At 72.8% G+C, this 55,756-nt stretch carries 54 protein-coding genes (2 of these 54 only partly in view); 39 read left to right on the forward strand and 15 right to left on the reverse strand.

The window, feature by feature from the left end; all coding sequences use genetic code 11:
- A protein-coding gene (gene tkt / locus RM844_RS02255) for a transketolase (protein ID WP_311664028.1) crosses the window boundary here: on the reverse strand, nt 1–240 show its start. 1,839 nt of this gene lie to the left of the window's left edge; only the first 240 of its 2,079 coding nucleotides appear in the window; it begins with the start codon at nt 238–240; its stop codon lies off the left edge, out of view.
- Nucleotides 241–598: 358 nt separating this feature from the next.
- On the opposite strand from tkt, the gene RM844_RS02260 reads away from it, so the two are divergent.
- The 3 genes from RM844_RS02260 to RM844_RS02270 are packed head-to-tail and all read left to right on the forward strand — an operon-like array spanning nt 599 to nt 2,380.
- Nucleotides 599–1,540 carry a heme o synthase gene (locus tag RM844_RS02260; protein WP_394814394.1) on the forward strand — a complete coding sequence of 314 codons (942 nt, stop codon included), beginning with the start codon at nt 599–601 and terminating at the stop codon, nt 1,538–1,540.
- Between the two features lie 45 nt (nt 1,541–1,585).
- The gene (locus RM844_RS02265) at nt 1,586–1,960 is read left to right on the forward strand and encodes a hypothetical protein (protein ID WP_311664032.1); all 375 of its coding nucleotides are present in this window, start codon (nt 1,586–1,588) and stop codon (nt 1,958–1,960) included.
- Nucleotides 1,961–2,020: 60 nt separating this feature from the next.
- Nucleotides 2,021–2,380 carry a glyoxalase superfamily protein gene (locus tag RM844_RS02270; protein WP_311664034.1) on the forward strand — a complete coding sequence of 120 codons (360 nt, stop codon included), beginning with the start codon at nt 2,021–2,023 and terminating at the stop codon, nt 2,378–2,380.
- Between the two features lie 45 nt (nt 2,381–2,425).
- Here the strand turns inward: RM844_RS02270 and RM844_RS02275 are convergent, their stop codons facing one another.
- From RM844_RS02275 to RM844_RS02290, 4 genes are all read right to left on the reverse strand, one after another.
- Nucleotides 2,426–3,205 (reverse strand): SAM-dependent methyltransferase, encoded by a 780-nt coding sequence (locus tag RM844_RS02275; RefSeq protein ID WP_311664036.1) that lies wholly within the window; start codon nt 3,203–3,205, stop codon nt 2,426–2,428.
- Nucleotides 3,206–3,302: 97 nt separating this feature from the next.
- Nucleotides 3,303–4,280: a COX15/CtaA family protein gene (locus RM844_RS02280; protein WP_311664039.1), complete on the reverse strand. Its 978-nt coding sequence runs from the start codon at nt 4,278–4,280 to the stop codon at nt 3,303–3,305.
- A gap of 64 nt (nt 4,281–4,344) precedes the next feature.
- Nucleotides 4,345–5,118 carry an ABC transporter permease gene (locus tag RM844_RS02285; RefSeq protein WP_311664041.1) on the reverse strand — a complete coding sequence of 258 codons (774 nt, stop codon included), beginning with the start codon at nt 5,116–5,118 and terminating at the stop codon, nt 4,345–4,347.
- Nucleotides 5,115–6,047 carry an ABC transporter ATP-binding protein gene (locus RM844_RS02290; protein ID WP_311664043.1) on the reverse strand — a complete coding sequence of 311 codons (933 nt, stop codon included), beginning with the start codon at nt 6,045–6,047 and terminating at the stop codon, nt 5,115–5,117. Before RM844_RS02290 ends, RM844_RS02285 begins: the two co-directional genes overlap by 4 nt.
- A 470-nt stretch (nt 6,048–6,517) precedes the next feature.
- Between RM844_RS02290 and RM844_RS02295 the strand changes: the two genes are divergently transcribed.
- The 8 genes from RM844_RS02295 (at nt 6,518) to RM844_RS02330 (ending at nt 13,309) form a co-directional block, all read left to right on the forward strand.
- A complete protein-coding gene (locus RM844_RS02295) occupies nt 6,518–7,354 on the forward strand; it encodes a helix-turn-helix transcriptional regulator (RefSeq protein WP_311664338.1) in 837 nt (278 codons plus the stop codon).
- Nucleotides 7,351–8,772 (forward strand): Fe-S cluster assembly protein SufB, encoded by a 1,422-nt coding sequence (sufB, locus tag RM844_RS02300; RefSeq protein ID WP_311664045.1) that lies wholly within the window; start codon nt 7,351–7,353, stop codon nt 8,770–8,772. Before RM844_RS02295 ends, sufB begins: the two co-directional genes overlap by 4 nt.
- Before the next feature lie 92 nt (nt 8,773–8,864).
- Entirely contained in the window at nt 8,865–10,046 is a 1,182-nt protein-coding gene (gene sufD, locus RM844_RS02305; RefSeq protein WP_311664047.1) for a Fe-S cluster assembly protein SufD, read from the forward strand.
- Nucleotides 10,043–10,381, forward strand: coding sequence for a non-heme iron oxygenase ferredoxin subunit (locus RM844_RS02310; RefSeq protein ID WP_311664049.1), 339 nt, complete (start codon nt 10,043–10,045; stop codon nt 10,379–10,381). Before sufD ends, RM844_RS02310 begins: the two co-directional genes overlap by 4 nt.
- 9 nt (nt 10,382–10,390) lie before the next feature.
- Nucleotides 10,391–11,152 carry a Fe-S cluster assembly ATPase SufC gene (gene sufC / locus RM844_RS02315; RefSeq protein WP_311664051.1) on the forward strand — a complete coding sequence of 254 codons (762 nt, stop codon included), beginning with the start codon at nt 10,391–10,393 and terminating at the stop codon, nt 11,150–11,152.
- A complete protein-coding gene (locus tag RM844_RS02320; RefSeq protein ID WP_311664057.1) occupies nt 11,149–12,414 on the forward strand; it encodes a cysteine desulfurase in 1,266 nt (421 codons plus the stop codon). The genes sufC and RM844_RS02320 overlap by 4 nt, the downstream gene beginning before the upstream one ends.
- A gap of 60 nt (nt 12,415–12,474) precedes the next feature.
- Nucleotides 12,475–12,942 carry a Fe-S cluster assembly sulfur transfer protein SufU gene (sufU, locus tag RM844_RS02325; RefSeq protein ID WP_311664064.1) on the forward strand — a complete coding sequence of 156 codons (468 nt, stop codon included), beginning with the start codon at nt 12,475–12,477 and terminating at the stop codon, nt 12,940–12,942.
- Between the two features lie 31 nt (nt 12,943–12,973).
- Nucleotides 12,974–13,309: a metal-sulfur cluster assembly factor gene (locus RM844_RS02330; RefSeq protein ID WP_311664067.1), complete on the forward strand. Its 336-nt coding sequence runs from the start codon at nt 12,974–12,976 to the stop codon at nt 13,307–13,309.
- Between the two features lie 135 nt (nt 13,310–13,444).
- Here RM844_RS02330 and RM844_RS02335 read toward each other — a convergent pair whose 3' ends face one another.
- Nucleotides 13,445–13,681, reverse strand: a complete 237-nt coding sequence (locus RM844_RS02335; RefSeq protein ID WP_311664069.1) for a hypothetical protein — start codon at nt 13,679–13,681, stop codon at nt 13,445–13,447.
- Between the two features lie 177 nt (nt 13,682–13,858).
- On the opposite strand from RM844_RS02335, the gene RM844_RS02340 reads away from it, so the two are divergent.
- The 4 genes from RM844_RS02340 to RM844_RS02355 all read left to right on the forward strand — a co-directional run bounded on the left by RM844_RS02340 (nt 13,859) and on the right by RM844_RS02355 (nt 17,037).
- Nucleotides 13,859–14,179, forward strand: a complete 321-nt coding sequence (locus RM844_RS02340) for a DMT family transporter (protein WP_311664071.1) — start codon at nt 13,859–13,861, stop codon at nt 14,177–14,179.
- Entirely contained in the window at nt 14,179–14,766 is a 588-nt protein-coding gene (locus RM844_RS02345) for a TetR/AcrR family transcriptional regulator (RefSeq protein WP_311664073.1), read from the forward strand. Before RM844_RS02340 ends, RM844_RS02345 begins: the two co-directional genes overlap by 1 nt.
- A gap of 10 nt (nt 14,767–14,776) precedes the next feature.
- Nucleotides 14,777–15,766 carry a 2,3,4,5-tetrahydropyridine-2,6-dicarboxylate N-succinyltransferase gene (gene dapD / locus RM844_RS02350; RefSeq protein ID WP_311664079.1) on the forward strand — a complete coding sequence of 330 codons (990 nt, stop codon included), beginning with the start codon at nt 14,777–14,779 and terminating at the stop codon, nt 15,764–15,766.
- Between the two features lie 158 nt (nt 15,767–15,924).
- On the forward strand, nt 15,925–17,037 hold the full coding sequence (locus RM844_RS02355) for a DNA polymerase III subunit beta family protein (protein WP_311664081.1): 1,113 nt from the start codon (nt 15,925–15,927) through the stop codon (nt 17,035–17,037).
- A 148-nt stretch (nt 17,038–17,185) separates the two neighbouring features.
- Here the strand turns inward: RM844_RS02355 and dapA are convergent, their stop codons facing one another.
- Nucleotides 17,186–18,085 (reverse strand): 4-hydroxy-tetrahydrodipicolinate synthase, encoded by a 900-nt coding sequence (gene dapA, locus RM844_RS02360; protein WP_311664083.1) that lies wholly within the window; start codon nt 18,083–18,085, stop codon nt 17,186–17,188.
- Nucleotides 18,086–18,175: 90 nt separating this feature from the next.
- Nucleotides 18,176–20,053, reverse strand: coding sequence for an endonuclease/exonuclease/phosphatase family protein (locus RM844_RS02365; protein WP_394814395.1), 1,878 nt, complete (start codon nt 20,051–20,053; stop codon nt 18,176–18,178).
- Between the two features lie 313 nt (nt 20,054–20,366).
- Between RM844_RS02365 and RM844_RS02370 the strand changes: the two genes are divergently transcribed.
- Nucleotides 20,367–21,923 (forward strand): hypothetical protein, encoded by a 1,557-nt coding sequence (locus RM844_RS02370; protein WP_311664088.1) that lies wholly within the window; start codon nt 20,367–20,369, stop codon nt 21,921–21,923.
- A 105-nt stretch (nt 21,924–22,028) separates the two neighbouring features.
- Here RM844_RS02370 and RM844_RS02375 read toward each other — a convergent pair whose 3' ends face one another.
- The gene (locus RM844_RS02375; RefSeq protein ID WP_311664090.1) at nt 22,029–22,643 is read right to left on the reverse strand and encodes a TetR/AcrR family transcriptional regulator; all 615 of its coding nucleotides are present in this window, start codon (nt 22,641–22,643) and stop codon (nt 22,029–22,031) included.
- 81 nt (nt 22,644–22,724) lie between these two features.
- Here RM844_RS02375 and RM844_RS02380 point away from each other — a divergent pair, with 81 nt between their 5' ends.
- The 16 genes from RM844_RS02380 (at nt 22,725) to RM844_RS02460 (ending at nt 41,545) form a co-directional block, all read left to right on the forward strand.
- The gene (locus RM844_RS02380) at nt 22,725–22,919 is read left to right on the forward strand and encodes a hypothetical protein (protein ID WP_311664092.1); all 195 of its coding nucleotides are present in this window, start codon (nt 22,725–22,727) and stop codon (nt 22,917–22,919) included.
- A 155-nt stretch (nt 22,920–23,074) separates the two neighbouring features.
- A complete protein-coding gene (locus tag RM844_RS33475; protein WP_394814396.1) occupies nt 23,075–24,109 on the forward strand; it encodes a metalloregulator ArsR/SmtB family transcription factor in 1,035 nt (344 codons plus the stop codon).
- 211 nt (nt 24,110–24,320) lie between these two features.
- Nucleotides 24,321–25,244 (forward strand): aminoglycoside phosphotransferase family protein, encoded by a 924-nt coding sequence (locus tag RM844_RS02395; protein ID WP_311664096.1) that lies wholly within the window; start codon nt 24,321–24,323, stop codon nt 25,242–25,244.
- A 57-nt stretch (nt 25,245–25,301) separates the two neighbouring features.
- Nucleotides 25,302–25,994 (forward strand): HAD family hydrolase, encoded by a 693-nt coding sequence (locus RM844_RS02400; RefSeq protein ID WP_311664098.1) that lies wholly within the window; start codon nt 25,302–25,304, stop codon nt 25,992–25,994.
- A 136-nt stretch (nt 25,995–26,130) separates the two neighbouring features.
- Nucleotides 26,131–27,018 (forward strand): sigma-70 family RNA polymerase sigma factor, encoded by an 888-nt coding sequence (locus RM844_RS02405; protein WP_311664100.1) that lies wholly within the window; start codon nt 26,131–26,133, stop codon nt 27,016–27,018.
- Between the two features lie 635 nt (nt 27,019–27,653).
- Entirely contained in the window at nt 27,654–28,835 is a 1,182-nt protein-coding gene (locus RM844_RS02410) for a right-handed parallel beta-helix repeat-containing protein (RefSeq protein WP_311664102.1), read from the forward strand.
- Between the two features lie 639 nt (nt 28,836–29,474).
- Nucleotides 29,475–30,152 (forward strand): GntR family transcriptional regulator, encoded by a 678-nt coding sequence (locus RM844_RS02415; protein WP_311664104.1) that lies wholly within the window; start codon nt 29,475–29,477, stop codon nt 30,150–30,152.
- The gene (locus tag RM844_RS02420; protein ID WP_311664106.1) at nt 30,149–31,066 is read left to right on the forward strand and encodes a dihydrodipicolinate synthase family protein; all 918 of its coding nucleotides are present in this window, start codon (nt 30,149–30,151) and stop codon (nt 31,064–31,066) included. Before RM844_RS02415 ends, RM844_RS02420 begins: the two co-directional genes overlap by 4 nt.
- Nucleotides 31,063–32,826: an L-arabinonate dehydratase gene (araD, locus tag RM844_RS02425; RefSeq protein ID WP_311664108.1), complete on the forward strand. Its 1,764-nt coding sequence runs from the start codon at nt 31,063–31,065 to the stop codon at nt 32,824–32,826. The genes RM844_RS02420 and araD overlap by 4 nt, the downstream gene beginning before the upstream one ends.
- Nucleotides 32,827–32,942: 116 nt before the next feature.
- The gene (locus RM844_RS02430; RefSeq protein WP_311664110.1) at nt 32,943–33,869 is read left to right on the forward strand and encodes a carbohydrate ABC transporter permease; all 927 of its coding nucleotides are present in this window, start codon (nt 32,943–32,945) and stop codon (nt 33,867–33,869) included.
- Entirely contained in the window at nt 33,866–34,759 is an 894-nt protein-coding gene (locus RM844_RS02435; protein ID WP_311664112.1) for a carbohydrate ABC transporter permease, read from the forward strand. The genes RM844_RS02430 and RM844_RS02435 overlap by 4 nt, the downstream gene beginning before the upstream one ends.
- Nucleotides 34,756–35,916 carry a Gfo/Idh/MocA family protein gene (locus tag RM844_RS02440; protein WP_311664114.1) on the forward strand — a complete coding sequence of 387 codons (1,161 nt, stop codon included), beginning with the start codon at nt 34,756–34,758 and terminating at the stop codon, nt 35,914–35,916. The genes RM844_RS02435 and RM844_RS02440 overlap by 4 nt, the downstream gene beginning before the upstream one ends.
- Nucleotides 35,913–37,541, forward strand: a complete 1,629-nt coding sequence (locus RM844_RS02445) for a glycoside hydrolase family 43 protein (protein WP_311664116.1) — start codon at nt 35,913–35,915, stop codon at nt 37,539–37,541. Before RM844_RS02440 ends, RM844_RS02445 begins: the two co-directional genes overlap by 4 nt.
- Before the next feature lie 36 nt (nt 37,542–37,577).
- Nucleotides 37,578–38,903, forward strand: a complete 1,326-nt coding sequence (locus RM844_RS02450) for an ABC transporter substrate-binding protein (RefSeq protein ID WP_311664118.1) — start codon at nt 37,578–37,580, stop codon at nt 38,901–38,903.
- Nucleotides 38,904–39,003: 100 nt separating this feature from the next.
- Entirely contained in the window at nt 39,004–40,359 is a 1,356-nt protein-coding gene (locus RM844_RS02455; protein ID WP_311664120.1) for a pectate lyase family protein, read from the forward strand.
- 49 nt (nt 40,360–40,408) lie between these two features.
- Nucleotides 40,409–41,545, forward strand: coding sequence for a serine hydrolase domain-containing protein (locus RM844_RS02460; protein WP_311664122.1), 1,137 nt, complete (start codon nt 40,409–40,411; stop codon nt 41,543–41,545).
- A 40-nt stretch (nt 41,546–41,585) separates the two neighbouring features.
- Here the strand turns inward: RM844_RS02460 and RM844_RS02465 are convergent, their stop codons facing one another.
- Nucleotides 41,586–42,434, reverse strand: coding sequence for an NAD-dependent epimerase/dehydratase family protein (locus RM844_RS02465; RefSeq protein ID WP_311664124.1), 849 nt, complete (start codon nt 42,432–42,434; stop codon nt 41,586–41,588).
- 172 nt (nt 42,435–42,606) lie between these two features.
- On the opposite strand from RM844_RS02465, the gene RM844_RS02470 reads away from it, so the two are divergent.
- From RM844_RS02470 to RM844_RS02485, 4 genes are all read left to right on the forward strand, one after another.
- Nucleotides 42,607–43,536, forward strand: coding sequence for a 5-dehydro-4-deoxyglucarate dehydratase (locus tag RM844_RS02470; RefSeq protein WP_311664126.1), 930 nt, complete (start codon nt 42,607–42,609; stop codon nt 43,534–43,536).
- A complete protein-coding gene (locus tag RM844_RS02475) occupies nt 43,536–44,747 on the forward strand; it encodes a hypothetical protein (RefSeq protein ID WP_311664128.1) in 1,212 nt (403 codons plus the stop codon). Before RM844_RS02470 ends, RM844_RS02475 begins: the two co-directional genes overlap by 1 nt.
- A 159-nt stretch (nt 44,748–44,906) precedes the next feature.
- A complete protein-coding gene (locus RM844_RS02480) occupies nt 44,907–46,340 on the forward strand; it encodes an NCS2 family permease (protein ID WP_311664130.1) in 1,434 nt (477 codons plus the stop codon).
- Between the two features lie 68 nt (nt 46,341–46,408).
- A complete protein-coding gene (locus RM844_RS02485) occupies nt 46,409–46,888 on the forward strand; it encodes an NUDIX domain-containing protein (RefSeq protein WP_311664132.1) in 480 nt (159 codons plus the stop codon).
- 131 nt (nt 46,889–47,019) lie between these two features.
- Here the strand turns inward: RM844_RS02485 and RM844_RS02490 are convergent, their stop codons facing one another.
- Nucleotides 47,020–47,790 (reverse strand): IclR family transcriptional regulator, encoded by a 771-nt coding sequence (locus RM844_RS02490; RefSeq protein WP_311664134.1) that lies wholly within the window; start codon nt 47,788–47,790, stop codon nt 47,020–47,022.
- 137 nt (nt 47,791–47,927) lie between these two features.
- On the opposite strand from RM844_RS02490, the gene RM844_RS02495 reads away from it, so the two are divergent.
- Both RM844_RS02495 and RM844_RS02500 read left to right on the forward strand, forming a co-directional pair.
- A complete protein-coding gene (locus tag RM844_RS02495; RefSeq protein WP_311664136.1) occupies nt 47,928–49,457 on the forward strand; it encodes an aldehyde dehydrogenase (NADP(+)) in 1,530 nt (509 codons plus the stop codon).
- 185 nt (nt 49,458–49,642) lie between these two features.
- Nucleotides 49,643–51,607, forward strand: coding sequence for a PhoX family protein (locus RM844_RS02500; RefSeq protein ID WP_311664138.1), 1,965 nt, complete (start codon nt 49,643–49,645; stop codon nt 51,605–51,607).
- Between the two features lie 80 nt (nt 51,608–51,687).
- Here RM844_RS02500 and RM844_RS02505 read toward each other — a convergent pair whose 3' ends face one another.
- Nucleotides 51,688–52,938, reverse strand: coding sequence for a hypothetical protein (locus RM844_RS02505; protein ID WP_394814397.1), 1,251 nt, complete (start codon nt 52,936–52,938; stop codon nt 51,688–51,690).
- Nucleotides 52,939–53,333: 395 nt separating this feature from the next.
- Between RM844_RS02505 and RM844_RS02510 the strand changes: the two genes are divergently transcribed.
- Nucleotides 53,334–53,495, forward strand: coding sequence for a hypothetical protein (locus RM844_RS02510; RefSeq protein WP_311664140.1), 162 nt, complete (start codon nt 53,334–53,336; stop codon nt 53,493–53,495).
- Between the two features lie 79 nt (nt 53,496–53,574).
- Here RM844_RS02510 and RM844_RS02515 read toward each other — a convergent pair whose 3' ends face one another.
- The 3 genes in view from RM844_RS02515 to RM844_RS02525 are tightly spaced (at most 2 nt apart) and all read right to left on the reverse strand, a layout consistent with a single transcriptional unit that may run on beyond the window.
- Nucleotides 53,575–54,600 (reverse strand): LacI family DNA-binding transcriptional regulator, encoded by a 1,026-nt coding sequence (locus RM844_RS02515; RefSeq protein ID WP_394814398.1) that lies wholly within the window; start codon nt 54,598–54,600, stop codon nt 53,575–53,577.
- Between the two features lie 2 nt (nt 54,601–54,602).
- A complete protein-coding gene (locus RM844_RS02520) occupies nt 54,603–55,502 on the reverse strand; it encodes a carbohydrate ABC transporter permease (protein ID WP_311664144.1) in 900 nt (299 codons plus the stop codon).
- Nucleotides 55,499–55,756, reverse strand: the final stretch of a protein-coding gene (locus RM844_RS02525; protein WP_311664343.1) for a carbohydrate ABC transporter permease. 681 nt of this gene lie beyond the right edge of the window; only the last 258 of its 939 coding nucleotides appear in the window; its start codon lies beyond the right edge, outside the window; the stop codon is at nt 55,499–55,501. Before RM844_RS02525 ends, RM844_RS02520 begins: the two co-directional genes overlap by 4 nt.

Raw genomic sequence — 55,756 nt, forward strand, 5'->3', positions numbered from 1 at the left:
GCTGGAGTGCCCGACGGAGAGCACGAAACGGTCCCGGCCGGCCCAGTCGGGGGTCGACGGGTCGTGCCGCATCAGCTTCTGGAAGAGCAGATAGGCGGCGGGTGCCAGACTCATAGCCGTGCCCGGATGGCCGTTGCCGACCTTCTGCACGGAGTCCATGGCCAGGACGCGGGCTGTGTCAACGGCCCGCTGGTCCAGTTCGGTCCATTCGAGATCTGAGGTCGTCGGCTTGCTGCTCACCCTGCGTCAGGGCTCCTCTCCGGCGGTATATAGCTGGTGACATGACATTTCCGCCTGGCGGCGGAGTCTTCTCACCCGGCCGAGTCGAGCCTACCTCTGGCCAGGACAGCGCCTCCCGGTCGCTCGGCCCTTCCGCCGGTCGAAAGACTTTCGACCACGGGACGAGGTCGGTCGGCGCCACACGGCACCCCCCGCGACAGGGGGAACGGGGTGGGCGACTAAAGTGACGCGGTATGTGCGGACCTCGTCGTCCGGCCGGGCGCCGGCCGAGGCCCGCCGAGACCACCGGCGGCGTCACCTGCCCTTCCGGGGCGGCAGGCGCCTTCCGATCGCTGATGTCGCACATCCAGAGGTGCCCGTGACGGCCGTTGATTCCCGCCCAGTGGCTGGGTCCGCTTCGGGCTCGCACTGTTGGACGACGGGAGATCGGATCAAGGCCTTCGTCGCTCTGACGAAGCCCCGGATCATCGAGCTGCTGCTGATCACCACCGTGCCGGTCATGTTCCTGGCCGCGCAGGACGTCCCCGACCTGTGGCTGGTGCTGGCCACCTGCCTCGGCGGCTACCTGTCGGCCGGCGGCGCCAACGCGCTGAACATGTGGTACGACCGGGACATCGACGCGCTGATGGAGCGCACCCGGAACCGCCCGCTGGTCACCGGGGTCGTCTCGCCGCGGGAGTGCCTCGCCTTCGGCCTGACGCTGACCGTGGTCTCCACCGTCTGGTTCGGCCTGACGGTCAACTGGATGTCGGCCGGGCTGGCCCTCGGCGCGCTGCTCTTCTACGTCGTCGGCTACACGATGCTGCTGAAGCGGCGCACCAAGCAGAACATCGTGTGGGGCGGCATCGCCGGCTGCATGCCGGTGCTGATCGGCTGGTCCTCGGTGACCGGCGAGGTCTCCTGGGCCGCCGTGATCCTCTTCCTGGTGATGTTCTTCTGGACGCCGCCGCACTACTGGCCGCTGTCCATGAAGGTCAAGGACGACTACGCCAGGGTCGGCGTGCCGATGCTGCCCGTGGTCGCCGGCAACCGCGCGGTCGCCCGGCAGATCGTGGTCTACAGCTGGGTGATGGTCGCGATCTCGCTGCTGCTCTGGCCGCTGGGCTACACCGGCTGGTTCTACCCCGTGGTGGCGGTGGCGGCCGGCGCCTGGTGGCTCTGGGAGGCGCACGCGCTGCACGCCCGCGCCCGGGCCGGGGCGACCGGAGCGAAGCTCAAGGAGATGCGGCTCTTCCACTGGTCCATCACCTACGTCTCACTGCTCTTCCTCGCGGTGGCCATCGACCCGTTCCTCCGCTGACCCGACACCACCCACCGCGCCCTACCGGCGGGTAGCATACGGGCCATGACTGACACCGCGGAGAACACCGAGCCTGGTTCGGTCCCCGAGGAGGCCGGCCACGACCGCGCGACCGAGCGTCGGATCGCGCGGGTGGCCCGCCGGCTGACCGCGTTCACCGGTCGGCACGGGTCGGGCACCGAGGGGCAGATCAGCTATCTGGGGGCGCGCGGCTACCGGCTGGTGCTGGTCGGCCAGGACGGCGCCTTCGGCGACCAGGTGGCGGCCAGCGAGGAGATCCTCACCCGGGCCGCCGAGCGGGCCGGGGTGCCGTTGCGGGACGCCTTCGACGGGGAGCTGGCGGCGCGGGTCCGCACCGGGCCCTACGAGTGGTCCCGGATGGCGGGGTCGCAGCTCGGCGGCGAGGCCAACCAGGGCTGAGCCGGTGGGCGCCCGCCGGCGCACGGGTGACTGTCAGTGGTGTGGTGCACCATGTCGGTCATGAGTAGGCGCGTCGCTGTCGAAGAGGCCATTCCGGTGCTGTGGGTGCGGGAGGTGGCCGCCGTGCTCGGCTGGTATCTCCGGCTCGGCTTCGGACTCCGCTGGGAGCACCGCTTCGAGCCCGGGCTGCCCGTCTTCGCCGAGCTGGGCCGTGGTCCGCTGCGGCTGTTCCTCTCCGAGCACGAGGGGGACGCCAGGCCCGGCGGCCTGGTCTACCTCAGGCTGGCCGATCTTGACGCGGTGGCCGAGGAGTTCGGGGTGCCCGTCCGTGCGGAGCCCTGGGGGCGGGAGCTGGAGTTGACCGACCCGGCCGGGAACCGGCTGCGCATATCCGATCCCCAGGACGACCAGGCGGTCTGAGCCCCGGGGGAGCGGGCCGTCGCCGGCCCCGGCGGGGCGAGTCGGTCAGTCCAGCGGCTTGCGGGCGATGACGACGCCGAAGCTGGTCCACCGCCCGGCGTCCACGCGCAGGGTCGTGGGGTCGCCCTCGGGATCGGTCTTGGCGAAGGGGTCGTGGCGGGCGAACTCGTCCCACCAGGCGGTGGCGTCGGCGGCGTACTCGGCGTGGACGATCTCGAAACCGGCCTCGGTTACCTGGGAGACGGTGGTGGTCAGGTCGCTGAAGCAGGCGGCCCAGGAGAACTCCCCACGCGTCACGTAGGGGCGTAGGTCCTCGGGGATGGGCACCTCCAGGTGCATCGGCTCGCCGAGGCCGAACACCCCACCCGGGCGGAGGATCCGAAGGATCTCGCCCAACGCGGCCTGGTAGCCATCCCGGCCCTCCAGGGCGCGGATCATCTCCAGGGCGGTGGTGGAGTAGGCGAAGTCGAAGGCGCCGGTGGCACATCCGGTCTCCGGCACGCCGGCCCTGAGCGCGAGCACGCGGTCCGCCACGCCCCAGGAGCGGGCGTTGTCGATGACGTGCTCCACCATCGGGCGGCCGTCCTCCCGGTCCTCCCAGGGGTCCAGGGCGAGCGCGGTGACCTGGTACTCCCTGGCGAGAAAGCAGGTCTGGAGGCCGCGGTTGGAGCCGATGTCGACCAGGGTGGCCCCGGCCCGCAGGCCCATCGCCTCCGCCATGTGCTCGGCCAGCCGCAGCCCGCCGGGGCCGCTGCACTGGGCGTAGACGTGATCGAGATCGGGGTAGGCGTCGGCCCGGCGGTGACGGGAGTTGTTGTCGTGCATGAGGAGAGGCTCTCCCCGGCGTCGGCCGATCGCAACGGAATTGGCCGGGTGGGCACCGGTCGGCGCCGAGGCCACCCGGTGCTGGTGCCGGGCCGCCTCAGGAGGCCTTGGCCAGCGTGGGGGCGGTCGCGGGCGGGTCGGTCGGCTGGACGTCCGAGCGCTCCCGGACGGCCAGCAGCAGCCGCAGCATGCAGATCCACATCAGGGTGGCCCCCAGCAGGTGCGCCCCGACCAGCACCTCGGGCTCGTCCAGGAAGTACTGCACGTAGCCGATCACGCCCTGGGCGAGCAGCACGATCACCAGCTCCCTGGCCCTGGCCACCACCGCCGGCGGCGAGTCCAGCACCCGCAGCCCCAGCCAGATGGCCACCGCGCCCAGCACCACCAGCCAGGCGAGCGCGGAGTGCAGCCGGGTGATGACCTCCCAGTCGAACGGCATCCGCTCGATGTCGCTGTCGTCGCCGGCGTGCTTGCCCGAGCCGGTCACCCCGGTGCCCACGATCACCAGCGCGGCGGCGGCCAACGTCAGCCCCCACACGGCGCGCCGCAGTGGCGGCCCCACCAGCGGCCGCGGCGGTCCGTCGCCCTCCCGGGCCCGCACCCAGGCGAGGGTCGTCACGGTGACCAGCGCGGTGGCGGCCAGGAAGTGCCCGGCCACGATGAACGGGTTCAGCTCCGTCAGCACCGTAATTCCGCCGACCACCCCGTTGGCGGCCACCACCCAGAACTGCGCCCAGCCCAGCCGGGTCAGCGAGCGCCGCTCCGGCTTGGCCGACCTGGCGGCCACGATGAACCAGCCGACGGCGGCAGAGACCACGTAGGTCATCATCCGGTTGCCGAACTCTATGGCGCCGTGGAAGCCCATCTCCGTGGTCGCGACCAGGCTCTCGTCGCTGCACTTGGGCCAGGTGTCGCAGCCGAGTCCGGAGCCGGTCAGCCGGACCGCGCCGCCGGTGACCACGATGACGACGCTCATCACCAGCGCGGCGAGCGCGGCTCGGCGCACCGTCCCGGGTCGGGGAGTCCAGCGGGCGGCCACAAAGGCGAGGGGGTTTCGCACGACTTCCTTGAGCACCCGCTCATCGTAGGCCCCCGCTTGTGCGCGGATTCACGAGCCCCACCGGAAGCCGCCGCGACGCCTACTCCCAGCGGAAGAAGCGGGCCGCCAGCCCCAGCCCGAGCACGGACCAGCCGGCCAGCACCGCCACGTCGGCCATCTCCGGCCAGCCGCCCTCCCGCAGCACCTCGCGCAGCCCGTCGGCCAGCGCCGGGACCGGCAGCAGCTCCAGCGCCACACGCAGCCCGTCCGGGTACTCGGTGAGCGGGACCACCACCCCGCCGAAGAAGAGCAGCAACACGAAGAGCAGGTTGGCGGCGGCCAGCGTCGCCTCGGCCCGCAGCGTGCCCGCCATCAGCAGCCCGAGGCCGGAGAGCGCGGCCGTGCCCAGCAGCATCAGCCCCACGACGGCCAGGGGGTTCCCCCGGGGCGACCAGCCGAGCGACAGCGCCACCACGCTCAGCAGCGCGGCCTGGAGCAGCAGGGTGACCAGCACCGCCCCGGTCTTCCCGAGCAGCAGCGCCCAGCGCGGCAGGGGGGAGACGCCGAGCCGCTTCAGCACCCCGTAGCGGCGCTCGTACCCGGTGGCGATGGCCTGTCCGGTGAAGGCGGTGGCGAGCACCGCCAGCGCCAGCACGCCGGGGGCCAGGAAGTCGATCCGGTCTCCGGGACCGGTGTCGATCAGGTCGACGGAGCTGAAGAGCGCCAGCAGCAGCGCCGGGATGATCATGGTGAGCAGCAGCTGCTCCCCGTGCCGCAGCAGCATCCGGGTCTCCAGCGCCGTCTGGGCCAGGATCATCCGGGGCAGTGGGGCGGCGCCCGGGCGTGGGGTGTGGCGGCCGGTGTCGGCGGTCATCGGAGTTCCCTGCCGGTCAGTTCGAGAAAGACGTCCTCCAGGGTGTGCCGCCGGGTGGTGATCCGGTCGGCCAGCACCCCGTGCTGGGCGCACCAGGCGGTCACCGTGGCCAGCAGCCGGGGCCCCACGTCGCCGGTGATCCGGTAGCTCCCCGGCGTGGGCTCGGTGACCTCGCTGTCGTCCGGCAGCGCGGCGCGCAGCGAGGCCAGGTCGAGGCCCGGGCGGCCGGCGAAGCGCAGCACGTCGGCGTCGCCGCCCCGGCACAGCTCGGCCGGGCTGCCGTCCGCGATCACCCGGCCGCCGTCCAGGATCGCGACTCGGTCGGCCAGCTCCTCGGCCTCGTCCATCAGGTGGGTGCTCAGCACCACGGTGACGCCGTCCGTCCGCAGCTCCCGGACCAGCTCCCAGGTCGCCTGCCTGGCCTGTGGGTCGAGCCCGGCCGTCGGCTCGTCGAGGAAGACCAGCTCGGGGCGGCCGACCACGGCCATGGCCAGGGCGAGCCGCTGGCGCTGGCCGCCGGAGAGTCGGCGGTACGGCGTGCGGCCGCAGGAGCCGAGGCCGAGGCGCTCGCTGAGCGCGGCGACATCGAGGGGGTGGGCGTAGAGGCTGGCGATGTGCCGCAGCATCTCCCCGGCGCGCGCGCCGGGGTACACGCCCCCCTCCTGCAACATCACACCGATGCGGGAGCGCAGCGCCGCCCCTTCGGCCACCGGGTCAAGACCGAGCACCCGCAGCCGCCCGGCGTCCATCCGCCGGTAGCCCTCACAGGCCTCGATCGTGGTGGTTTTGCCGGCTCCGTTGGGCCCCAGCACGGCCGTCACCGAGTGGGCCGGCACGGTCAGGTCGAGGCCGTCCACGGCCGTCCGCTCTCCGTACCGTTTGACCAGTCCGACCGCCTCGACCGCCGGTGGAGCCCCCGCGCTACGCATGGGGGGAGTCTAGGTCGGCTCGCGCGGCCGGCCGTCGCCCGGGTGCGCGCGGGCCGCTCGCCCGGGCGTTCGGCCGGGCGGGCCGGGCCAGTCGGTGGGCGGGCCGGGCCGGCCCGTTGCCCCTGCCGCCAAAGCCCCCTGGCCCCTGCCCCGGCCTGCCCCGGCCCCCTAGCCTCGCTGCCCGTGGGGCGACGCGCCGCGGGTGGCCGCCGGCACGGCGGGGACCGTCACTCCCGGGAAGCACTCGCCGACGCGCCGCCAGCCCCGTGTCCCGGCCCCGGTGCCCCTCCCGCCCCCACCCGGGGCCCCGGTGCGCCCTCGCGAGCCAGGGAGGAGGGGGCGGCCATCCGGTTAGGGTCGCCTTACGTGATGTACTGCATCCAGGCTGGTCAGCACGCGGCTTGCTCGCCTCGCCGGAATTACGCAACAATGACGTTGTGAAAAACGGGAGCGACCGGCGCGAGACCCCGATGGCCAGCCGTGCCACCGGTGGCTCCGCGCTGCCCACCGCGCCCGACGAGCAGTCGAACACGCGCCGCCGGGTCGCCCGCTCCATCCTGGACCACGGGCCCTCCACCGCCGCGCAGCTGGCCGAGCGGCTGGGGCTGACCCAGGCCGCCGTCCGCCGCCACCTGGACGCGCTGGTCGCCGACGCGCTGGTGGAGCCCCGGGAGAAGCGGGTCTACGGCTCGCGCGGCCGGGGCCGTCCGGCCAAGGCCTTCGCCATCACCGACCTCGGTCGGGACGCCTTCGACCAGGCCTACGACGAGCTGGCCGTGGAGGCGCTGCGCTGGATCGAGCGTGCCGCCGGCGGCGGCGAGCGCGGTGCCGCCGCCGTGCTGGACTTCGCCAGGGCGCGGGCCGCGGCCCAGGCCGAGCGGTATCGTTCGCTGGTGGAGCGGGTCCCGCCGAAGGAGCGGGCCAGGGCGCTGGCCGAGGCGCTCTCGCGGGACGGCTACGCGGCCGCGGCGCGCGAGGTGGCGACGCCGGCCGGGGAGCAGCTCTGCCAGCACCACTGCCCGGTGGCGCACGCGGCGGCCTCGTTCCCCCAGCTCTGCGAGGCGGAGACCGAGGTCTTCTCCGAGCTGCTGGGCAGCCACGTGCAGCGGCTGGCGACGATCGCGCTCGGCGACGGCGTCTGCACCACCTTCGTGCCCCACACCTCGGCCGCCGCCCCGGCGGAGAGCGGCCGGTCGGCTGACGCCCCGCGTGTCAGGGGGCGGCCGGCCGACAGTTCCACGCACCGCACCGTCACACCGCCCAAGACCACCGCACAAGCACGCATCGCCGGGAGGAACCCCGCATGACTTCCCCTACGGAGACCGCCCACCCCGAGTTGGAGGGGCTGGGTACCTACGAGTACGGCTGGGCCGACTCCGACGCGGCTGGTGCCACCGCCAAGCGGGGCCTGTCCGAGGACGTCGTCCGTGACATCTCGGGCAAGAAGTCCGAGCCCGAGTGGATGCTCAGGATGCGGCTGAAGGCGCTCAAGCTCTTCGGCAGGAAGCCCATGCCGACCTGGGGCTCCGACCTGAGCGGCATCGACTTCGACAACATCAAGTACTTCGTGCGGTCCACCGAGAAGCAGGCCCAGAGCTGGGAGGACCTGCCGGAGGACATCAAGAACACCTACGACAAGCTGGGCATCCCCGAGGCGGAGAAGCAGCGGCTGGTCGCGGGTGTCGCGGCACAGTACGAGTCGGAGGTCGTGTACCACCAGATCCGCGAGGACCTGGAGAAGCAGGGCGTGATCTTCCTGGACACGGACACCGCGCTGCGGGAGCACCCGGAGCTGTTCCAGGAGCACTTCGGCACCGTGATCCCCTCCGGTGACAACAAGTTCTCCGCGCTCAACACGGCGGTCTGGTCCGGTGGCTCGTTCATCTACGTCCCGCCGGGCGTGCACGTCGACATCCCGCTCCAGGCCTACTTCCGGATCAACACGGAGAACATGGGCCAGTTCGAGCGGACGCTGATCATCGTCGACGAGAACGCCTACGTGCACTACGTCGAGGGCTGCACCGCCCCGATCTACCAGTCGGACTCGCTGCACTCGGCGGTCGTGGAGATCATCGTGAAGAAGGGCGGCCGCTGCCGCTACACGACCATCCAGAACTGGTCGAACAACGTCTACAACCTGGTGACCAAGCGGGCCGTCGCGCACGAGGGCGCCACCATGGAGTGGGTCGACGGCAACATCGGCTCCAAGGTCACCATGAAGTACCCGGCGATCTACCTGATGGGCGAGCACGCCAAGGGCGAGACGCTCTCCGTCGCCTTCGCCGGCGAGGGCCAGCACCAGGACGCCGGCGCCAAGATGGTGCACATGGCGCCCAGGACCTCGTCCAACATCGTCTCCAAGTCGGTGGCCAGGGGCGGCGGCCGGACCTCCTACCGCGGGCTGATCGAGATCGCCGAGGGCGCCGAGGGCTCGAAGTCCAACGTGCTCTGCGACGCGCTGCTGGTGGACACGGTCTCCCGGTCCGACACCTACCCCTACACCGACGTCCGCGAGGACGACGTGACCATGGGGCACGAGGCGACGGTCTCCAAGGTCAGCGACGACCAGCTGTTCTACCTGATGAGCCGGGGTCTGTCGGAGGACGAGGCGATGGCGATGATCGTGCGCGGCTTCGTCGAGCCGATCGCCAAGGAGCTGCCGATGGAGTACGCCCTGGAGCTGAACCGGCTGATCGAGCTGCAGATGGAAGGCGCGGTCGGCTGACCGGCCGTCTTCTCCGAGCCACCCGACGTGGTCTGGCGCCGCGCACCTCACGGCCCCGGCCCTGAATCAAGAGAGCGAGCACGACGACACCCATGGCTGAGGCCCAGAGTATGCCCGGTGCCGACAGCGCAGGAGAGGCGGTCGCGGCGGCCGTCGAGTCCTCCGTGGTCACCCGGACGAGCGCGCCGCCGTCCTTCGACGTGGCGGACTTCCCCGTGCCGAACGGCCGTGAGGAGGAGTGGCGGTTCACTCCTCTGGACCGGCTGCGGGGCCTGCACGACGGCACCGCCACGGCGGACGGCTCGGTGAAGGTCGAGCTGTCCGCGCCCGAGGCGGTCACCACCGAGACGGTGGGTCTCGACGACCCCCGCGTCGGGCGCGCGGGCACGCCGGCCGACCGGGTCACCGCCCAGGCCTTCAGCTCGGTGGAGAAGGCCACCGTGATCTCGGTGCCCAGGGAGACGGTGCTCAGCGAGCCGGTGCGGCTCAGCCTGCACGGCGAGGGCGGGGTCTCCTTCGGGCACACGGTCTTCGACATCGGCGCCTTCGCCGAGGTCGTGCTGGTGCTGGACCACACGGGCGACACCGTGCGGGCCGCCAACGTCGAGTTCCTGGTCGGGGACGGTGCCAAGCTCACCGTGGTCTCCGTGCAGGACTGGGCGGACACCGCGGTGCACGTCACCCAGCACAACGTGCTGGTCGGCCGGGACGCCTCGGTCAAGTCGATCGTGGTCACCTTCGGCGGCGACGTGGTCCGGGTCCACCCCCGGGTCAGCTACGCGGGGCCCGGCGGTGAGGCCGAGCTGTACGGCGTCTACTTCACCGACGAGGGGCAGCACCAGGAGCACCGGCTGCTGGTCGACCACAACGCGCCCAACTGCCGCAGCAACGTGGCCTACAAGGGCGCCCTCCAGGGCGAGACCGCCCGCGCGGTGTGGATCGGCGACGTGGTGATCAGGGCCCAGGCCACCGGCACCGACACCTACGAGCTGAACCGCAACCTGGTGCTGACCGACGGTGCCCAGGTGCACTCGGTGCCGAACCTGGAGATCGAGACCGGCGAGATCGTCGGCGCCGGCCACGCCTCGGCGACCGGCCGTTTCGAGGACGAGCAGCTGTTCTACCTGATGGCCCGGGGCATCCCGGCCGACGAGGCCCGCCGCCTGGTGGTGCGCGGCTTCTTCGCCGAGCTGGTCCAGCAGATCGGCGTGCCGGACGTCGAGGAGCGGCTGATCGCCAAGCTGGAGGCCGAGCTGGCGGAGTCCATCGGATGAGCGCCGTCGACTTCCAGCCGGTCTGCGCGCTGGGGGACCTCGCCGACGACACCCCGCGCCGGGTGGAGATCGCCGGCACCCCGGTCGCCGTGGTCCGCACCGAGGGCGAGGTGTTCGCGGTCAGCGACATCTGCTCGCACGCGAACGTCTCGCTGTCCGAGGGCGAGGTGGAGAACTGCCAGATCGAGTGCTGGCTGCACGGCTCCAGCTTCGACCTGCGCACCGGCAAGCCCTCCGGCCCGCCGGCCACCCGCCACATCCCCACCTACCCCGTCAAGATCGAAGGAGAGGGCCCGGCGGCGACCGTGCTCGTCTCCCTCACCCAGGAGTCCTGAGGCATCCCCATGGCAACGCTTGAGATCCACGACCTGCACGTCTCCGTCGAGACCGAGACCGGCTCCACCGAGATCCTGCGCGGTGTCGACCTGACCGTGAAGCAGGGCGAGACGCACGCCATCATGGGGCCGAACGGCTCCGGCAAGTCCACCCTGGCCTACTCGCTCGCCGGCCACCCGAAGTACACCGTGACCGGTGGCAGCGTGACGCTGGACGGCGAGGACGTCCTGGAGATGTCCGTCGACGAGCGCGCCAGGGCCGGCGTCTTCCTCGCCATGCAGTACCCGGTGGAGGTCCCCGGCGTCTCCGTCTCCAACTTCCTGCGCACCTCGGCCACCGCGATCCGGGGCGAGGCGCCCCGCCTGCGCACCTGGGTCAAGGAGGTCAAGGAGGCGATGGCGCGGCTGGAGATGGACCCCGCCTTCGCCGAGCGCAACGTCAACGAGGGCTTCTCCGGCGGCGAGAAGAAGCGCCACGAGATCCTGCAGCTGGAGCTGCTGCGGCCGAAGGTCGCCATCCTCGACGAGACCGACTCGGGCCTCGACATCGACGCGCTGCGGATCGTCTCCGAGGGCGTCAACCGGGTCCGCGAGACCGGTGAGGTCGGCACCCTGCTGATCACGCACTACACGCGCATCCTCCGCTACATCAAGCCGGACCACGTGCACGTCTTCGCCGGCGGCAAGATCGTGCGCTCCGGCGGCGCCGAGCTGGCCGACCAGCTGGAGGCGGAGGGTTACGAGCAGTACACCAAGGGGGCTGCCTCATGACCGACGGGCGCCCGGTGTCCGGTCTGCTGGACACCGAAGCCATCCGCAAGGACTTCCCGATCCTGGACCGCACGGTCCACGACGGGAAGCCCCTGATCTACCTGGACAACGCGGCCAGCTCGCAGAAGCCGCGCCAGGTGATCGACGCGCTGAGCGGCTACTACGAGCGGCACCACGCCAACGTGCACCGCGGGGTGCACGTGCTGGCGGAGGAGGCCACCGCTCTCTACGAGGGCGCCAGGGACAAGGTCGCCGCGTTCGTGAACGCGCCGAGCCGGGACGAGGTGGTGTTCACCAAGAACGCCTCGGAGTCGCTGAACCTGGTGGCCAACATGCTCGGGCTGGCCGACGAGCCGTACCGGGTGGACTCGGGTACCGAGATCGTCATCACCGAGATGGAGCACCACTCCAACATCGTGCCGTGGCAGCTGCTGGCGCAGCGCACCGGTGCCCAGCTGAAGTGGTTCGGGCTCACCGAGGACGGCCGGCTCGACCTGTCCCGGATCGACGAGGTGATCACCGAGCGGACCAAGGTCGTCTCGTTCGTGCTGGTCTCCAACGTGCTCGGCACGCTGAACCCGGTCGAGGCCATCGTCCGCCGGGCCCAGCAGGTCGGCGCGCTGGTGTTGATCGACGCCTCGCAGGCGGCGCCGCACATGCCGCTGGACGTGCAGGCCCTCCAGGCCGACTTCGTCGTCTTCACCGGCCACAAGATGTGCGGTCCCACCGGGATCGGCGTGCTCTGGGGCCGGCAGGAGCTGCTGGAGGACCTGCCGCCGTTCCTGGGCGGTGGCGAGATGATCGAGACCGTGACGATGAGCTCGTCCACCTACGCGCCGGCGCCGCACAAGTTCGAGGCCGGTACCCCGCCGATCGCCCAGGCGGTCGGGCTGGGGGCCGCGGTGGACTACCTCACCGGCATCGGCATGGAGCGGATCGCGGCGCACGAGCACGCGATCACCGCCTACGCGCTGGAGCGGCTGGCGGCGGTGCCCGGGCTGCGGATCATCGGCCCGACCACTCCGGAGGACCGGGGCGCGACGATCTCCTTCACGCTCGGCGACATACACCCGCACGACGTGGGCCAGGTGCTGGACGAGCAGGGTATCGCGGTCCGGGTCGGCCACCACTGCGCCCGGCCGGTCTGCCTGCGCTACGGAATTCCGGCGACCACGCGGGCGTCGTTCTATCTGTACTCCACGCCGGCCGAGGTGGACGCCCTGGCCGACGGGCTGGAGTACGTGCGTGGCTTCTTCGGGTGACCTGCCGGAGATGAGGATCGCGACGGGCGAGACCCGACGGATGAGAATCGGGACGAGGACGTGCAGCTGCAGTCGATGTACCAGGAAGTGATCCTGGACCACTACAAGAACCCGCATGGCCAGGGCCTGCGGGCGGGGGACGCCGAGGTCCACCACGTCAACCCGACCTGTGGGGACGAGATCACCCTGCGGGTCAGGTACGAGGGCGGGACCGTGGCGGACGTCTCCTACGAGGGCCAGGGCTGCTCGATCAGCCAGGCCAGCGCCTCGGTGCTGAACGAGCTGCTGGTGGGCAAGGAGCTGCCGCGGGCCCTGGAGATCCAGCGGACCTTCCTGGAGCTGATGCAGTCGCGTGGCCAGCTCACGCCGGACGACGCGATGGAGGAGCTGCTGGAGGACGCGGTGGCCTTCGCGGGAGTCTCCAAGTACCCGGCGCGGGTCAAGTGCGCCCTGCTGAGCTGGATGGCGTGGAAGGACGCCACGGCGCAGGCGGTGGGGGACGACGCGGTGCGGGGCGAGCAGCCGTGACATCCGAGGCGAACGAGAGAGGTGCTGTCGCATGACCGAGACCGAGACCGTCGCCACCCCGGCGAGCGAGGAAGAGGTCCGCGAGGCCATGATGGACGTGGTCGACCCCGAGCTGGGGATCGACGTGGTCAATCTGGGCCTGATCTACGGGGTGCACGTCGACGACGGCAATGTCGCGACCGTGGACATGACCCTGACCTCGGCGGCTTGTCCGCTGACCGACGTCATCGAGGACCAGGCGCGGTCGGCGACCGAGGGCCTGGTCAACGAGCTGAAGATCAACTGGGTCTGGATGCCGCCGTGGGGTCCCGACAAGATCACCGACGAGGGCCGCGACCAGCTGCGTGCCCTGGGGTTCAACGTCTGACCCCCGAGCCGGCGTGAGCCGGCCCGTGTGACGTGCCGAGGCCGTCCGTTCCCCCTGGGGGGAAGGGGCGGCCTCGGCTCTTCGGCGTGGTCGTGTGCTGGCGGTCCTGGGCGTTCCGGTCCGGCGGGGCACCGGTCAGGCGTGGTCCACCAACTGGGCGTGGCCCTTGACGCGGGCGCAGTGGGCGCAGCAGAAGAAGTGGCCGTCCTCGGTCTCCAGGCCGTGGCCCAGGATGCGGCAGTCGCAGTTCTCGCAGATGGGGGCCATTCGTTGGGCCGCGCACTCCAGGCTGTCGAAGACATGGACCTGACCGGCGGCGCGGACCTCGAAGGCCATGCGGTAGTCGTTGCCGCAGACCTCACACTGAGCCATCGTCGTTCACTCCCTCTCGCTTGTCCGACAAGCTGTCCGGTTCACCCTCCCCGGCGGGGCCGCCGGGCGGCGCGCGGCTCCCCGGTGGGGCGGGGCGGCTCACCCGCCCGGCGGGGGTGGCCTCCCGACGGCCAACGTTATGGACGGCTGTCCATAACGTTGTGTACCGTCGTCCACATGGCTTACCTGACGCTCGCCGGCGCCATCCTGCTGGAGGTCATGGCGACCACCCTGATGAAGTACAGCGACGGCTTCTCCAGACTCTGGCCCAGCGTCGGCTCGTTGGGCGGCTACGCGGTGGCCTTCGCGCTGCTCGCCCAGAGCCTGAAGACCCTGGATGTCGGCGCCGCCTACGCCATCTGGGCCGGCGTCGGCACCGCGCTGATCGCCACCATCGGGATGCTCTTCCTCAGTGAGCCGGCCACCCTGGCCAGGGTCGTCGGGGTCGCCCTGGTGATCGCCGGCGTGGTGGTGCTCAACCTCGGCGGGGCGCACTGATGGCCCGGCGGTACGACCCGGAGCGGCGGGAGCGGATCGTGGCGGCGGCCGTCCGGGTGCTGGAACACCGCGGGATCGGCGGGCTGACCCACCGCGCCGTCGCCGCCGAGGCCCAGGTGCCGCTCGGCTCGACCACCTACCACTTCGACGGCGGCGACGCGCTGCTGGTGGCCGCGCTGGAGCGGGTGAACGCCGACTGGCTCGGCGCGCTGGAACGCTGGATCACCGAGGTCGCCGCGCCGGCCAGGGACGCCGGGGCCCCGCTCGGCGACCACGTGGTGGCGCTGCTGGACGACTGGCTCGGCCCGCGCCGGGCGGCCACCGAGCTGCTCTACGAGCTGTACTTCGCCGGCCTCCAACGGCCCGCCCTGCGCCCGCTCGCCGCGCACTGCCTGGACGAGATGGTCCGGCTGGTCGAGCCGCTGGCCGGCGACCCGGCCACCGCCAGGGCGGCGATCGCGCTCCTCGACGGGATGGTGATCCAACAGCTGCTCAGCGGCCGACGGCAGTCGCCGGACGAGGTCCGGGCGACGTTGGGCCGGCTGTTCCCCGGGACGGGTTCGCGACCCGGCCCCGGCACCGGCTAGCGTCGGCACCATGACCGACGAGACCAACCGCACCACCACCGGCGCCGTCGCCGCCGGGCTCGCCACGCTCGCCGCCGACGGCACCGTGCTCGACACCTGGTTCCCCACGCCCGAACTGACCGAGGAGCCCGGCCCCGCCGGCACCGAACGACTCACCGCCGAGCGCGCCACCCTGCTGCTCGGCCCCGACGCCCCCGACGCGCTCGGCCCCGACCCGCGCCGGGGTGTCGAGGTGGTCGCCGTGCGCACGGTCATCTCCTCCGTCCAGGACAAGCCGCTGGACGCCCACGACGTCTACCTGCGGCTGCACCTGCTCAGCCACCGGCTGATCCGTCCGCACGGTCTCAACCTGGACGGCGTCTTCGCGCTGCTGGCCAACGTCGCCTGGACCACCATCGGGCCGGTGCCGGCCGCCGAGGTCGGCCGCGCCCAGCTCGCCGCCCGGGCCGCCGGCCAGAGCTTCGCCGTCACCAGTGTCGACAAGTTCCCCCGAATGACCGACTACGTGGTGCCCACCGGCGTCCGGATCGGCGACGCCGACCGGGTCCGGCTCGGCGCCCACCTGGCCGCCGGCACCACCGTGATGCACGAGGGCTTCTGCAACTTCAACGCCGGCACCCTCGGTTCCTCGATGGTGGAGGGGCGGATCAGCGCCGGCGTGGTGGTCGGCGACGGCTCCGACGTCGGCGGTGGCGCCTCGATCATGGGCACCCTCTCCGGCGGCGGCAAGGAGACCATCTCGATCGGCCAGCGCTGCCTGCTCGGCGCCCAGTCGGGCCTCGGCATCTCGCTCGGCGACGACTGCGTGGTGGAGGCCGGCCTCTACCTCACCGCGGGCACCCGGGTCACCCTGCCCGACGGCCAGGTGGTCAAGGCCCGTGAGCTGTCCGGCGCCAACGACCTGCTCTTCCGGCGGCACTCCACCACCGGCACCGTGCAGGCGCTGACCAGGTCCGGCAGCTGGGGCGGCCTCAACGAGGCGCTGCACAGCCACAACTGACCCGGCCGCGGCCCGGCCGCGGCCCGGTCGCCACCGTTCGCCGGTCCCCGTCGCCCGCCAGGCGGCGGGGACCGAGCCGTCGCGTCCGGCCCGGCCTATCGTTTCCCCGGGGCCGGCGGCTTGACCCTCGACCTGCTTCAGGCCCCAGGGTGAGCGACGTGGAGAGCGAAGATCTGGGCATCGGCGAGGTCGCCAGGGCGAGCGGACTGCCGGTCAGCGCCCTGCGGTTCTACGACGGGGCCGGCGTGCTCGTGCCGGCCTGGGTGGACCCGGCGACCGGCTACCGCCGCTACGCGCCCCGGCAGCTCGACGAGGCCCGGCTGGTCGCCGGCCTGCGTCGGGTGGGGATGCCGCTGGCCGACATCCGGCTGGCGCTGGCCGGCCACGCCGGCGGCGACCCGACGCTGACGGCACGGCTGCTGGCGGCCCACGTGCGCCGCCTGGAACTGGGCCTGGCCGCCGCCCGACAGGAACTCTCCCGACTGCACACCCTGGTCGCACCGAAGGAGAACCCCATGGCCGAGCCCCGCACGATCGGCGGCACCCTGACCCTGCCCGGCGCCGAACTGGCCGCCGCGCTGGACGCGGTCCGCTTCGCCGTCGGCTCCGATCCCGAACTTCCCTCGCTGCGGGGGGTGTTGTTCGACGTGGCGGACGGCGTCCTGCGCCTGGTCGCCACCGACCGGTTCCGGCTGGCGCTGGCCGGCGTCCCAGCCACCGGAGCCGGCGACGCGGCCGTACCCGCGGGCCGTGCCCTGGTGCCCGCCCCGCTGGTGGACGCGATGCGCGCGCTGCTCACCGACGCCAGCCGGGCCCGGCTGACGCTGGGCGGCGCCGAGGTCGCGCTGGACGTCGCCGGCCGGGTCGCCAGCGGGCCCACCCTGGACCACGAGTACCCGGACTACCGCCGGCTGGTCCGGCTGCCGGCCGGGCGGCGGGTCACCGTGGACCAGGTGGCGCTGCGTGCCGAGCTGGCCGCCGGCCCGGTCCGCGCGGAGCCGGGCGCGGCGGACGGGGCCCGGCACCACGTCAGCGTGCTCGCCGTCACGGAGGACGGCGGCCTGCGGCCGGTGGACGGGCCGGCCATCCCCGGCCAACAGCGGATCGGCGTCAACCGGGACTTCCTCGGCGAGGCGCTCGCCGCGCTGGCGACGGACCGGGTGGAGATCGAGGTCGGCGACCCCGTCGCGCCGTTGGCCATCCGACCGGCCGCCGGGCCCGGCGCGGCCGACCGGCTCACCCTGCTGATGCCCGTCCGCCTGGACGACTGACCGGCGGGGTGGCGCCCGGCCGCCCCGCCGGACCCGGACCAGAGTCCCGAGCCCGGGCCGGGCGACGGGCCGGCCCACCCGGCGACGGACGTCGGGCCCCGGCCCCGCTCGGCCCCGGCCCCGCTCGGGCCCGGCGCCGGCCCGGCGGTCAGGTCGCGGCGGTCAGCGCGGCGCGCAGCTCCGTGGCCAGCTGCTCGGTGAGCTCCGGGCCGGCGGGCAGCAGCGGCGGGCGGACCGGGCCGCCCGGCAGCCCGGCGGCCCGGAACAGCGCCTTGACCGCGACCGTTCCCGGCACGCTCCCGGTCAGCGCCGAGACCAGCGGCAGCAGGGCCAGGTGGCGCCGCGCCGCGGTCTCCGTCTCGCCCGCGGCGTACGCGTCCAGCACGGCCCTGACCTGCGGGCCCGCCACGTTCGCCGCCGTGCTGACCACGCCGCTGCCGCCGATGGCCAGCAGCGGGAGGTTCAGCTCCTCGCTCCCCGAGTAGTAGGCCAGGCCAGTCTCGGCGAGCACCAGGCCCGCCTTGAGCAGGTCGAAGGAGCAGTCCTTGACCGCGACGATCCGCGGGTGTTCGGCCAGCCGGCGCAGCGCGTCCAGGCTCAGCGCCGTGCCGTCGCCGGTGCGCGCCGGGATGTCGTAGAGCATCACCGGCAGTTCGGTGGCGTCGGCGACGGTCAGCAGATGCCGGGTGATCGCCTCCTGGGTCGGCCGCGAGTAGTAGGGCGTGACCACCAACAGGCCGTCGGCACCCGCCTGTTGCGCGGACCTCGCCAGCTCGACCGAGTGCCGGGTGTCGGCGGTGCCGACGCCCGCCACCACCAGCGCGTCGTCGCCGACGGCGCCCTTGACCGCCCGGACGAGGGTGGCCTTCTCGCCGTCGCTGGTGGTCGGCGACTCGCCGGTGGTGCCGTTGACCACCAGGGCGTCGCAGCCACCCCGGCGGGTCAGATGGCCGGCCAGCCGTTCGGCGCCGGCCGGGTCGAGGGCACCGTCCTCGGTGAAGGGGGTGATCATGGCGGCCGCACAGCGGCCCAGGGGTCCCAGACGCATGGCACGGAGTCTGGGCCCCCGGGGCCCTTCTGGTCCACTTCGTAGTGCTGCGCGGCACGCTTCAGTGATGCTTAACCGTGCCGGCCGCCGTCACGGACGGAAGCGCAGCACCTGCGGGTCGTGGTCGCTGGCCTGGTCGGCGAACTCCGCGTTGATGTGCACCACGTCGAGTTCGTAGCGGCGGATGGCCGGCGAGACCAGCGTCTGGTCGAGCACCTGCGCGTTGCCGTCGAAGACGTAGGTGTAGCGCTCCCACGGCGGCAGCGAGTCGAGGGTGTTCTCCAGCAGGCCGTCGGCGGTCAGTTCGGCGACCGTGGCGGAGAACTCGAAGTCGTTCAGGTCGCCCAGCACCACCACGTTCGCCGGCCGGCGGGCACCGTCGACCTCGTGCACCTCGCGCACGAACTCCCGCACCGCCCTGGCCTGTTCCAGCCGCTGCCGCTCCGAACCGCGGTCCGGCGGCTGGAAGCGGCCGTGCGCCGGTTGGTCGCCGCCCTTGGAGGCGAAGTGGTTGGCCACCACCAGCACCGTCTCGCCGCGGAACCGGAACTCGCCGACCAGCGGCTTGCGGCTGTCCGTCCACGCCTCGTCGGCGGGCGCGATCCGGCCGGGGGAGTGGCTCAACGTGGCCCGCCCGCCGCGCGTCACCACCTCGGTCGGGGTGTCCGCGTCCGCGCCCGGCCGGTCCACGAAGGACACCCGCTCCGGGTTGAAGAGCAGCACGTTGCGGATGTTGCCGCCCGGCTGCCCGCCGTCCGCGCCGTCCGCCGGGTCCACCCCGCGCCATGCGTAGCGCGGGCCGCCGGCGGCGACCACCGCCTCGGTGAAGAGCCGGAGCGTCTCCTCCGCCGACACCGTGCCGTCGTCGGTCGGCCCGCTGTCGTCCTGGATCTCCTCGACGGCCAGGACGTCCGGCGCGGCGAGGTTCTCCACCACGGCGGTGGCCAGCCGCTCGAACTTCTCCGCCGGGTCGCCCGGGTGGAGGTTCTCCACGTTGTAGGCCGCGATCGCCAACTCGCCGCCCCGCTGCGGCCGGGTCCGCTCCCGCTCCAGACCGCCGTCGCCGACCACGCCCAACTCCCGGGCGGCCAGCGTGTACCCACCGAACGAGTCGTAGTCCAGCGGGCCGGTGGTGCGGCCGTCGAGCCGGTCGCCCACGTTCGCCTCGGGGAACGGCCGCTCGGCGTAGGGGATCAGTGACTCGACCTTCAGCCGGCCCGGGTTGCTCGCCGCGTAGGAGGCGTACCGGGTGCCGCCGCGCGGCGTGGGGTGGTCCTGCGGGCGCAGCGTCACCCACAGCTCGCCGTACTCGGTGCTGGGCCCGACCACGGGCGCGTCGGCGATGGTCACCGACATGCCCTCCAACGACTCGTAGAAGTCCAGCGCGTAGCGCTCCGGCTCCAGCCGCAGGCCCTCGATGCTGCCCCCGGCCGTCTCGTCGCCCCTCGGCGCATAGCGCCTCGGCAGGTCGGCACCGGTCAACTCCACCGGCGCCGGCGGCTCGTTGCCCGAGGAGACCACCGTGGTCGCGGGGTCGGTCAGCTGGGTCACCGACTGGGCGCCGCCGTCGGCCCCGCCCGGGTAGTACTCCTCGACCGTGCCGTCGACCAGCACCGCGTCGCCGACCGCCACGGTCGGCGGCTCGTCGGTGTAGACGAAGATCCCCTCGCTGGTCGCCGGGTCGCCGTCGCCCACCGGGTCCTGGAGCCAGAAGCCCCGCGCGCCGAACGCCCGCACCCCGGTGACCACGCCGGAGACGCCGGTCACCCGCTCGCCGAGCAGCGGCGAGATCCGGGTGTCGCCCTGGATCTGGTGCACCCGCGTCGTGCTCGGCCCGTCGGCCGCCGAACTGGGCCCGGCCAGAAACGGAACGCACAGCCCGCCGGCCACGGCGGCGGCCAACGCGACGGAGCCCCGCGGCGGTTGCCGGAACGGGGAGCGACGGTCGACTGGTCGAGTGGTCTTCACTGGGCACACTCCTGGGGGGACTCGATGGCTTGCCGCCAGCCAACGCTACGCGGGTAACGCCTTACCGGGCAGGGTTCTTGCGGTACGCCAACCAACTCCTGACGGGTGGGTGAGCGGCCGGGCGGCGGCCGGGCCACGCGCCGTGCCGGCCGCCGCCCGGGCGGTGCCGGGTCCGTCCGTTGGGCGACCAGCGGGTGAAGCCAGGCGGAACCGGCCGGAAGCGTGCCGACCGCGGCCCGATCCCGTCTACGCTGTAGACCTGCCCGACCGTCCCACCGCCGGCGGGAGCCCCCCGCCTGAGGAGTCTGCCGTCATGTCGCTCGACATCAAGGACGACCGTCCCGTCCTGCCTGCCGTACGGCTGCCGTCCGAGGCCGAGTTGGCCCGGCAGGCGCTCGCCGCCCCGCTGTTCGCCCGGGCGCTGCGGCTGGCGGGCTGGGCCGCCGACGGGGTGCCGGTGGGCGCCGGGGGCGAGTTGCTGGACGCCCAGCTGCCCGAGGCCGTCGCGGAACTGCGCCTGGCGGAGGCCCCGGAGGGCGAGGCCGAGACGGTCGAGGCCTGGAACTTCGCGGTGGACACCGGGCTGGTGACCATCACCGAGACCGAGGAGGCCGGCGACGCGGCCGGGACCGACGACGCCGGGGAGACGGCCATCGGCGTCGCGACGCGCGAGGACGGGCTGCTGGACCTGGCGGACGGCGACCCCGAGGAGATCCTGGAGATCTGGGGCGACGGCGTGGACGCGGTGCTCGCGGACGTGGCCACCCCCAGCTTCGAGGAGCTGCTCGGCGACGACCTGGGCGCCCTGCTCGACGAGAACGGCCAACTCGCCCCGGACGCCATCGACCTGGACGCGCTGGACTGGGACACCGAGGCGGCCTCCGGACTGGTGGACAGCGTGCTGGGCCAGCTCTACCTGCTCGGCGTCACCGACGAGGAGGGGCAGGGCGTCACCCCGCTGCCGCTGCCGATGCTCGCCGCGGCCGTCCTGCTGCCGGAGGAGGTCGAGGAGTTGACCGACGAGGCGCTGGACGACGTCTCCGCCCTGGTCGTCCGGCTCGACGAGTGGTTCCGGGTGCTGGTCGGCACCGGGTTGGTGGAGTACCAGCCGATGGACGCGGCGGTGCTCCAGGACGAGGCGGACGAGGACCCGGCGGAAGCCGCCGGCGGCATCCAGGACATCGGCGACGCCGACCTGGACGACCTCACCCGCTACGGCCAGGTGCGGCTGACGCCGCTGGGCTTCCACGGGATCAGGTCCCGGATGCTGTCAGCCGGCGTCGAGGCGCCGCTGGTCGGCGAGTTGGCCAAGGCCCCGGCCGGGGTGCTGCTGGAGGCGCTGATCGAGCGGGCGGCGGCGGCCGCGACCGAGGAGGCCCAGGGCTGGCTGGCCGAGCGGGAACCGCTGGCCGCGGCGCGGGAGTTGCTCGTGGCCGCGCGCGGGGACGACCCGGCCGGGCCGGGCCGCCGGCTGGGCGCGCAGCTGACCCTGGCGCTGCTGGGCGCCGAGGCCGAGCCCGCGCTGCGCGAGGTCCTGGCCGACGCGGAGCTGGGCGGGCTGGCCCGGGTCTGGCTGGTGGAGCGGGGCGCCGCGGACGTGCCGCCGCCGTCCGAGGAGATGGTCTTCTGGCTGACCATCGACACCCTCGCCGCCCAGCTGGGCGGCGAGGGTGAGGAGGAGAGCCGGCCCGAGCTGCGGGAGCTGGTCACCGGTCTGGTCGATCAGCACACCGAGTTCTTCGACCGCGCCTGGCGGACCGAACACCCGGCGACCGCGGAGGTGTTGGAGGCGGTGGGGCGGATGCATCCGGACCGCTCGCTGGCCAAGCAGGCCCGCAAGGCCGCGTTCAAGGCCCGCTCCCGGGGCTGACCGGCGTCCCGTTGTCGGGGCCGACCGCCTCCCGGTCGAGCCGGCCTCCCGTTCCCGGGCCCGCCGGGTACCGGGCGGCCGCCCCCGGCGCCCGGCGGCCCCCGGTCAGTCCTGGGCGAGCGCCGCGCTGACCAGGGTCCTGGCCGCGTCGTGCACGGCCTGCGCGGCGCGCGGCTCCTCGGCGATGGCGCTGCTGACGATGGCGCCCTCGTGCAGGCTGAGCAGCTGGACGGCCAGCGTCCCGGCGGTCGGCCCGGGCAGCCCGGCCTCGACCAGCCGGTCGTGGAAGAACGTCCGCAGCCACTTCTTCTCGGCGACGATCACCTTGTTGCCGGGATGCTCCGGCTCGGGCAGTTCGGCGAAGGCGTTCACGAAACTGCATCCCCGGTCGGACTCGTGCAGCCAGTCCGGCAACACCGCGAACGGCGCCAGCGCCCGGCGCACCGGGTCCGCGGCCCCGGCGTCCTCGGCGGCGAGCCGGTCGGCGACCAGATCACGCCATCGGCGGTCCCGGGTCTCCAGGTAGATGCGCAACAGGTTGTCCTTCGAACCGAACCTGTTGTACAGCGTGCGCTTGGTGACCCCCGACTCGGCGGCGATGGTGTCCACCCCCACCGCGTGGATTCCGCGCCGGTAGAACAGCTCCGACGCGACCTCCAGGATGCGCTGGGCACCGGGCGTCAGCTCGGTCCGCTGCGCCTCGGACGAGTCCGTGGTCATGGCGTGCTTTCCCCTTGCATATACAGATCGGTATACCTAGTCTGTCAGTAACTTCACAGACCAGTATAGGAGGAGGGTGTGATGCGGCGAATCTGGTGGCAACTGCCCAGGTCGTTCAAGGAGTTCGCGGAAGGGGTGCATGTCGGGCACGCTATCCGGCACGGCGTCCCCCGTCCGTCCGGCCGGCGTCCGGTCACCTCCCCGGCGACCGGGCGTCCGGAGTCCCCGGCCGCCGTCGACCGGGCCGGCTCGGCGGCCCCCATGGTCGACGCCTGACGGCCTCGCACGGCCTGGCGCGCGGCGCCGCCCCCCGCTCGGGGCGGCCCCGCGCGCCTCGTCTTCTCCGCGCTCCGCGGCGTCTTCTCCGCGCTCCGCGGCCGTGCCGTCTTAAGTCCTGGCTTATATAAGCGCCAACTCCTAGGTTGGTCGGCATGCACGCACTCGATGTGCTGGGCGATCCCGTTCGGCGGCGGATACTCGAACTGCTCGCCGGCGGCGAGCGGCCGGCCGGCTCCGTCACCGAGGTCGTCCGGGCCGAGTTCGGCATCTCCCAGCCCGCCGTCTCCCAACACCTGCGCGTCCTGCGCGAGACGGGCTTCGCCACCGTCCGCCCCGAGGGCGCCCGCCGGCTCTACGCGGTCCGGCCGGAGCGGCTGCGCGAGGTCGACGCCTGGCTGGACCACTTCCGGGCCTTCTGGGCCCAGCGCCTGGACACGCTGGACACCGAGTTGCCCGTGGCGCCCGGGGCCGGGGCCGCCCCGGCCGGGCCGAGCGCGCCGACGGCGAACACGACCAGGACAAGCGAGAGACGAGAGGAACGGCCGACGATGGCTGAGCTGCTTGACGAGATCAACGCCGTCCACCGGGCCGTGGGCCGGCGCGACATCCCCGCCGGGGCGAGCACCACGGTGCTGCTCAGCCGGCGCTACGACGCCACCCTGGAGGACGTCTGGAACGCCTGCACCACGCCCGAGCGCGTCGCCCGCTGGCTGACTCCGGTCACCGGCGACCTGCGGCCGGGGGGCTCCTACCAGCTGACGGGGAACGCGCACGGCGAGATCCTGCTCTGCGAGCGGCCCACGCTGCTGCGGGTGACCTGGGTCTTCGGCGAGGACATCACCCCGGCCGACGTCTCCGAGGTGACGCTCCGGCTGTCGCCGCAGGAGTACGGCGCCACGCTTTTCGAGCTGGAGCACGCGGCCGTCGGCGACCCGGCGTTCTGGGAGCGGTACGGGCCGGGCGCCGCCGGCGTCGGCTGGGACCTCTCGTTGCTCGGCCTCTCCTGGCATCTGGCCGGCACCGGGCCAGCCGACCCGGAGAGCTGGGCAGCCGCCGCCGAGGGGCGCGAGTTCGTGGTCAACACGAGCCAGCGTTGGCGCGCCGCCCACGTCGCCTTCGGCGCCCCGCCCGACGTGGCGCAGCGGGCGGCGGCCCAGACCACCGCCTTCTACACCGGCGAGAGCTGAGCCGGCCGTCCCCCGGTCCCCGGTCCCTGGCTCCGGCCATCGGCCTCTGGCCACAAGCCACCGGCCTCCGGCCACCGGTCAAACCGGACGACTCAGCGGCGGGCGCGTAGGGTTGACGGCCGGGCCCGGGATCGGCCGCGGGTGTCAGTGGACCGCCGCCGGCAGCGGTCCCGGCGGCCGTCGTCGGTAGCCACGGAAGGACTCCCCACCGGTGTGTGCCACCCCCGAGATGCCTCCGCCGCCGGCCAGGTTCCCGGCCGACGAGCGGCTGGTCCGCGACCTGCTGGCCGCCCAGTTCCCGAGGTGGGCCGGGCTGCCGGTCCGCCGGGTGGCCCGGGAGGGCTGGGACAACCGCACCTTCCGGCTCGGCGCCGAACTGCTGGTGCGCCTGCCGAGCGCCGCCCCCTACGCGCTGGCGGTGGCGAAGGAGCAGCGCTGGCTGCCGGTGCTCGCCGCCGCCCTGCCGCTGCCCGTCCCCGAGCCCGTGGCGCTGGGCACCCCGGCCGCCGGATACCCGCACCCCTGGTCCGTCTACCGCTGGCTGCCCGGCGAGCCGGTCGACCCGCTGACCGTCACCGACCTGCCCCGGCTCGCCCGTGACCTGGCCGCCTTCCTCGCCGTGCTCCAGGCCGTCGACCCCACCGACGGGCCGGCCCCCGGCCAGCACAACTGGTTCCGCGGCGGCCCGCTGACCACCTACGACGCCCAGGTGCGCGGCGCGCTGGCGGCTCTCGACGGCCGGCTGCCCGACCGGCTGCTCCGGGAGATCTGGGCGGCCGCGCTTGGCGCCCGGTGGGACGGCCGCCCGGTGTGGTTCCACGGCGACGTGGCACCGGACAACCTGCTGGTCCACGACGGGGTGCTGGCCGCCGTCATCGACTTCGGCACCTGCGGCGTCGGCGACCCGGCCTGCGACCTGGCGATCGCCTGGACCCTGTTCCCGGCAGCGAGCCGGCAGGTCTTCCGACGGCGGCTCGGCGTCACCGCCGACACCTGGGCGCGCGGGCGGGGTTGGGCTCTCTGGAAGGCGCTGGTCGGCCACGCGTCGGCGCGCGAGCGCGGGGACGACCGACAGGTCGAGGAGACCGGGGCGGTGCTCCGGGCGATCACCGAGGAGTACGCCACCGCCGGCTGACCGGGCGGCCGGCTGACCGGGCGGCCGGCCCCGGCCAACCGTTGCCATACTGGCCGGATGGCCACTCAACCCCCGCCTCGTGCCGTGTTGTTGGACTCCGGCGGTGTGCTGGTGCGGCCGATCGGCGGCCGCTGGAACCCGCGAGCGGACTTCGAGGAGACCGTCACCCGGCACGCCCCCTGGCTCACGGTCGAGCGGCTCGCCGAGGCGGTGACCGTGGGCGACCGCTTCCTGGCCGCCCAGGACCGCACGCCGGACCGGGACGCCTACCACGCCGCCATGCTCCGCCACCTCGGCGTGGCCCCCGGCCCGGAGCTGCTCGCCGAACTGGACCGGGCGGTGCCGCCCGCCGCCGTCCTGGAACCGTTCCCCGAGGTGCTGGCCACCCTGACGGCGCTCCGGGCCCGGGGCGTGCCGATGGCGGTGGTCTCCGACGCCTGGCCCGAGCTGCGGGACCTGCACGCGGGCCTGGGCCTGCGCACCTTCTTCGAGGTCTACGCCATCTCGGCCGAACTCGGCTGCGAGAAGCCCGATCCCCGGATGTACGCGCACGCCAGCGAGGGGCTGGGGCTGGCTCCCCAGGAATGTCTCTTTGTCGATGACCGGCCGGAACTGGTCGCCGCCGCGCTCGCCCTCGGCTACCGGGGGCTGGCCCTGGTCCGACACGGCACGCTCCCGGGGGGCGTGCCCGCGATCCGCGCCCTCGACGAACTCCTGCCGCTCTTCGCGGAGCGCCCCGCCGGCGCCTGACGGTGTCCGGTGGGCTGCCTGACCCGGTCCCGCCGGGGGATCGACCCCTTTTCCCCGCGATCCTGATCTCCGTGTCACATTTCCGGGGCCCAGCGCGTCATCTCTGGTGACGGGGGTCAGGGAGGGAATGCGACGGATGAACGAACGTGAGTATCTGGCGGAGAGGTTCGAGGAGCACCGGCCCCGCCTGCGGGCCGTGGCCTACCGGATGCTCGGCTCGTTGAGCGAGGCCGACGACGCCGTCCAGGAGACCTGGCTGCGGCTTGGCCGCGCCGAGTACCACGAGGTGGTGAACCTGGGCGGCTGGCTGACCACGGCGCTGGGCCGGGTCTGCCTCACCATGCTGCGGTCGCGCCGCCGCCGGGGGGAGGAGTCGCTGGAGACCTATGTCCCGGACCCGATCGTGGGGGAGACCGACGCCGACGCGGAGGGCGGGCCGGAGGAGGAGGCGCTGCTCGCCGACTCGATCAGCCTGGCCCTGCTGGTCGTGTTGGAGGCGCTCAGCCCGGCCGAGCGGCTGGCCTTCGTCCTGCACGACCTCTTCTCGGTGCCCTTCGACGAGATAGCGACCGTCGTCGGCCGGAGCGGGCCGGCCACCCGGCAGCTCGCGAGCCGGGCCAGGCGCCGGGTTCGCGGCGCCGAGCCGCCGGCGGACGCCGACCCGCCGGAGCAGCGGCGGGTGGTCCGCGCCTTCCTGGCCGCGGCCAGGGACGGCGACTTCGAGGCGCTACTGGCGGTGCTGGACCCGGAGGTGGTGCTGCGGGTGGACGGCGGGGCGACGGGCGCCAGCGCGCTGGTCCGTGGCGCGCACTCGGTGGCCAGCGGCGCGACGGCGTTCGCGCGGGTCACGGAGCAGGTGCGGCCGATGCTGGTCAACGGCGCCCTCGGCTCGGTGGCGCTGCGGGACGGCCGGCCGTCCTCCATCGCGGCGTTCACCGTGGCGGGTGGCCGCGTGGTCGCGATGACCGTCCTGTCCGACCCGGCCAGGATCGCCGCGCTGGACCTTCCCCTGCTGCCCGCCTGACCGGCTGGGCGCGGCCCGGTGGTGCGGGCGGTCGTGGGCCGGTCGGTCGATGGGCCGGTCGGTCACGACTGACCGGCCGTCGGGGCCGGCCGCCCGTGCGGACTGTCCGCGGTCGCCGGCCGGCCGGCGGAGGGGCCCACCGTTCCCGCGCGACGTCCGCTGCGGCCCCGGCCGTCCACCCCGCGGGGCCGCCCGTACCGGCCGCCGGTACTGATCGGCCGGCAGGTCTGCGCCGGAGAGCGGGACACCGGCCCGTGCCACCACCCCGGCCGCGCCGCTCCCGCCCGCCGGTCGCCTGTGTCCCTGACCGAGGCCGCTCAACTGGGCCGATGCTCCTCGCCCTGACGCTCTTATTGACGCCCTCCGGCGGCGTCGGCATACTCACCGCCAGTCAGCAAGCGCTTACATGCCTATGGGTCGGTGCCCCGACGGCCACGGTGTGCCCGATGCCTGTCCGGTCGGCGCACGCCGGCCCCGGCTGTCGACATCCGCTGGATCGAAGAGCCCCCTTGGACGAGGACGGTCTCATCGTGAATCGATTCACCCCCTCCCGGCCCGGTCCAGGACGCCGTGCATCGGCGCCCCGGCGGTCGGCGTCGCGGCGCTTGGCCTCCGACCCCCACGAGGAGTGCCCGATGGGAACAACCGAGGAACGCGCGCCGGACGTGAGCGAGGCCGCGCGCCGCGTCCGCCCGTTCCACCGAGGCCACGCGGTCCCCCCGTGGGGCCGCCGAAGCCGGGGCGCCGTCGCGCTGTTGGCCCTGGTCGCCGGTGTCGCGACGCTGACCGGCACCGCCGGTGGGGCGAGCCCGGCGCCGAGCGCGTTCGCCTTCGCCACCCCCGGCGGAGGTGTGGCTCCGGGAGTCGCGGCCCCGGTCGCCGGTCAGGGTGCCGCTCTCGACGCCGGGCTCAGCGCGGCGGCGCAGGGTCCGCCCTGCGGGGTCGGTGTCTACCAGGCGGAGGCGGTCCGGCGCGGCGACACCTGGACCGCCCCCGGCTACACCGGGTCCGACATGCTTTCCGCGATGCGGTCCGCGGTGGCCAGCCTGGACCCGGACCGGAGCGGGAAGCAGGCCGTGGTGGTGCGCGGTTCCGGCGCGGTGCCCGCTGACCAGTCCCTGGACCTGCCCAGTCACACGGTGCTTGAGGTGTGCGGAAGCATCGCGGTGACCGGCTCGTTCGGCGTCGGCCACGCGCCGGTCCGGATCAGGAACGCGACCGGTGTCGAGATCCGTTCTCTCCAGGTCACCGGGGTCCCCTACTTCGGCGTCCTGGTACGGGACAGCACCGACATCCGGCTCGGCCGAATCGACCTGCGGCTCTCCGGGGGGCGTGGCGTTCGGATCGACAACCACGTCCACGCCCGGCACGCGGTGGGGGACCACGGGGTGCGGATCGACCGGCTCTTCGTGTCGGGAGGCGGCGGTCACGCCGTGCAGGCGTTGGCCGTTGACGGGCTGCGGGTCGGCAGCGTCACCACCCGGGACACGGCCAGGTCGGGGCTGTTGCTCAAGGGGGCGAGCAACGTCCGCGTCGGGCGGGTCGACGGCGAGGGCAGCGGGGGCGGGACGGGGTACGCGGCGTTCCGGATCGCCGGCCTGGACGGTCGGGCGGGGACCGGGCGCCCGGTGAGCATCTGGGTGGGAGAAGTGATCGCCAGGGGCGGTGGCGGCGGAGTCCGCTGCGGTGTGGCGGGCGGCGACGCCGGGGCGCTGGGTGGCGGCGCGGAGATCGGCCGGATCGTTCTGCTGGGGGGCGGCCGCGACGCCGTGTTGATCGACAACTGCCGCGACGTGGGGCTGGTCGCCACGGCCTGAACGTGGGGGTGTGGCGGGCCGGCGGCCCGGTGTGGCGACCTGTCCACCGGGGCGCCCGCCCGCGTCGATGCGGGCGCGCCACCACGGGCGCGCACGTGGTCCGCGCGCGCTGTCCGGCACCTCCGCACGCCCTCGACGGCCGCGACGCCATGCCGCCTAATGGTTACCGAGCGTTGCCAAATGGTGGCCGCTCGGGGGATCTCGTTACGGAGGGTGTCATGTGTCTGCTGCGCGTCTTTCTTTGGCCCGTCATCGAGTCCGTCCTGTGGGTGCTGTCCGTGCCGGGCCCCGGCCGGATGGTGAGCTCGTGTCAGGGAGTGCCGTGCGGTCGATGTCCCGGCCGGTTTCGGGTGCCCGATCGGGTCCCCGCGGCCCCCGCCGGTGCTCGACGCGGCGGCCGGGCCCGCCATCGGGATCGCTGTCAAGTGCCCCTGTCGGTCGGCGTGTTGGCCAGGCGCCCGCCCCGGTCCCGCGGCCTCCGCCCCAGGTCCGATCCAGAAACGGAACCTGGTTTTGTCAGAACTGTTGACGGCGTCGGCTCCGGGTCCTACTTTCATCGGACCGCTCGTCGTACGCCATATGTCATATACGAGATGCCATATGTGCGATCTGAGACCCGAGAACTGAGGGCCATCCCGCATGAAAGCACCCCTGTCGGGCGCCGCACCGGTGCCCATTCCCTCCCGGACGCAGTTCGTCCTGGAGCATCTGACGCACGCCATCCTGACGGGGGGCCTGGTTCCCGGGACGGCGCTGGTGGAGACCGAGTTGGCCGGGCGGTTCGGGGTGTCCAAGACCCCGGTGCGGGAGGCGCTCAAGACGCTGGCCGGTCGGGGTCTGGTGGTGATGAGCGAGTACCGGGGCGCCTCGGTGCGGGGCGTGGACGCCGACATGGCGCGTGCGATCTACGACGTCCGCCTGCTGTTGGAGCCGGAGGCGATGCGCCGCACCGTGCGGGACGGAGCCGCGCTCACCGCCGCCCACACCGCCCTCGGGCGGGCCGACTCGGCGGCCGACAGCGCCGAACGATCCCTGGCCAACCGGGACTTCCACCGGGCGCTCTACCTGCCCTGTGGGAACCCGCTGCTGATCCGGATGCTGGACGACCTGCGGGACCAGGCGGCGCTGGTCTCCTCGTTCGTCTGGCAGACCGTTCCCACCTGGGAGCGGGAGGCCGAGGAGCACCGGCTGATCCTGGCCGCCGCCGAGGCCGGGGAGCCGGACCGGGCGGGCGAGTTGCTGGCCGAGCACATCAGGGGCTTTGTCAATCGGGCGTTCCCCGCGGAGGCGCCCAGTGAGGGGGAGGTGTCGGCGTGACCGACTTCAAGGCGCAGCGTGCGGCGTTGGCCGATGTGGTGGCGATCCCCGTCACCCCGTTCACCGAGGACGACCAACTCGACCAGGAGCAATACCGCTCGCTCCTGCGGCGACTTCTCGCGTCCGGCGTGCAAGCGCTTACCCCCAACGGCAACACCAGTGAGTTCTACTGCCTCACCGCCGAGGAGCGGCGGCTGGAGGTCGAGCTGACGGTTGCCGAGGTGGAGGCGGCCGGCAGCACGGCACAGATTCTCGTCGGCGTCGGTCATGACGAACGCACCGCGGTCGCGGCGGCGTTGGAGGCCCGGGCAGCCGGCGCCCAGCTGGTGATGGTGCATCAGCCGGTGCACCCGTATGTCTCGCTCGACGGTTGGGTGGACTACCACCGGGCCATCGCGGAGGCGGTGCCCGAGTTGGGTGTGGTGCCCTACATCAGGAATCCGTTGATCGACGGGGCGGCCATCGCCCGGCTGGGCGATGCCTGTCCGAACGTGATCGGGGTGAAGTACGCGGTGCCTGATCCGGTGCGGTTCGCCTCGGTGGCGCGGGACGCGGGGCTGGAGCGGTTCGTGTGGGTGGCCGGTCTGGCGGAGTTGTCGGCGCCGGGCTACTTCGCGTGTGGGGCGACCGGGTTCACCTCGGGTCTGGTCAATGTGGCGCCGGAGGTGTCGTTGGCGATGCGGGACGCGCTGCGGGCCGGGGACTATCCGGCGGCGATGCGGGTGTGGGAGTCGATCCGCCCGTTCGAGGAGCTGCGGGCCGACAGTCAGTCGGCGAACAACGTGACGGTGGTCAAGGAGGCGCTGGCGGCGCTCGGGCTGTGCCGGCGGGAGGTCAGGCCGCCCAGCTCGCTGCTGCCGGCGGCTGATCGGGAGCGGGTCGCGGAGATGGTGAAGGGATGGCAGCTGTCGTGAGCGAGGAGTCGGAGACGGGCCAGGTGGTGGCCGGTGAGCGGCGGCTGACCAGCGAGGAGTTGCGCAGCCACCGGTGGTGGGGCACGGAGGGGTTGCGCTCGTTCAGTCATCGGGCGCGGACGCGGCAGTTGGGGTATCTGCCGGAGGAGCATCTGGGTAAGCCGGTGATCGCGGTGGTGAATACGTGGTCGGATATCAATCCGTGTCATCAGCATTTGCGGGAGCGGGCTGAGGCGGTCAAGCGGGGTGTGTGGCAGGCGGGTGGGTTTCCGTTGGAGTTTCCGGTGGCGACGTTGTCGGAGACGTTTCAGAAGCCGACGCCGATGTTGTATCGGAATTTGTTGTCGATGGAGACGGAGGAGTTGCTGCGTTCGTATCCGGTGGATGGGGCGGTGTTGTTGGGGGGGTGTGACAAGACGACGCCGGCGTTGTTGATGGGGGCGGCGAGTGTGGATCTGCCGGCGGTGTTCGTGCCGGCGGGGCCGATGTTGCGGGGGCATTGGCGGGGGGAGACGTTGGGTTCGGGTACGGATATGTGGAAGTACTGGGATGAGCGGCGGGCGGGGCGGATCGGGGATCGTGAGTTGGGTGAGTTGGAGTGTGGTCTGGCGCGGTCGCCTGGGACGTGTATGACGATGGGGACGGCTTCGACGATGGCGTCGGTGGCTGAGGTGTTGGGGGTGACGATGCCGGGGGCGGCGGCTATTCCGGCGGTGGATTCGGCGCACAGTCGGATGGCGGCGGCGGCGGGGCGGCGGATTGTTGATCTGGTGTGGTCGGATGCGCGGTTGTCGCGGTTTTTGACGTTGGATGCCTATCATGACGCGGTCGCGACGGTGTTGGCGTTGGGTGGTTCGACGAACGCGGTGATTCATCTGATCGCGATGGCGGGTCGGTCGCGGGTGCCGTTGTCGTTGGCGGATTTCGATCGGATCGCGCGTGAGGTGCCGGTGTTGGCGGATCTCCGGCCGGGTGGGCGGTTTTTGATGGAGGACTTCTACTACGCGGGTGGGGTGCCGAGTCTGTTGGCTCGGTTGGGTGAGGAGTATCTGTGTCTGGATCGGCCGACGGTGGGGCACGCGTCGTTGCGGGAGCAGTTGGTGGGGGCGGCCACGCATGACACCGAGGTGGTGCGGCCGTTGGATCGGCCGTTGGCCGAGGGTGGGTTGGCGGTGTTGCGGGGGAATCTCGCGCCGGACGGGGCGGTGATCAAGCACATCGCGGCGCAGCCGCACCTGTTGAAGCACACGGGTCCGGCGGTGGTCTTCGATGACTACCAGACGATGCAGGCGACGATCAACGAGCCGGCGTTGGAGATCACGGCGGACAGTGTGTTGGTGTTGCGTGGCGCGGGGCCGTTGGGCGGTCCGGGGATGCCGGAGTACGGGATGCTCCCGATCCCGGACTACCTCCTCAAGCAGGGGGTGACGGACATGGTGCGGCTCTCGGACGCGCGGATGAGTGGCACCAGTTACGGCGCCTGTGTGTTGCATATCGCGCCGGAGTCCCATGTCGGTGGGCCGTTGGCCCTGGTGCGGGACGGGGATCTGATCACGTTGGACGTCGAGGCGCGGACGTTGCGTCTGGAGGTCGAGGACGCCGAGTTGGAGCGTCGGCGCGCGGCCTGGACGCCTCCCGAGCCGCGGTACGGGCGTGGCTTCGGCGCGCTTTATCAGGAACACATCACGCAGGCCGACACCGGCTGCGACTTCGCCTTCCTCTCCCGCGAGGGAGAGGTCCCCGAGCCCCACGCGGGCTAACCGACCCGGATCGGACCACCGATCCGTGTCACTTTCCCAACCGACCCGGGGTCCACGGACCCCATCGCGGGAGCGCTTCCACGCGCCGCCCCGCCCGTGAGAACGGAGAAGCGGTCATGGCCGACGCCGTAAAGGCACGGACCCGGCCGAGGCGCCGCCGCGCCGGACGCTCCCCGCGTTCGTTGCCCTACCTGCTGCTCGCGCCCGCCGGGCTACTGATGCTGGGCTTCATCGCCTATCCGATGTTCAGCGTCCTCTACTACAGCCTCCAGGACTACAACGTCACCAAGCCCTGGCGGAACGGCTTCGCCGGCCTGGAGAACTTCCGGGAGATCTTCTTCGACGACCCCTTCTTCTGGGACACGCTGGCCTTCAGCGCCAAGTGGGTCTTCGTCGAGGTCTCGCTGCAGCTGGTCTTCGGTCTGGCGCTGGCGCTGATCATCAACCAGACCTTCGTCGGCCGGGCCGTCGCCCGCGCCCTGGTCTTCTCGCCCTGGGCCGTGTCCGGCGTGCTGACCAGCACGATCTGGATCCTGCTCTACAACCCGTCGACCGGTCTGAGCCGCTACCTCGCGGACGCCGGGATCGGCGAGTACGGCACGTCCGTGCTCTCCGATACCGGGACGGTCTTCTGGGGCGCGGTGATCGCGGAACTATGGCGTGGGGTGCCGTTCTTCGCGATCCTGATTCTCGCCGACCTCCAGTCGGTGTCCAAGGACCTCTACGAGGCCGCCTCGGTGGACGGGGCCAGCAGGTTCCGGCAGTTCTTCCACATCACCCTGCCGCACCTGCGGGACGCGATCGTGCTGTCCACGCTGTTGCGCGCGGTGTGGGAGTTCAACAACGTCGACCTGCTCTACACCCTGACCAACGGGGGACCAGCGGGGGAGACGACCACCCTGCCGCTCTATGTCGCGCAGACCGGCATCCACGGCAACGAGTTCGGTTACGCGGCGGCACTCACCACGGTCGCCTTCGTGATTCTTCTCTTCTGTTCCATCCTCTATCTGCGTCTGAGCAAGTTCGGAGGCGACGACAAGTGACCGCCGCACTCACGGAGCCACGGCCGGCCCTCGCCCCGCCTCCGCCCTCGTCCGGCTCGAAGCGCCGCCGGCAGCGCGCCTTCGACGAGCCGCCCCGCTGGCAGATCTATGTGCCGCTCGGCATCTACCTGCTGTTCGTCCTGGTCCCCTTCTACTGGATGCTGCTCTTCGCGCTGCGCGAGCCGGGCTCCGACTCGCTGGTGCCCTGGCCGATGACCGGCGAGCACTTCGCCAAGGTGTGGAACGAGCGCGGATTCGACACCTACTTCCTCAACAGCATGTACGTCGGCATCGCCTCGATGCTGATGACGCTCTTCGTGGCGCTCACCGGCGGCTACGCGCTGGCGCGTTTCAAGTTCAAGCTGCGCATGCCGTTCATGCTGGCGCTGCTGTGCTCGCAGTTCATCCCCGGCGCGCTGATGCTGGTGCCGCTCTTCGAGATCTTCCGCGAGCTGCAGATGCTGAACTCGCTGTGGAGCGTCATCATCGCCGAGACGGTCTTCCAGTTGCCGCTGTCGATCATCCTGATCAGCGGGTTCATCCGGAACGTGCCACCGAGTCTGGAGGAGGCCGCCTGGGTGGACGGCTGCAGCCGGCTGCGGGCGTTCCTCGCCGTGGTGCTGCCGCTGCTGCGGCCCGGCCTGATCGCCGTCGGCTCGTTCGCCTTCGTGCACAGCTGGAACCACTTCCTCTTCGCCCTGATGTTCCTCAACTCGCAGGACAAGCAGACCATTCCGGTCGGGCTCAACACCCTGCTGGGTTCGGACAGCGTCGACCTGGGGGCGCTGGCGGCCGGTGGCGTGGTGGCCGCCGTGCCGGTGGTGATCATCTTCGCCTTCATCCAGCGTTGGCTGATCACCGGCTTCAGCGCGGGGGCGGTCAAGGGATGAGCGAGCCCGTATCGCTGGTGCTGGCCGGGGCCAGAGGCCACGGCCACTGGCACCTGGCGAACATCAGACGGCTGACCGAGGCCGGTCAGGTGCGACTGGTCGGGGTGTGCGAGCTGACCCCGCTGGCGCCCGAGGAGCTGGCCGGCCTCGGCAGTCCCCAACAGTCCGACGACCTCACCGGGTTGCTGGCCAGCACCGGCGCCGAGGCCGCCATCATCTGCACCCCCATCCACACCCACGCCGAGCTGGGGCTGGCCGCCGCGGCCCGGGGCGTGAACCTGCTCCTGGAGAAGCCGCCGACGCCGTCGCTGGCCGCGTTCCACCGGCTCACCGACGGCATCGAACAGGCCGGCACCGCCTGCCAGATCGGCTTCCAGTCGCTGGGCTCGGGCGCCATCGAGCACATCAGGTCGCTGGTCGCCAGCGGCGCGATCGGCCCGGTGCGGGGGATGGGCGCGGCCGGCGCCTGGGTCAGGGACGAGGCCTACTGGCAGCGCGCCCCCTGGGGCGGGCTGCGCCGGCTCGACGGCCGCGACGTGGTGGACGGGGTGCTGACCAACCCGCTGGCGCACGCGGTGGCCACCGCGCTGCGGATCGCCGGCGCCGACCGCGCCGAGGACCTGGCCAGCATCGAGTTGGAGCTGTACCGGATCAACGAGATCGACGCCGACGACACCTCCTGCGCGCGGCTGCGCACCAGGGACGGCGTCGAGCTGGTCACCGCGGTGACACTCTGCGCCGAACGGCCGGGCGAGCCCTATGTGGTGGTGCACGGCGAGGCCGGCCGGATCACCTTCTGGTACAAGGCCGACCGGGTGCTGCTGGAGCGGCCGGGGCACGCCCCCGAGACCACCGAGCACCCGCGCACCGACCTGCTCGCCAACCTGGTGGACCACCTGCGTGACGGGGTCCCGCTGTTGGTGCCGCCGGCGCGGACCGGCGGCTTCATGCGGCTGGTCGAGGCGGTCCGCACCGCGCCCGACCCGGTGCGGCTTGACCCCACCCACTGGCGGACCGAGCCGGTCGACGGCGGCGTCCGCCGGGTGCTGCCCGGCATCGACCAGCTGACCGCCGACGGCGCCCAGCGGCTGGCGCTCTACTCCGAGCTGGGCGCGCCCTGGGCGAGCGGCCCCGCCGGGGAAGGCGGTGAGCGGTGACCGAGGAGCGTTACACCAACCCGGTACTGCCCGCCGACTGGTCGGACCCGGACGTGATCCGGGTCGGCGCCGACTTCTACCTGACCGCGTCCAGCTTCGGCCGGGCGCCCGGGCTGCCGCTGCTGCACTCGCTGGACCTGGTGCACTGGCGGTTCGTCGGCCACGCGCTGACCACCCTGGAGCCCGCCGAGGTGTACGCCGAGCCCCGGCCGGACTGCGGGGTGTGGGCGCCGGCGCTGCGGCATCACGCCGGCCGGTTCTGGATCTTCTGGGGCGACCCCGACCACGGCATCCAGCAGGTCAACGCCCCGGCGATCGACGGCCCCTGGAGCCGCCCGGTGACCGTCAAGGCCGGCCTCGGCCTGATCGACCCCTGCCCGCTGTGGGACGACGACGGCTCGGCCTACCTGGTGCACGGCTGGGCGCGTTCCCGCTCCGGCGTCAAGAACCGGCTCACGCTGCACCGGATGAGCCCCGACGGCCGACAACTGCTGGACGACGGCACGCTGCTGATCGACGGGGACCGGCTGCCCGGCTGGTTCACCCTGGAGGGCCCCAAGCTCTACCGCAGGGACGGCTGGTACTGGATCTTCGCCCCGGCCGGGTCGGTGGAGACCGGCTGGCAGGGCGCGTTCCGGTCCCGCCGGATCACCGGCCCCTACGAGGAGCGGATCGTGCTGGCGCAGGGCGCCACCGAGGTCAACGGCCCGCACCAGGGCGCCTGGGTGGACACCGAGGACGGCACGGACTGGTTCCTGCACTTTCAGCAGCGTGGCGCGTTCGGGCGGGTGGCCCACCTCCAGCCGATGCGCTGGGCCGAGGACGGCTGGCCGGTGCTGGGCGACGAGGGGCAGCCGGTGCCCGGGCACCGGCTCCCGGTCCCCGGCCAGCCGGTGCGGCACCCGGCCACCGACGACGACTTCGTCGGTGGCCGGTTCGGCCCGCAGTGGAGCTGGCAGGCCAACCCGGCCCCGGGCTGGTACGAGCCGCACGACGGCGCCGGGCTCCGGCTGGTGGCCGCCCCGAGCCCGGTGGCCGACGACCCGCGCCGGCAGCCGTCCGTGCTGGCGCAGCGGCTGCCCATCGGGCCGGTCACCGTCGATGTCGAGCTGACCCTGCGCGCCACCGCGCCCGGGGCCCGGGCCGGGCTGCTGGTGCTGGGCGACGCCTGCTCCTGGATCGGCCTGGAGCGCGCGGCGGACGGCGGCGTCGCCCTGGTGCACCGATTCGCCGAGCCGGTGGCCGAGGCGGAGCGGGACGCCGCGCCACCCCGGCCGGCGCCGGCGGGCACGGCCCGGCTGCGGGTCACGGTCACCGCCGACGGCCGCTGCGCGTTCCTGGCCGCCACCCCGGCCGAACCGGGCGGCGCGGACGGCGCGTTCGTTCGGTCCGGGCCCGAGTTCGCGGCCCAGCCGCGCCGCTGGGTCGGCGCCCAGCTGGGCCTCTTCGCCACCGCGCCCGAGACATCGGCGGCCGCGCCGGCCGCGCCGTCGTCCGCGGCGCCGGCCGACGCCGCGCCCGACCGGCCGGCCCCGCACCACCCGGACGACCCGCCCGGCCACGCCGAGTTCCGGGCCTTCCGACTCGCCGGGCCCCGCCGGGCCACCGGCGGCACCGAGCACTGACCCATACCGACACCTTTGCCAACCAGGGAGCAACAGATGAGAACACAGCGGACCCGTGGCGCCATCGTCGTCGCCACCGGCCTGGTCCTGGCCCTCACCACCACCGCGTGTGGGGACTCGGGCACCAGCGACGGCGCCGAGGGCGACGGCACGGGCAAGATCGTCTTCTGGGACAACAACGGCGGCGCGCGCACCGAGGTCTGGAACCAGATCATCGACGCCTTCCACGAGGAGCACCCCGACATCGAGGTGGAGTACGTGGGCGTGCCGATCACGGACGTGCAGTCCAAGTACGACGCCGCCATCCAGGGCGGCGACGGCCTGCCGGACGTCGGCGGCGTCTCCACCGCCTACCTGGCCAACCTGGTCGCCCAGGGCGCGCTCGAACCGGTCGGCGACCGGCTGGCCGACAGCGGCCTGGAGGCGGAGCTGGTCCCCAACATGCTGGAGAGCGTGCGGTCCACGGTGGGGGAGGAGGGCGAGCTGTACTCGGTGCCCACCTCGGCCAACCAGGGCGTGCTGTGGTACCGCACCGACCTCTTCGAGGAGGCCGGCCTGGAGCCGCCGACCACCTGGGACAACTTCTTCGCCGCCGCCGAGGCGCTGACCGACCGGGCGAACAACGCCTTCGGCTACACCATCAGGGGCGGCGAGGGCTCGGTGGCCCAGGCGCTGGACATGATGTACGCCCAGTCCGGCATCGAGAACTTCTGGGACGGCGACCAGACCACGGTCAACGACCCGGCCAACGTCGAGGCGCTGGAGCGCTACGTCGGCCTGTACAACACGGTCACCCCGCAGGCCGACCTCAACAGCGACTTCACCAACATGGTCGCCACCTTCACCGGCGGTGCCGTCGGGATGCTCCAGCACAACCTGGGCTCCTACCCGGACCACACCGCGGCCTTCGGCGAGGGCGTGGTCGACGGCCTGCCGATGCCCGCGGACTCGGAGGACGGCCACCACACCTTCGTCTCCAACCCGGTCGACGGTCTCGGTCTCTTCCGGGCCAGCGACAACAAGGAAGCCGCCTGGACGTTCATCGAGTTCGCGGCCTCGCACGCGATGAACAGCCTGTGGAACGAGTCCGCCGGCCAGATACCGGCCAACACCAACGTGTTGGAGGACCCGTGGCTGGCCGAGCTGCCGCCCACCCGGGCGGCCGTCGAGGCGCTCAACGACGAGAACACCACCATCGTGCAGCTGCCCTACTACCTGCCCGACTGGAACGACATCACCAAGGCCGGCACCGAGCCCAACTTCCAGCGGCTGCTGTTGGGTGAGATGACGGCCCAGGAGTTCGCCGACGACCTCGCCGAGCAGCTCAACGAGGCCCAGGCGGAGTGGCTCGAACAGCAGTGACGCCCCCGGGCGGGGGCTGGTCGGGACCGGCCCCCGCCGCTTCGTCCCCCCTTCCTGTGTTTCTCACCTCTCGTCCGTCTCGCCCACCCCTGGAGTCGCCATGTCCGCTTTCCGTCTCATCTCCAGAACCAGCGGCCGGTCCGGCGCGCTGGCCGGCGCCGCCGTGCTCGGCTGCGCCGCGCTCGCCCTGACCTCGCTGCCGCCGACGGCGTCGGCGGCCGAGCCGACCCACCGCCCGTCCGACCGGCTGGCCCACGCGGTGCTCCCCGCGCGGGACGGCTGGGGCGCCGCCGAGGGCGGGGTCACCGGCGGCTCGGGCGCCTCCCCGGAGCGGATCAGCACGGTCACCGACCGGGCGGAGCTGGCCGCCGCCCTCGCCGAGCCGGGCGACGAGCCGCGGGTGATCCGCGTCCGCGGCGACATCGACGCCAACGCCGACGACCAGGGCCGGCCGCTGGACTGCGCCGACTACGCCACCGACGGCTACTCGCTGGAGGCCTACCTGGCCGAGTACGACCCGGAGACCTGGGGTCGGGAGGACCCGAGCGGCCCGCTGGAGGAGGCCAGGGCGGCCTCGGCGGAGCGGCAGAAGGAGCAGATCGTCCTCTCCGTGCCGTCCAACACCACGATCATCGGCGTCGGCCGTGACGCCACGGTGCACGGCGCCACCCTGGACGTCCGGGGCGTGGAGAACGTGATCATCCGCAACCTGACCTTCGAGGACACCTTCGACTGCTTCCCGCAGTGGGACCCCACCGACGGCGAGTTCGGTGAGTGGAACTCGGAGTACGACAGCGTGGTGCTCTACGGCTCCCGGCACGTCTGGGTGGACCACAACACCTTCACCGACGGCGACCGTCCCGACGCCGACCAGCCGCGCTACTTCGGCCGGCTCTTCCAGCAGCACGACGGCCAGTTGGACATCGTGCGCGGCGCCGACCTGGTCACCGTCAGCTGGAACGTCTTCACCGACCACGACAAGACGATCCTGCTCGGCAACAGCGACTCCGCGGAGGCCGACGACCGCGGCAAGCTGCGGACCACGTTCCACCACAACCTGTTCCACAACGTCAACGAGCGGGCGCCGCGCGTCCGGTTCGGGCAGGTCGACGTCTACAACAACCACTACCGGCAGGACGCCGGCGTCGCCTACGGCTACAGCTGGGGCATCGGCAAGGAGTCCGCGCTGGTCGCCGAGCACAACGCGGTGACGCTGCCGGCCGAGATCACCCCGGACCGGGTGATCCACCAGTGGACGGCCAACACCGCCGTCACCGAGCGTGGCAACTGGGTCAACGGCCGGCCGGTTGACCTGCTGGACGCCTACCGCGCCGCGAACCCGGAGAACACCCTGGGCGATGATGCCGGATGGCGCCCGGAGCTGCGGCGGGAGATCCACCACCCGCTGCTCCTGCCGCTGCTGCTGGACCTGCGGGCCGGCGCCGGCCGCCTCTGAGCGGCGGGCGGGGGCGCCACCCCGCTGCGAGCACCAGGGAGAGACGGACATGACGGACGAGGAGCAGACGGCGGTGCGCGGCACCGTGCGTCCCGGATTCGAGTCGCTGCAGGCGGAGTTCGCCGCCGTGCTGGCGGCCGACCCGGAGCACGCCGCCCAGCTGGCGGTCTACCACCGGGGCCGGCTGGTGGCCGACCTGTGGGGCGGGCCCGAGCTGGCGGGCACCACGCTGACCGGCGTCTTCTCCTCGTCCAAGGGCGTCGCCGCCCTGGTGCTCGCCCTGCTCGTCAGCCGCGGGGAGCTCGACGTGCACCGCGAGGTGCGCCACTACTGGCCGGAGTTCGCCGCGCACGGCAAGGGGGAGATCAGCGTCCACCAGCTGGTCTCCCACCAGTCCGGCGCGATCGGCGTCGAAGGCGGCCTCACCCCCGAGGAGCTGGCGGACGACGCGGCCATCGCCGAGCGGCTGGCCGGCCACCGCCCCTACTGGCGGCCCGGGGCCGCCTTCGGCTACCACGCGCTGACCATGGGCGCGCTCACCGCGGAGATCGTCCGCCGGGTCTCCGGGCTGACCCTGCGCGCGGCGTACGACGCGTGGATACGCGAGCCCTTCGGGGTGGACTGCCACCTGGGGCTGCCGGCGGCCGAGGAGCCCAGGGTCCGGTCGATCCTGCCGCCGCGGCCCGCCCCGCCGTCCGACCAGCTCCCGGAGGCACCGGACAGCCTGGGCGGGATCTCGGGGAACCGGCACCACCGCGCGGCGCCCACCGTGCTGCACGAGCTGCCCAACTCCCGGCTGATGCGCGCCGGCGGCCAGTCCTCGGTGGCCGGCCTCGCCTCGGCACGCGGCCTGGCCCGGCTCTACGCGGCGGCGGTGACCGGGGTGGACGGCCGGGAGCCGCTGCTGGACCGGGAGACGGTGTGGCTGTGCGGGCAGCCGCACACCACCGGCCACGACCTGGTGTTGGGCATGCAGCGCACCCACAGCCTGGGCTTCCTGCTGTCCGGCGCCCACCTGCCGGCCGGCACCTTCGGCCACGACGGCGCCGGCGGCTCGGTCGCCTTCGCCGCGCCCGCCGCCGACCTGGCCTTCGGCTACACCCGACGCCGCTTCGCCGGCGGCTTCGCCCCCGAGGGCAACCACCTGGCGGCGGTCGCCGCGCGGGCGGCGCGGGCGGCCGGCTGACCGTTCGCCGCGGGCCGGGTGCCGGCCCGCGGCGGCGGGGTCAGTGCGGCCAGATCGGCGGGTCGGTGACGAAGTGGCCGCCCAGGTGGGCCTGTTCGGGGCGGCTGGGGTCCAGCTCCCCGTCGGCAGCGATCAGGTCGGCGGCGAAGCGCTCCGAGTCGTCCGCGGAGACGTAGCCCAGGGCCTCGGCCGTGGAGAGGTCCCAGACGTTGCGGGTGTTGGCCGAGGAGCCGTAGACCACGGTGTGGCCCACCCCGGGCGCGCTCAGGGCGGTGTGGAAGAGCCGGGCGCCGTCCTCGGGGCTGAGCCAGACCGAGAGCATCCGCACCGAGGTGGGCTTCGGGAAGCAGGAGCCGATCCGGACGGAGACCGTCTCGATGCCGTACTTGTCCCAGTAGAGCTGGGCCAGGTCCTCGCCGAAGCACTTGGAGAGGCCGTAGAAGGTGTCCGGTCGGTGCGGCACGTCCACCGGGATCGGCGGCTCACCGGGCCTGGGCCACGGCGTCACGCCCACGGCATGATTGCTGGAGGCGAAGACGATCCGACGCACTCCCTCCTCCCGGGCCGCCTCGTAGAGGTGGTAGGTGCCCTCGATGTTGGCGCGCAGGATCTTCTCGAAGGTGGACTCCAGGGAGATGCCGGCCAGATGGAGAATCGCGTCCGTCCCGCGCACCGCCTCCCGCAGCGCGTCGCGGTCGGCCAGGTCGGCGACCACCGCGTCCGGCTCGCCGGGGACCGGCACCAGGTCCAGCGACCGCAGCCGGTAGCCGTGGGCGGGCAGCAGCTCCCGCATCAGGGTGCCGACGCCACCGGCCGCGCCGGTGAGCAGAACCAGCGGCCGGCGGTCGGCCTGAGCGGTGTCCTGTTCAGCGGGCTGATCTGCCGGCATGGGTGCTCCATCGTGAGAAGTGGCCTCAGGTAACGCGCTTTTCGAGGTCACGCTAGGCGCTGACCTCGTCGTAGTCAACGGCGGGTTGACCGTCCAAACTCCGCTGAACTAGCGTGGGTTGTTCAGAAGTATGGACAAGGGTCATCATCATGTACGGCCCGGGGAGAGACACATGACCGACGCCACACTCGGCCAGCGCTTGAACGGCCTGCTGTTCTTTCCGGTGACCGCCTACGGTCCCGACGGCTCCCTCAACCTCACGGCCTACCGTGCCCATCTCCGCGCCGGCCTGGACGCCGGCGCCGGCGCGGTCTTCGCCTGCTGCGGCACCGGCGAGTTCCACGCCCTCACCCCCGAGGAGTTCGAGGCCTGCGTGGCGGTCGCCGTCGACGAGACGGCCGGCGCGGTGCCCGTGGTGGCGGGCGCCGGCTACGGCACCGCGCTCGCCACCGACTTCGCCCGCCGCGCCGAACGCGCCGGCGCCGACGGACTGCTGGCGATGCCGCCCTACCTGGTGGTCGCCGACCAGCGCGGTCTGGTGCGGCACTTCGCCGCGCTCGCCGCCGCCACCTCGCTCGAGGTGATCGTCTACCAGCGGGACAACGTGGTCCTGGCCCCCGAGACCGTCGTCGAGCTGGCGGCCATCCCCGGCATCGTCGGCCTCAAGGACGGCCTCGGCGACCTCGACCTGCTGCAACGGACCATCTCCGCGGTCCGTTCCGCCGACCTCGACCAGCGGTTCCGCTACTTCAACGGGCTGCCGACCGCCGAGCTGACCGGGCTCGCCTACCGCGGGCTCGGGGTCACCCTCTACTCGTCGGCGACCTTCGCCTTCCTCCCCGAGGTGGCCCTCGCCTTCCACGCCGCCCTGGCCGAGGACGACCGGGCGACGCTGGACCGGCTGCTGGACGGCTTCTACCGGCCGCTGGTCGAGCTGCGCAACCGGGGCCGGGGGTACGCGGTCTCGCTGGTGAAGGCCGGGGTGCGGATGCGCGGCCTGGACGTGGGCGAGGTCCGCTCGCCGCTCGCCGAGCCGCTGCCGGAACACCTGGACCAGCTCGCCGAGTTGGTCGACCGCGGCCTGGGGCTGGTGCGCGGCTGATGCGTGCCGGAGCCTTCGTCTACCCCTGGGACGTGCTCGGCGACCCGGCCGCCGCCGAGCGGATCGCCGCGCTGGGCGTGCGGCAGGTCACCCTGGCCGCCGCCTACCACACCACCCGCGCGCTCACCCCGCGCCACCCGGCGCACCGGGTGGTCACCGCCCGGCACTCCGCCGTCTACTACCCGGCGGACGAGGCCCGGTGGGCCGGCCGCCGGCTGCGCCCCTACCCGCAGCGGTGGCTGGCCGAGGCGGACCCGTACGACCAGGCGGCCCGGGCGCTGGCCGCCGCCGGCCTTGAGGTGCACTCCTGGGTGATCCTGGCCCACAACTCGCGGCTGGGCGAGGAGCACCAGGACAGCACCGTGGTCAACGCCTTCGGCGACCACTACCCGTGGGCCCCCTGTGTGGCCAGGCCCGAGGTGTTGGCCTACGCGGAGACGCTGGCCGCCGAGGCGGCGGTGCGGCCCGGGACGGCCGGCGTGGAGCTGGAGTCCTGCGGCTGGTACGGCCTGGACCACCTGCACGCGCACGACAAGATCGGTGGCGCGGCGCTGGGTGGGGTCGGCGGTCTGCTGATGTCGCTCTGCTTCTGTTCGGTCTGCCGGGACGGCTACGCGGCCGCCGGCGCCGACCCACAGCGGCTGCGCGACCGGGTGCGTTCGGCGCTCGCGCCCAGCTGGGCCGGTGCCCCGGCGCCCGCCGCGGGGGACCGGGCGGCCGAGTGGGCCGGGGTGGTGGCGGCGCTCGGCGAGGAGCTGGCCGAGGCGGTCGCCGACTGGCGGTTCGGTGTCGCCGACAACTTCCAGCGGGCGACGGTGGCCGCCGTGCGGGCCCGGGCGGCGGAGGCCGGCAGGGCCGCCTTCCCGGTGCTGCTGCACGCCGACCCGGCGCCGCACCGCTGCGGCGCCAACGTCGGCGTCCGGCCGGCCGCCGTGCTGGCGCACGCCGACGGCGTGGTGGTGCCCAGTGGCGGGGGCGAGGCGGCCCGGGAGGCCGCGCTCGTTCCGTTCGCCGAGGCGGGCGACGGCGGGCGGACCATCGCGGCGAACTTCCCGGTGGTGGCCGGGATGGGCGGCTCGCCCGGCACCCTGGCCGCGGACGCCGCGCACGCGGCCCGCCTGGGCGCCACCGAACTGCGCCTCTACCACGCCGGATTGGCCAACGACGCGGATCTGCGAGCGGTGGCCGAGGCGGTGCGGACCCTGTCCTGACCTGGCAAGTGGGGAGCCACCGGGGTGGCGGCCGATGGTTCCCCCAACAGGACGCAATTTCGTAACGTTATCGGGCTTTGTTACCTACCCAAAACCCATGCACCGGGCTGAGCAGGGACAATCCCTGAGTCCCGATCCCGCTCAGTCAAGGATTCAACAATGCCGGTCAATCGGCTTACCAAAACGGTCAGCACACCGGGCTCACCGCTGGACAGGTTCTTCCAGCTGTCGGAGCGCGGCTCGACCCTGGGCCGCGAGGTGCGCGGCGGCGTCGCCACCTTCTTCACCATGGCCTACATCCTGGTGCTGAACCCCATCATCCTCAGTGGCGCCACCGACGTGCACGGCAACCAGCTCTCCGTCGAGCAGGTGCTGACCGTGACCGCCCTGGTGGCCGGCATCATGACCATCCTGATGGGGCTCACCGCCAACCTGCCGTTGGCACTGGCGGCCGGCCTGGGCATCAACGCCATGGTCGCCTTCCAGATCGCGCCCCTGATGAGCTGGCCGGACGCGATGGGTCTGGTGGTCCTGGAAGGGCTGCTGCTCTGCGTGATCTCGCTGACCGGCTTCCGGGAGGCCGTGATGACCGCGATCCCGATGGCGCTCAAGCAGGCCATCGGCGTGGGCATCGGCCTCTTCATCGCCCTGATCGGCTTCGTCAACGCCGGCTTCACCACGGGCCACGCGGGCTCCCCGCCGCTGAGCCTGGGCGCCAACGGCGAACTGACCGGCTGGCCGATGCTGGTCTTCTGCGTCGGGCTGCTGCTCACCCTGGCGCTGCTGGCCCGGAAGGTGAAGGGCGCCATCCTGATCAGCATCGTGGTGACGACCGTCTTCGCCATGATCGTCAACGCCGTCGCCGACGTGCCGGGCGAGGCCTGGGGCCTGACCGCGCCCAGCTGGCCGGACGCCCTGGTGGCCGCCCCGGACTTCAACCTGGTCGGCGAGTTCAGCCTGTTCGGCGCCTTCGGCGAGATCAGCGCCATCACCGTGCTGCTCATCGTCTTCACCCTCTTCCTGACCGACTTCTTCGACACCATGGGCACCGCGGTCGGTGTCACCAGTGAGGCCGGCCTGCTGGACAAGGAGGGCCGGGTGCCGCGCCTGGGCCGGCTGCTCTTCGTCGACGGTCTGGCCGCCGCCGCCGGTGGCGCCGCCTCCGCCTCCTCCAACACCTCCTACGTGGAGTCGGCCGCCGGCGTCGGCGAGGGGGCCAGGACCGGCCTGGCCAACCTGGTCACCGGGGCGCTCTTCGGGATCGCGCTCTTCCTCTCGCCGATCGCCACCGTGGTCCCGGCCCAGGCCGCCGCCCCGGCGCTGGTCGCGGTGGGCTTCCTGATGATGGCCCACGTGGCGCAGATCAACTGGTCCGACCACGCGCTCGGCATCCCGGCGTTCGTGACCATCGCCGTGATGCCCTTCACCTTCTCCATCACCAACGGCATCGGCGCCGGCTTCGTCGCCTATGTGGTGCTCAAGTGCGTGACCGGCCGGTTCCGGGAGATCAACTGGCTGGTGTGGATCACCACCCTGCTCTTCCTGGTCTACTTCGCGATCGACCCGTTGCGTCAGCTGCTCGGCGTCGACTGATCCTGATCACGCGGCCGTCGTTCCCCGGTCGGCTCCGGCATACTCGACGGATCGGCTGGGGAGGGCGGATGGGACGCAGATCGGCGCGGGTGCTGCTGGTGGACGCCCGGGAGCGGGTGCTCCTGCTGCGGCTGGCCGGCACGGCGGGCCAGGAGCCGCTGTGGATGACGCCGGGCGGCGGGGTGCGCCGCTTCGAGTCGCTGGCCGCGGCGGCCGCCCGCGAGCTGTGGGAGGAGACCGGGCTGCGGGTGCCCGCCAAGGCGCTGGGCGCGCCGGTCGCCTGGACCGGTGGCCACGCCGATCTCGGCTGGCGCAGCGGTTATTTCGAGGACCACTTCTTCTACCACCGGGTCGAGGCGCACGCCGTGGACCCGCGGCATCGCGAGGCGCACGAGAGCCAGGCCATCGCCGAGGACCGCTGGTGGTCGCCGGCCGAGCTGGCCGCCGCGGCGGAGCCGGTCGCGCCGCTCGGGCTGGCCGGGCTGCTGCCCGAGCTGCTCGCCGGCCACCGCCCGGCCACCCCGGTCCGGCTGCCCTGGCACCACTGAGCCCGGGCCGGCGCGGGGGCGGCGGCCCGGTCGGGCCATGGCGGGGACGGGTACCGCGGGTGGGGCGGACGGTGCGGTGGACCGGGCTATGGGTCGGGGTTGGGTCCGGGTTGGACCGGTGTTGGACCGGTTCAGAGGTGGCGGGTGGCCAGGCTCAGCCGGTCCCTGGCGTCGAAGAGCGCTTCCTTGATCAACTGCTCGTGCCCCTGGGTGAGCCGGGCCACCGGCACCGAGCAGCTGATCGCGTCCCTGGCCGGGCTGCGGTAGGGGATGGCGATGCCGAAGCAGCGCAGCCCCAGGGTGTTCTCCTCGCGGTCGATCGCGTAGCCCCGCTCCCGGATCACGGCCAGCTCCTCGATCAGCTCCTCCCGGTCGGTGAGCGTGTGCTCGGTCAGCGGCTCCAGCTTCTCGGGCAGCAACTCCCGCACCCGGTCGTCGGGGTGGGTCGCCAGCAGCGCCTTGCCCAGCGAGGTGGAGTGCGCCGGCAGCCGGCGGCCGACCCGGGTGAAGGGGCGCAGGTAGTGCTCGGACTGGCGAGTGGCCAGGTAGACCACGTTGGTGCCGTCCAGCCGCGCCAGGTGGATGGTCTCGCCGGTGTCGTCCGCGATCCGGTCCAGCGTGGGGCGGGCGGCGGCGACCACCTCGTCCCCGTCGATGTAGGAGGTGCCGACCAACAGCGCTCGCACGCCGATGCCGTAGCGGGTGCCCGTGGCGTCGGTCTCCACCCAGTCCAGATCGACCAGGGTGCGCAGCAGCATGTAGAGGCTGGACTTGGGGTACCCGACGGCTGTCTGGACGTCGGCGAGCGAGTGCATCCCCGGCCGGCCGGCGAAGAACTCCAACAGCTCCACCGTGCGGACCGCCGACTTGACCTGCGAACTCCCCGTCTCACCGGCTGACATTCGACCTTGACCCCCTTGTCCGAAACGCATAGAGTCCCCAGGGTAATTCACATATCGGGACGATGTTCAGAATCTCGAACAGCACTATAGCGAATCATCGTCCCGGCGGGAGTAGCCGTTCAGGAGGAACGATTCCGGTGGCAGTACCAGTGTGGAGCGTTGACCCCCGAACCGGAAACCAGCGCGAGCAGGTGGCCGTCGAGGCCACCGCCAGCGACGTGGACGCGGCCGTGCGCGCCGCCCACGCGGTCCGGCACACCCTGGCCGACCGGGGGGTCAGGATCGCCCTGCTGCGGGCCGCGGCCGAGGAGTTGACCGCCGACGGCGAGCGGCTCCGGGCGACGGCGGACGCTGAGACCGCCCTCGGTCAGCCCCGGCTGACCGGCGAACTCGGCCGCACCACGGGGCAGTTGCTGGCCTTCGCCGACGAGGTGGCGGACGGCGGCTATCTGGACGTGATCATCGACCACGCCGACGCCTCGCTTACCCCGCCCCGTCCCGACCTGCGGCGTTACAAGGTCCCGCTCGGCGTGGTCGCCGTCTACTCGGCCTCCAACTTCCCGCTGGCCTTCTCCGTGCCCGGCGGTGACACCGCCAGCGCGCTGGCCGCCGGCTGCCCCGTGGTGATCAAGGCGCACCCGGACCACCCGGCCACCTCCGAGCTGGCCGGCGCCGCGCTGCGCCGGGCGGCGGTCCGGGTCGGGCTGCCCGAGGAGATCGTCACCGTCCTGCACGGCTTCGAGGCCGGCGTCGAGCTGGTCAAGCACCCGCTGGTCAGCGCCGCCGGCTTCACCGGCTCGGTGCGCGGCGGGCGGGCCCTCTTCGACGCGGCGGCGGCCCGGCCGCAGCCGATCCCGTTCCACGGCGAGTTGGGCAGCCTCAACCCGGTGGTGGTGACGGAGCGGGCGGCCGGCGAGCGGGCCGCCGAGATCGGCTCCGGGCTGGCCGGCTCGATGACCATGGGAGTTGGCCAGTTCTGCACCAAGCCGGGGCTGGTCCTGGCGCCCGCCGGGGAGCCGGGTGACGAGCTGGTCGCCAGCCTCGGCAAGCAGTTGGCCGAGGTGTCCCCCGGCGTGCTGCTGGACGGCCGGATGCGGGAGGCCTTCCTGGCCGGCGTGGACGAGCGGACCCGGCTCGACGGGGTGCGGGCTCCGGTCGCCGCCGGCGAGGGCGAGGGCCGCACGGTCGCGGCCGGCTTCCTCACCGTGGACGGTGAGCGGCTGCTCGCCGAGGGCGAGCACGACCTGCTCCTGGAGGAGTGCTTCGGCCCGATCACGGTCGTTGTCCGCTACGCCGACACCGAGCAACTGACCGCCCTGCTCACCCGGTTCCCCGGCAACCTCACCGCGACCCTGCACCTGGGCACGGACGAGGCCGAGGAGGCGGACGGCGCGGCCGCCCGGCTGCTGGCCGAACTCACCCCGCTCGCCGGCCGCGTGCTGGTCAACGGCTGGCCCACCGGGGTCGCGGTCACCCCGGCTCAGCACCACGGGGGGCCCTACCCGGCCTCCACCTCCGGCTCCACCTCGGTCGGGGCCACCGCCATCGAGCGGTGGTTGCGGCCGGTCAGCTACCAGAGCGCACCCCACGCGCTGCTCCCCGCGGAGCTGCGCGACGACAACCCGCTGGGAGTCCCCCGCCGGGTCAACGGGACCCGCGAGGTCTGATCCGACCCGGATTTCGGGGCGCGCGGCCAGCGCCGTTCCCGACGGCTGAGTGAACCAACAGGGTGAATCAGCCGTACGGGTGGCGGTGGCCGCGCGTTCACCTTGGTGGCCACTTCGCGCCACTGTTGACTCCTAGCCTCACCCGGAACCTACGTTCCGCCATATCAGTCACGTGAGGACTCGCGATGTCAGCACAGCACCCGGTCTTTCCCGAGGTTGACCCGGACGACGTCAGCTCCAACAGCTCCGACAACCAGTCCTTCGGCGAGGTCGTCCAGCGCCGGATGTCCCGGCGCAACGCGCTGTTGGGCGGCACCGCCGCCGCGGCCGCCTTCCTCGTCGGCCCCGGCCTGGGCAGCGCGGCCGCCGCGGCGCCCCAACACGGCGGCGGCCACGGGCGGCCCGGCGGGGGGCGGCCGGGCGGCGGGCGGCGGCTCCTGGGCTTCGAGCCGGTCGGCACCAGCGACACCGACGAGTTCCTGGTGCCCGACGGGTACCAGGCCCAGGTGCTGATCCCCTGGGGCACCCCGATCCGCCCCGACGGCCCCGCCTGGCGCAAGGACGGCGGCAACACCGCCGAGGAGCAGGCCGAGCAGATCGGGATGAACCACGACGGGATGCACTTCTTCCCGCTGGGCAACCACCGCGAGGGCAGCCGGCGCGGACTGCTGGTGCTCAACCACGAGTACATCGACCAGGAGTTGCTCTTCCCCGACGGCCCGGCCGAGATGACCGAGGAGAAGGTCCGCAAGGCGCTGGCCGCGCACGGCGTCTCCGTGGTCGAGATCGAGCGGCGCCGGGACGGCAGCTGGGAGCGGGTGGACTCCCGGCGGGCCCGCCGGGTCACCGGCGACACGCCCGTGGAGTTCTCCGGCCCGGTCAGCGGAGACCACCCGGCGCTGCGCGCCCAGGGCCGGCCGCGCGGCACCCTCAACAACTGCTCGCACGGCGTGACCCCCTGGGGCACCTACCTGGCCTGCGAGGAGAACTGGAACAACTACTTCGGCACCACCGACGAGAGCTGGCAGCCGACCCCGACACAGGAGCGGTACGGCGTCTCCGCCTCCGGCGGTGGCTTCGACTGGCACCTGGCCGACTCGCGCTTCGACCTGGCGGCCAACCCCAACGAGATCAACCGCTTCGGGTGGATCGTCGAGATCGACCCGCAGCGGCCTCGCTCCGCCCCGGTCAAGCGCACCGCGCTCGGCCGCGTCAAGCACGAGGGCTGCACCGTCACCGAGTCCCGTGGCCGGGTGGTCGCCTACACGGGCGACGACCAGGACGGCGACTACATCTACAAGTTCGTCGGCGAGGGCAACTGGCGCTTCCAGCGCGCCCGGGGCCGCAGCCCTCTGGACCACGGCACGCTCTACGTCGCCACCTTCCAGGACGACGGCCGCGGCCGGTGGCTGCCGCTGGTCTTCGGCGAGGGCGAGCTGACCGAGGCCAACGGCTGGCAGGACCAGGCCGACGTGCTGCTGCGCACCCGCGAGGCGGCCGACGCGGTGGGCGCCACCAAGATGGACCGCCCCGAGTGGATCACCATCAACCCCAAGAACAACGACGTCTACTGCACCCTCACCAACGGCAGCGGCTGGGGCAACGCGGTCAACCCGCGGGACCCCAACCCGTACGGGCACATCGTCCGGTGGAGCGAGCGGAACGGCGACCACACCGCGACCACCTTCGAGTGGGACATCTTCGTCCTGGCCGGTGACCCGGCCTACGACCCGCAGGTGGAGCTGGACGAGGGCAACCGCTTCGGCTCGCCCGACGGCGTCTGGTTCGACCCGGACGGCCGGCTGTGGATCCAGACCGACGTCTCCAACAGCTCCCAGCACCTGGCCTCGAAGGGGTACGACAACATCGGCAACAACCAGATGCTGGCCGCCGACCCGGAGACCGGCGAGATCCGCCGCTTCCTGACCGGCCCGCGCGGTTGTGAGATCACCGGTGCCACGGCGACCCCCGACCAGCGGACGCTCTTCGTCAACGTCCAGCACCCGGGCGAGAGCACCACTCACTGGGGCGAGGCCAACCACGAGAACCCGCGGGCGGTCAGCAACTGGCCGGACTTCGACCCGGACGGCCGGCCTCGCTCCGCCACCGTCGCCATCACCCGCCTCGACGGCGGCAAGATCGGCGCCTGACCCGGGCCGCCGGCCCCGCCCCTCGCCCCACGCCGCGCTTCTCGCGGCGTGGGGCGAGGCCGTTCGGGACGCCCCGCCCGCTACGGGGCGCCCGTCTCGGCGACCCGGTCGAACGGGGTCGGGGAGCGGCCCGTCCACTGGTAGAGATGTATCTCGCCCTCCTGCAGCGGCCGGTCCTCACCCGGGACGGAACGGCCCTCGGCGGCGTAGTAGTAGCCGTCGCCCAGCGACTCCAGACCGTAGGAGGCGTCGAACTCCCAGCCCCAGGTGTCCGTCGCCGCGTCGTGCTGCCCCTCCGGCAGCAGGCTCAGCAACTGGCCGCGCTCGTACTCCGGTTGGCCGACGATCTCGCCGCGGGTGGGCCGCTCGGCGCCGTCCACCATGAAGAGCGGGTAGTTGGGGAACTCGGCCTTGGTGCCCGGGTAGACCGCCAGCATCCAGTTGCCGGTGTGCGCGTCGTACTCCAGGTTCTGCACGCCGTAGGTGGTGTTCCCGGTGTGCACGAAGTACTTGTCGTCCACCCGGCGCGGGCCGCTGCGGTGCGGGTCGGCCTCGGAGAGCGGACGCTCGTACCGCTGCCAGTTCCGGATGTCGTACTCGAGGATCACCTGGTGGTCGTTGTCGGTCCGCTCGGTGTTGGCGTAGACGCCGTAGGCGACCATCAGCTTCTGCCGGCTCTCCGGCCGGGCACCGAAGGAGGGGCCGAAGGAGACGCCGTCGATGCCGCTGCAGCCGTAACGGTGGTCGGGGGTGTCCCCGGTGTCGCCGTCGAAGACCCCGTCGCCGTTCATGTCGGCGGTGAAGTCCTCGACCACCTCGGCCAGGTGCACCGTGGTCAGCACGCCGTCCGTCTCGGCGTCCATGCCGATCCGGTCCACCGCGGCCACGTCGATGATCGCGATGTAGAAGGCCTCCTCGGCCTTGTACTCCAGCGAGCCGTAGACCCGGCCGTCCTCCGGGTTGAGGTCGATGTCCCCGAGATGTCCGGTGATCCCCTCGACCGTGCCGATGACGTTCCCCGCCAGGTCGGTCTTGACCAGCATCTGGGTGAACGACCAGTAGGCCAGGCCGTTCTCGTGGTCCACGGCGACGCCCTGCACGTGACTGGTGGGCCACGTGCCGCCGTTGACGTACTCGGGCCAGCGGGGTGGGTACGGGCCGTCTATGGCGCTGGGCGTCTCCTGCTCCAGCGTGGTTCTCGGGGTGGTGGGAACGGTGGCCGCGGCGGGGGTGGTCGTGGTGGTGGGGGCCGCCTGGGCGGTGGGGGTGGCCGCGACGGCCAATCCGGCGGCGGCGAGAGCGGCGACAAGGAGCAACCTGGCCTGAGACACGCGCTTCTCCCATGAAGTGAGGGCAGAACGGGCACGGGAACGGTAGGGAGCGCGCGTTATCGGCTTCCCCCGACCCGGGCGACCAGCGGACAACGGCGGCATGAACATGCGGACGGCGAGACGGCCCCTGGCCGGCCCGGCTCACCGAACTGAGCGTTATCGTAACCGATTCGTTGTAGAACTGGAACCGGCGTGACGCCAGATACGGGAGGCGCCTGGGCGGTCGCACCACGCCGGGCCGCTGTCAGTGGCGGAACCCATAATGCGGGCATGAGAGCACGACACGACCGGTCGCAGACCGCCTCGCCCGCGGCACCCACCGCGAACACCGCCTGCCAGCAGGCGGTGTTCGCCGCGGTCGGGCTGCCCCACGGCAGGCGCCGGAGCCCGCCCTGGTGTGCCACGAGGACGACTGGGGCGGCTGGGACGACTGGGACACCGGCGACGGCGCGGCCGGGGATGCCGGGGAGCCGCTCGCGATACCCGACCGCGCCGCGGCGCTCGCGCTCCTGGGGCGGTACCGACCCGCCCTGCGCCGGACCGCGGCCCACCCGTGACGGCCCTCCCGGTGGTGCGGTGCCGGGCGGCCGCCCTCGACCGAGCCGGGGCGCGCCCCGCCGCCCCCGCCCGTCGTGCTCAGCCCGAGTCGCGGACCACCAGCCGCGTCGGCAGGATCACCGCCGAGGTGTCCTCGCCGGCGATGCGGGCCAGCAGGACCCGGACCATCTCCTGGCTGATCCGGTCCCACGGCTGCCGCACCGTGGTCAGCGCCGGGTGGGAGGCGAGCGCGGCGGACGAGTCGTCGAAGCCGCCGACCGCCACCTGGTCAGGCACCGACCGGCCGGCCCTGGCCAGTGCCTCCAGCGCGCCGCGTGCCATCAGGTCGGAGGCGACGAAGAGTCCGTCCAGGTCCGGGTGGCGGTCCAGCAGCCGGGCGGCGGCGACCGCCCCGCTGTCCCGGCCGTAGTCGCCGGTCTCCACCAGCGACTCGTCGAACGGCAGCCCCGCCTCCGCCAGCACCTCCCGGTAGCCGGCCAGCCGGTCGACGCCGCCCGGGGTGTCCTGCGGCCCGGTGATGGTGCCCACCCGGCGCCGGCCGCCGGCCAGCAGGTGGCGCACCATGTCCCTGGCTCCCTCCCGGTCGTCCGCCGCCACGTGGGCCAGCCGGCCGGCGCGCGGGTCCATCGGCTTGCCGCAGGCCACCACCGGGATGCCGGCCTGGGCCAGTTGGGCGGCGACCGGGTCCCCGGTGTGGCTGGAGACCAGCAGCACCCCGTCCACATGGCCAGCCGAGACATAGCGGACGATGCGCCGCTGTTCGTCCCGGGAGCCGGCGATCATCAACAGCAGCGGGATGTCGTGGGCGGCCAGCGCCTGGGTGCAACCCCGCAGCAGGACGTTGAAGTTGGGGTCCTCGAAGAACCGCTCCTGCGGCTCGGTGAGCAGGAAGGCCACCGAGCCGGAGCGCCCGGTGATCAGGCTGCGGGCGTGCCGGTTGACCACGTACCCGGTCGTGCGGATGGCGGCGTTCACCGCCTCGGCGGCGGCCGGGCTGACGTGGTGCCCGCCGTTCAGCACCCGCGAGACGGTGCCGCGGGACACGCCGGCCACCCGGGCCACGTCGTGGATCGTCGGCCGCTCGCGTCTCACCGGGTTGCGCATGCTCACGACTTTACGGCGCCCGAGAGCAGGTCAAGACTCCAGAAGCGCTGGATGAAGAGGAAGAGCGCGATCAGCGGCAGCACCGCCAGCAACGCCCCGGTGATCACCAGGGTGTAGAGCGCGGGAGTGTTCGAGCCCTGGTTGAGCAGGGTGAACAGCCCCAGCGTGATCGGGAACTTCTCGTCGTCGCTCAGCATGATGTACGGCAGCAGGAAGTTGTTCCAGATCGCCACGAACTGGAAGAGGAAGATCGTCACCAGCCCGGGCAGCATCATCGGCAGGGCGACCGCCCGGAAGATCCGCCACTCGCCCGAGCCGTCCATCCGGGCCGCCTCCACCACGTCGTTCGGCACGGCGGCCGCCGCGTAGATCCGGGCCAGGTAGATGCCGTACGGGGACAGCAACACCGGGAGCAGCACGGCCAGATGGCTGTCCGTCAGGTTCGCCTCGGCCAGCAGCAGGTACGTCGGCACCGCCAGGATCACCGGCGGCATCAGCACGCCGGCCAGCAGCACGTTGAAGAAGGCCTCCCGGCCCGGGAACCGGTAGATCGCCAACGCGTAGCCGGCCAGCGCGGAGACCGCGCAGGACAGCAGCGCCCCCAGCCCCGCGTAGAGCAGCGAGTTGAGCATCCAGCGCCAGTAGATCCCGTCCCGGTACGCGTTCAGGTCGCCCAGGTTCTCCAGCAGGCCGGTGCCCGGCGCGAAGGTGAACGTGGAGAACAGCTCGTCGCCGGCCTTGGTCGCCGCCACCACGACCCAGGCCACCGGCAGCAGGCAGTAGAGCGCGCCCAACAGCAGGGCGGCACTGGGCAGCAGGGCGATCCGGCGCCGCGGGGCGGGTCGGGGCGCCTTCGGCGCGGTGGTCCTGGGCGCCCTGGGCGCGGTGGTCGGGGCGCTCATCGGGACTCCTCGCTGCGGTTACGGGCGTTGGCGATCCGCAGGAAGCCGAACGAGAGCGCCAGCGTGACCAGGGCGATCACCACCGAGGTGGCCGCGGCCGAGTGGATGTCACCCCCGGTGAACGCGTCCTCGTAGACCTTCATCAGCGGACTCCACGTGGTGGACAGGTTGTTGGTCAGGGGCCGCAGTGTGGTCGGCTCGTTGAACACCTGGAGGGTGGCGATGATCGAGAAGAAGAAGGTGAGTACCAGCGA

The organism is Streptomyces chisholmiae (genome assembly GCF_031845445.1).
Classification (GTDB): Bacteria; Actinomycetota; Actinomycetes; order Streptomycetales; family Streptomycetaceae; genus Streptomyces; species Streptomyces chisholmiae.

What these genes read in the sequence shown, in the direction of transcription:
- RM844_RS02290 (WP_311664043.1), bottom strand. Translation starts at nt 6,047, where the DNA reads ATGCGTAGCGCGGGGGCTCCACCGGCGGTCGAGGCGGTCGGACTGGTC.
- RM844_RS02500 (WP_311664138.1), top strand. Translation starts at nt 49,643, where the DNA reads ATGTCAGCACAGCACCCGGTCTTTCCCGAGGTTGACCCGGACGACGTC.
- RM844_RS02335 (WP_311664069.1), bottom strand. Translation starts at nt 13,681, where the DNA reads ATGGCTCAGTGTGAGGTCTGCGGCAACGACTACCGCATGGCCTTCGAG.
- RM844_RS33475 (WP_394814396.1), top strand. Translation starts at nt 23,075, where the DNA reads ATGCACGCACTCGATGTGCTGGGCGATCCCGTTCGGCGGCGGATACTC.
- RM844_RS02265 (WP_311664032.1), top strand. Translation starts at nt 1,586, where the DNA reads ATGACTGACACCGCGGAGAACACCGAGCCTGGTTCGGTCCCCGAGGAG.
- RM844_RS02410 (WP_311664102.1), top strand. Translation starts at nt 27,654, where the DNA reads ATGGGAACAACCGAGGAACGCGCGCCGGACGTGAGCGAGGCCGCGCGC.
- RM844_RS02380 (WP_311664092.1), top strand. Translation starts at nt 22,725, where the DNA reads ATGCGGCGAATCTGGTGGCAACTGCCCAGGTCGTTCAAGGAGTTCGCG.
- RM844_RS02340 (WP_311664071.1), top strand. Translation starts at nt 13,859, where the DNA reads ATGGCTTACCTGACGCTCGCCGGCGCCATCCTGCTGGAGGTCATGGCG.
- RM844_RS02320 (WP_311664057.1), top strand. Translation starts at nt 11,149, where the DNA reads ATGACCGACGGGCGCCCGGTGTCCGGTCTGCTGGACACCGAAGCCATC.
- RM844_RS02405 (WP_311664100.1), top strand. Translation starts at nt 26,131, where the DNA reads ATGAACGAACGTGAGTATCTGGCGGAGAGGTTCGAGGAGCACCGGCCC.
- RM844_RS02490 (WP_311664134.1), bottom strand. Translation starts at nt 47,790, where the DNA reads ATGTCAGCCGGTGAGACGGGGAGTTCGCAGGTCAAGTCGGCGGTCCGC.
- RM844_RS02455 (WP_311664120.1), top strand. Translation starts at nt 39,004, where the DNA reads ATGTCCGCTTTCCGTCTCATCTCCAGAACCAGCGGCCGGTCCGGCGCG.
- RM844_RS02520 (WP_311664144.1), bottom strand. Translation starts at nt 55,502, where the DNA reads ATGAGCGCCCCGACCACCGCGCCCAGGGCGCCCAGGACCACCGCGCCG.
- RM844_RS02485 (WP_311664132.1), top strand. Translation starts at nt 46,409, where the DNA reads ATGGGACGCAGATCGGCGCGGGTGCTGCTGGTGGACGCCCGGGAGCGG.
- RM844_RS02345 (WP_311664073.1), top strand. Translation starts at nt 14,179, where the DNA reads ATGGCCCGGCGGTACGACCCGGAGCGGCGGGAGCGGATCGTGGCGGCG.
- RM844_RS02295 (WP_311664338.1), top strand. Translation starts at nt 6,518, where the DNA reads ATGGCCAGCCGTGCCACCGGTGGCTCCGCGCTGCCCACCGCGCCCGAC.
- RM844_RS02480 (WP_311664130.1), top strand. Translation starts at nt 44,907, where the DNA reads ATGCCGGTCAATCGGCTTACCAAAACGGTCAGCACACCGGGCTCACCG.
- RM844_RS02400 (WP_311664098.1), top strand. Translation starts at nt 25,302, where the DNA reads ATGGCCACTCAACCCCCGCCTCGTGCCGTGTTGTTGGACTCCGGCGGT.
- RM844_RS02370 (WP_311664088.1), top strand. Translation starts at nt 20,367, where the DNA reads ATGTCGCTCGACATCAAGGACGACCGTCCCGTCCTGCCTGCCGTACGG.
- dapA (WP_311664083.1), bottom strand. Translation starts at nt 18,085, where the DNA reads ATGCGTCTGGGACCCCTGGGCCGCTGTGCGGCCGCCATGATCACCCCC.
- RM844_RS02285 (WP_311664041.1), bottom strand. Translation starts at nt 5,118, where the DNA reads ATGACCGCCGACACCGGCCGCCACACCCCACGCCCGGGCGCCGCCCCA.
- RM844_RS02475 (WP_311664128.1), top strand. Translation starts at nt 43,536, where the DNA reads ATGCGTGCCGGAGCCTTCGTCTACCCCTGGGACGTGCTCGGCGACCCG.
- RM844_RS02375 (WP_311664090.1), bottom strand. Translation starts at nt 22,643, where the DNA reads ATGACCACGGACTCGTCCGAGGCGCAGCGGACCGAGCTGACGCCCGGT.
- dapD (WP_311664079.1), top strand. Translation starts at nt 14,777, where the DNA reads ATGACCGACGAGACCAACCGCACCACCACCGGCGCCGTCGCCGCCGGG.
- RM844_RS02430 (WP_311664110.1), top strand. Translation starts at nt 32,943, where the DNA reads ATGGCCGACGCCGTAAAGGCACGGACCCGGCCGAGGCGCCGCCGCGCC.
- RM844_RS02330 (WP_311664067.1), top strand. Translation starts at nt 12,974, where the DNA reads ATGACCGAGACCGAGACCGTCGCCACCCCGGCGAGCGAGGAAGAGGTC.
- RM844_RS02270 (WP_311664034.1), top strand. Translation starts at nt 2,021, where the DNA reads ATGAGTAGGCGCGTCGCTGTCGAAGAGGCCATTCCGGTGCTGTGGGTG.
- sufD (WP_311664047.1), top strand. Translation starts at nt 8,865, where the DNA reads ATGGCTGAGGCCCAGAGTATGCCCGGTGCCGACAGCGCAGGAGAGGCG.
- RM844_RS02470 (WP_311664126.1), top strand. Translation starts at nt 42,607, where the DNA reads ATGACCGACGCCACACTCGGCCAGCGCTTGAACGGCCTGCTGTTCTTT.
- RM844_RS02515 (WP_394814398.1), bottom strand. Translation starts at nt 54,600, where the DNA reads ATGCGCAACCCGGTGAGACGCGAGCGGCCGACGATCCACGACGTGGCC.
- sufC (WP_311664051.1), top strand. Translation starts at nt 10,391, where the DNA reads ATGGCAACGCTTGAGATCCACGACCTGCACGTCTCCGTCGAGACCGAG.
- RM844_RS02465 (WP_311664124.1), bottom strand. Translation starts at nt 42,434, where the DNA reads ATGCCGGCAGATCAGCCCGCTGAACAGGACACCGCTCAGGCCGACCGC.
- RM844_RS02310 (WP_311664049.1), top strand. Translation starts at nt 10,043, where the DNA reads ATGAGCGCCGTCGACTTCCAGCCGGTCTGCGCGCTGGGGGACCTCGCC.
- sufB (WP_311664045.1), top strand. Translation starts at nt 7,351, where the DNA reads ATGACTTCCCCTACGGAGACCGCCCACCCCGAGTTGGAGGGGCTGGGT.
- RM844_RS02415 (WP_311664104.1), top strand. Translation starts at nt 29,475, where the DNA reads ATGAAAGCACCCCTGTCGGGCGCCGCACCGGTGCCCATTCCCTCCCGG.
- RM844_RS02460 (WP_311664122.1), top strand. Translation starts at nt 40,409, where the DNA reads ATGACGGACGAGGAGCAGACGGCGGTGCGCGGCACCGTGCGTCCCGGA.
- RM844_RS02275 (WP_311664036.1), bottom strand. Translation starts at nt 3,205, where the DNA reads ATGCACGACAACAACTCCCGTCACCGCCGGGCCGACGCCTACCCCGAT.
- RM844_RS02440 (WP_311664114.1), top strand. Translation starts at nt 34,756, where the DNA reads ATGAGCGAGCCCGTATCGCTGGTGCTGGCCGGGGCCAGAGGCCACGGC.
- RM844_RS02450 (WP_311664118.1), top strand. Translation starts at nt 37,578, where the DNA reads ATGAGAACACAGCGGACCCGTGGCGCCATCGTCGTCGCCACCGGCCTG.